We start from the raw sequence: 55,897 nt of genomic DNA, 5'->3' as shown, positions 1-55,897 counted from the left end.
CTGACCGTCACCGCCAACCGGCTCACCGGCCAGCGGCGCCAGGCCGTCGCGCTGCGCGACGGCGTCGCCAAGGCCCGGATCACCGGCAACATCATCGAGACCACCCCGACCGGGGTGTACGTCCGCGACTCGGTGGCCGAGGTCCGCGGCAACACCATCCACGACGCGGGTAGCCACGGCATCACGTTCGTGGGGGCGGTCGGCGGGTCGAGCGCCACCGGCAACGCGATCGAGGGCATCGGCCCCAGCGCGGTGGACACCGGCCGCGCCGACGGGAAGGTCACCGTGCGCGACAACCAGACCGGCGCCTGGCTCGACACCAGCACCCTGTGGGCGCGGGTGCGGCACTACGCCAGCCCGATGACGCTGCTGTGGACCGCGATCCTGCTGCTGATCGTGGTGCTGGGGATACGCCGCACCAGCAGGACGGTCGTGCACGGCCACCCGTACGCCGCGACTCAGCCGCTGGCGGCACCGGGCGACGGCTCCGCGGGCGGCGGGCACCGGGCGCCGGAGCACGGCCCACCGTCACCGCGCGACGTGGCGCGCGGCCGGGCCAGGGTCCCGGTGATGGCCGAGTGAACCCCATGGGATCTGCCGCACGGGCCGCACGGGCCGCGTTGGCTGCACGGACTGCGCGGGCCGCACAAGCCGCACAAGCCGCACGGGCCGCGCGGGGTGTGGCGGACGTGCTGATGCGCCCGGCCCGGGTGGTGGCGGGACTGACGGCCTGCGCCCTGCTCATGATGCCCGCCGCGTGCGATGACGCCGCACCCGAGGACCGGCCCGGCGCCGGGCACCAGCCGGGCGGGTTGGCGGCACCGACGCCGTCCTCGACCTGGCCGTGGTCGGCGTCGAGCGCGGTGACCTGCCCACGCGCCACCGTCACGGTCGGTGACGCGCAGCAGCTCGCCGATGCCCTGGCCGCGGTCGGGCCCGGGGACAGCATCCGGCTGCGCGACGGCGTCTACCGGGACCGGTTCACCGCTACGACACCCGGCACCGCGTCCCGCCCGGTGCATCTGTGCGGCGGGACCGGCGCGGTGCTGGACGGCGGCGGCACCGGCAAGGGGTACGCCCTGCACCTCGACGGGGCCGACCACTGGCGGCTGGCCGGGTTCACGGTGCGCAACGCGCAGAAGGGCGTGATGCTCGACCGCACCAGCCACACGGTGCTCACCGGGCTGACCGTGGAGCACGTCGGCGACGAGGCGATCCACCTGCGCGCGTTCAGCTCTGACAACCTCGTGCAGGGCAACACGATCCGCGACACGGGGCGGCGCAGGAAGCAGTACGGCGAGGGCGTCTACGTCGGCACCGCCGAGTCGAACTGGTGCGACATCAGCGACTGCGCGCCCGACCGCAGCGATCGCAACACGATCCGGGACAACCGGATCAGCGCCACCACCGCCGAACCGGTCGACATCAAGGAGGGCACCACCGGGGGAGTGCTGTCGGGCAACACCTTCGACGGTTCGGCCCTGTCCGGTTCGTACGCCGACTCGTGGGTGGACGTGAAGGGCAACGGCTGGCTGATCGAGGGCAACACCGGCCGCGACTCGCGCGGCGACGGGTTCCAGACGCACCGCGTGGCCGACGGCTGGGGCGAGGCGAACGTGTTCACCGGCAACACCGCCGACGTCGACGGCCCGGGCTGGGGCTTCCACCTCGCCCCGGTCGGCGACAACGTCGTGGCCTGCGACAACACGGTCACCGACGCCAGGAAGGGGATGGCCAACACGTCCTGCCGCCGGACATGGTGAAGCCCGGGCGCATGTCCAACGCCCGGGCCTCGGAGTGCCACCGAATTGCACACGCCGGCACGTTTGAAACGCACGGATCAGTCTTAAGCGCCCCGTGTCATGCCTTTAGACCATCGCGCCGTGGCAGAGGCGCGAGCCGGAGTTGAACCGGCATCTCGAGGGGTGAGCGTCCGTGCGTGGTCGATCCGGCGATCGGTGGCGAATGCTGAGTCTGGAGCGAGAGTCTGAGATTGATACGCGACTGCCTCTGCCAGGCTTGGGCTACCTCCGCACGGTGGTGCGGAGGGCGGGATTCGAACCCGCACTGTGGCCGCGTCGATCAGCTTCGGCTTCAGCTTCAGCTTGCGCTCATGCGCACCCCCGCCCTCCGGCGGGGGAGTCTGGGTCAGGCGAACAGGTAGCCGAAGACCTTGTCGCCGACGCGCTTGTCGACGGCCTCGGCGTTGTTGGCCTCCTCACGGGCGAACTTGACCGCCTGCTGCAGCTTCTCCACCCGCTCCAGCAGCGTCGACACCCGCTTGGCCGGCAGCGCCCCGGAGAACTTCACGGTGGTCCAGTAGCCCACCGCGATGTCCTCGTAGTACACCTCGACCTGCGCCGGGTGCTTCTCGGTCGCCTCGGCCTTGACATGGTTGCGGGGCACCTTCTTGGTGCGGATGGTGCGCACCGGCTCGGTCGACCAGCAGTCGGCGGAGTCGCTGAACACCCAGGACTCGGCGGCGTCGAGCACCGGCAGCTTCTTGACGAAGGTGTGCAGGTCGGTGAGCTGCTTCTCCAGGAAGAGCAGGTAGGTCACCGGGACGTCGGACAGCAGCACCCGGTCGTCGACGACCACGTCGGCCTTCGCGACGCAGTTGGTCGCGTCCTTGGTCGCGGTGACGTCGAAAAGCCTGGTCAGCGTGGTGCCGATCTCGCGGAGCACCTCCTCGGCGCGGGTCTGCACCTTGGTGGACTCCGGCGGCAGCTGCTCGCCCTCCTCGTCCTTGGCCTGGTATGTCCGCGAGATGCCGGACAGCAGCGCCGGCTTCTGCACGGCGTGGTGGGCCTCGGTCAGGTCCTGGAACGAGCGGGACTTGATCCCCTTCTCGACCGCGATGATCTGGTTCAGCTTCGCCATCAGTGTTCCTCCCGACCGGTGACGCTAGGGGATCACCCGTGCGGGCGGCAAACGTGATTCCACCGATGCGGACACAGTTGATCAAGTACGGTGAATTCCTGGCGCAGTCGGGGGTGGTTGGCCGTGGCGATCGGTTTCGCGATGCTGGCCACCGGGTTCGTGTTCGTCTGCGGCGCCAACGACGGCGCGGCGCTGCTCGCCCTGGGCCTGCGCCAGCGCGAGCTGCCCCTCTACGCGGTGCTGGCCGTGCTGCTGGCCGCGATCATCGCCGGGCCCGCGCTGTTCGGGCTCGCCGTGGCGCACACCTTCACCGACCGGCTGGTCGCCGCCGGCGACCGCGGTCCGCTGGTGGTGCTGGCGGGCGTCGGCGTGGCCCTGGCGCTGGTGCTGGTGCTCGCCTGGCGCGGCGTGCCGACCAGCGTCACCCTCGCCGTGCTGGGCGGCCTGGCCGGGGTCGGGGCGGGGCTGGGCGTGCCGCCGCACTGGTCGACGCTGGCCCTCGTGCTCGCCGTGGCGGCGCTGGCACCGCTGTTCGGCGGCGGCCTGGGCTACCTGCTCGGGCTGGCCGCGCGGCGGCTGCCCACCAGCTCCCGGCTGCCCGGCGCGATGCGGTTGGCGCACGTCACCGCGTTCGCCGGGCAGAGCCTGGCCTACGCCGCCAACGACGGGCAGAAGATGTTCGCGGTCGTCGGGGTGGCCGTCGGCGTCGCCCACCAGGCGCCCGGCATGCAGGCCCCGTCCCTGGTGCTGCTGTGCGCGACCGCGCTGGTGTTCGCGGCCGGGGCGGTGGTGAGCCTGCGCCGCATGGCGCGCGGCGCGGCCGGCGGGCTGACCCCGCCGCGGCCGTGGACCCTGGTGTCGGCCGGCATCGCCTCGGCCACCGCCGTGTTCGGCGGGGCGGGCATGGGCGTGCCGGTCAGCATGACCCAGTCGGCGACGGCCGGCCTGGTCGGCGCCGGCGCGAGCACCGGCATGCGCCGCGTGCGCTGGCAGTTCGCCACCCCGGTGCTCACCGCCTGGGTGATCACCCTGCCCGCGGCGCTGGCCGTCGGGTTCGTCGGCGGCCTCGTCCTGCGGGGTGCGCTGTGATCCGGCTGCGCAGGGTGCTGGACGACCTGGCGGGCCGGGCGCCCAAACGGGTGCTGGCGATCGTGATCGCGCAGATCGACGCGGCGCTCGAGGGCGTCGCGCTGGCCGTGGCGGTGACGATCGGGGAGGTGGAGCCGCCGCTGGCGCGGCTGCGCATCGCCGAGATCGAGCACGACGGCGACGCCCACCGCGGGCGGCTGGTCGCCGAGCTGGCCGCGACGCTGGCCACCCCGATCGACCGCGAGGACCTGTTCCGGCTGTCGCGCTCCGTCGACGACGTGCTGGACCACCTGCGCGACTACGTACGCGAGACCGACCTCTACGGCGTACGCCTGGACGGCGGTGCGGTGGCGATGCTGGAGCAGGTCGCGATCGGGCTGCGGGACCTGCGCCGCGCCCTGGACCGGCTGGTCGACCGCCCGGCGGAGGCCGCCGAGGCGGCGCTGGCCGCGCACAAGCGCTCCGGCCGGGTGCGCCACCTCTACGCCCAGGGGCTGGCCGAGGTGCTCAGCGGCGAGATCACCGCACGCGTGCTCAAGCAGCGCGAGCTGCTGCGGCGGCTGGACGTGGTGGGGCTGCGCCTGGCCGAGTGCGCCGACGCGCTCGCCGACGCGATGCTCAAGCGCAGCCTCTGACTCACCGGTCGGTGCTGCCGGGGCCGACCCAGCGCCCCAGCGGCCGGTCGGCGGTGTGCTCGTCGTCGTCCCGCTTCGGCTTGTCGAGCGCGGCGAGCAGGCCGGCCAGGCCGCCGCTGCCGATGCCGCTCTTGGACAGGCGCTGGTCCAGCTCGGACGGGCCGCCGGACGTGGCGTCGGTGAGCGCCGCCATCTGGTCGGCCTCGTCTGGGCTCAGCCCGTACTCGCGCATGACCTCGTCGGGGTGGGCGCGGGCGTGCGCGGCGAACTCGGGGTCGGTCGCCATCCGCTCGATGACCTCAGGGAACCGGGACATGATCAAGGTCCTTTCGCTGGGTGGTCCATTGTGCGGGGTGGGTGGGACATCGTCCACATCCGGTAGGAATGACGACGGTCACGTGACAGCACGCGCCGTCACGCCCACCCCGGACCACGGCGAGCTCGCTACCAGGTGCGGTACGGGTGTTCCTGCAGGTAGGAGTTCGCGTAGCGGTCGTCCTCGGTCACGTCCTCGCCCGACCAGCCCGGCACGGGGGGCGCCGCGGCGCCGTCGGACAGCTCGACCTCGGCCAGCACCAGGCCCTCGTTCTCGCCGGAGAAGACGTCCACCGTCCACGCCCCCGGCGAGCGGTCGAGGTCGTGGCGCACCTTCTCGATCAGGGGCCGCAGGCACAGGTGGTCGAGCAGGAAGGCGGCGTGCTCGGCGGGGATCTCGTACTCGTACTCGGGCCGGGCGTCGCCGACGCGCCGTCCCTTGATCGTCAGGTAGCCGGTGCGGCCGTCGACGAGGCGGACGCGCACCGTGCGGTCCGGGTCGGTGGACAGGTAGCCCTGGCGCAGCGAGCTGCTGCGCGCCACCTCCGCGCGCCAGCCGTCGTCGCGGACCAGGTACTTGCGCTCCACCTCGACGGGCATGGGCTCCTCCTCCTCGGACGGCGGGTTCAGTTCATCTTCGCCAGCCAGGCCAGGGCGGCCTGGCCGAACGGCTCCTGACCGGCCCGGACGGCGGCCAGCAGCTCGTCGGCGGTGCGCCGGGCGGAGGCGACGACCTCGTCGGGGTAGCCGTAGGCGACGGTGTGCTCGGCGAACTCGTCCTCGTCCAGCAGCAGCACCTCGCCGTCCTCGCGGCGGCGGACCACGTCGAGGTCCAGGTCGACGGAGACGACCTCGTCGGTGCCGTGCCAGACGGGACGGTCGGAGACGTCGATGTAGATCTCGGTGCGGTGCGGGACGGCGTTGAACGCGGCGACCCACTCGCCCTCGTACGGGATCAGCACCACGTGCGTGGCCGCGATGAAGACGGCGGGCTCGGTGCCGCGCCGCCAGGGCGTGTGCGCGGTCGCGCCCAGCCACACCCCGTGGGCGTCCTCGCCGAGGCGGCGCATGACGGCGTGCCAGTGCAGGCGGCCGTCGAACTTGCGGGCCACCACGCGCACGTCGCCGGGCCGGGGACCGAGGTCCTTCTCCAGCCAGTGCCGGGCATACGGGTTGCCGTTGTAGTCGTCGATCTCGTGGTAGCCGCCGGTCAGGTAGAGGCGCAGCGCCTCGGGCTGCCGGTCGCCGGTGTCCAGCCGCATGCGCCGGTAGCCGCGCACCCGCGCCAGGTCCTCCAGCTCGGCCATCAGGGAACGGGCCAGGTTGCGCCCGCGCCCGGCGGGGCGGACGAAGACCCGCTTGACCTCGGCGGAGTGGTCGTCGAGGCGGCGCATGCCGGCGCACCCGACGGGCTCGTCGTCCAGGTAGGCGACCAGCCACGCCCCGCTCGGGGCACGCAGCTCGGCCACGTCGAGTGGGGGAGCGCCGGACGTGCGCGCGTTCGACACGGGGTAGCGCACGGCGATGTCGGCGAGATACTCCTCGATCAGCTCCCGGGACACCGCGTCGTCCGGGTCCGCTACGACGATCCGCAGTCCCACACCGGGCTCCCCTCGCTCGGATCAGTTCAGATCGAGGATGTCGTACTCGTCCGGCTCGCCCGCGACCGCCCCCGGCGTGAAGGTGGCCAGTGACGCGCTGCATCCTCATGACATGGCGGGCCGTCGCCTGCGCGGCGGCGTTCAGCCGAGATCCTTCTCGAGGCGGTGGGCGACGGGGAGGCCGTCGTCGACGGGCAGGTAGCCCGCGCTGAGGTAGAGCTGGAGCGCCTCGGGCTGGCGGTCGCCGGTGCTCAGCCGCACCCGGCGGTAGCCGAGGCCGCGTGCCGCGTCCTCCAGTTCGGCCAGCAGCGCCCGGCCGAGGCCGCGGCCCCGGGCCGACGCGCGCAGGTACACCCACTTGATCTCGCCGGTGTGCTCGTCGAGCCCGCGCAGCCCGCCGCAGCCGACCGCCTCGTCCCGGTCGTACACGACGAGCCAGACCGACCCCGGCGCGTCGAGCACCGGCAGCTCGTCGGTCACCGAGTCGGCGGAGAAGTCCTGCTCCGGATACCGGGCCGCGAGCTCGCCGACGAACTCCCGCCGCAGCGCCCGCGACACCGCCCCGCCAGTCCGCTCCCGTTCGATGCGCATCGCGTCCTCCGTCCCTGCTGGTGGCGATCCCGCGGGTCAGTTCTCGGTGGCGCGGATCGAGTGGGTGACGTGGGCGACGGCACGGGCGACGGGGACGCGGTCGGTGTGGCCGGTGGCCCGGTCGGTGACCTCGACGGTGCCCTCGGCCAGGCCGCGGGCGGCGACCGTGATGCGGTACGGGATGCCGATCAGCTCGATGTCGCTGAACTTCACGCCGGGGCGCTTGGCCCGGTCGTCGAGCAGCACGTCGATGCGCTGGGCGCGCAGCGCGTCGTAGAGGCTCTGCGCCTCGGCGACGACCTCGTCGGAGGTGCCCAGCATGGCGATCGCGACCTCGAACGGCGCGACCGCGACCGGCCAGACGATGCCCTTGTCGTCGTGGTGCGTCTCGACGATCGCGGCCAGCGCCCGCTCCACGCCGATGCCGTAGCTGCCCATGATCGGGGTGACCCGCTCGCCGTCGGCGCCGAGCACGCTGACCCCGAGGGTCTCGGTGTAGCGGCGGCCGAGCTTGAAGATGTGCCCGATCTCGACGGTACGCAGCACTTCTAGGGGCCGCTCGCAGCGCGGGCAGGGCTCGCCGGCGGTCACCTCGCGCAGGTCGGCCCAGCGGCCCACGGCGATGTCGCGCGTGATGTCGACGCCGCGCAGGTGCACGCCGTCGCGGTTGGCGCCGGTGGTCATGTCGCGGCGGTCGCGCAGGGCCAGGTCGGCGAGGATCGGCAGCTCGGTGACGCCCACGCCGCCCAGGCTGCCCGGCAGCGCGCCCAGCGCCTCGGCGATCTCGGCGGGGTGGGCCGGGCGGATCGCGACGGCGGCGAGGGTGTCGATGAGCTTCTGCTCGACCAGGGCGTGGTCGCCGCGCATCAGCACCAGGGTGAGCTGGCCGTCGACGACGTACACCAGCGTCTTGATCTGCCGGTCGGCGGCGACGCCGTAGTCGCGGACCAGGTCCTCGATGGTGCGCGCGTCGGGGGTGTCGAACGGCTCGGGCGCGTCCGGGCCCGCGCCGTCGGCGGCCGGGGCCAGGTGCGAGGTGGCCTTCTCCACGTTGGCGGCGTACCCGCAGGTGCAGTGCACGACGAGGTCCTCGCCGGCGGTGGTGGGGCACATGAACTCGACCGAGTCGCTGCCGCCCATGATGCCGCTGGAGGCCTCGACGGGGATCGCGGGGATGCCCAGCCGGGCGAAGATGCGCACGTACGCGTCGTGGTGCTTGTCGAACGAGCGGTCCAGGCCCGCCTCGTCGGTGTCGAAGCTGTACGAGTCCTTCATGGTGAACTCGCGCACCCGGATCAGGCCGCTCTTGGGCCGGGGCTCGTCGCGGAACTTCGTCTGGAACTGGTACCACAGCTGCGGCAGGTCGCGGTAGGAGCGCAGCTCCTGCGCGACGGTCGTGAAGATCTCCTCGTGGGTCATGCCGAGGGCGACGTCGGCGCCCTTGCGGTCGGCGAGCCGGAACATCTCCGCGCCGATCTTGTCCCAGCGGCCGCTCTTCTGCCACACCTCGGCCGGCTGCATCGTGGGCAGCAGGAACTCCTGCGCGCCGATGCGCGACATCTCCTCGCGGATCACCTCGATGATCTTCGCGCGGACCCGCACCGCCAGCGGGAGCAGCGAGTAGTGGCCCGCCATCAGCTGGCGGATGTAACCGGCCCGCAGCAGCAGGCGGTGGCTCACCGCGTCGGCGCCCGCCGGGTCCTGGCGGAGGGTCGGGACGTAGAGCTCTGACCAGCGCATTACACGTACACCTGCACTCTCTGCCAGCGTCCCCGGCGGCGTCTGCGCCGGTGGTCCGCCGATCCTATGGGCAGGTCGGGCCCGCGGCGATCGGATTAGGGCGTGGCGCGGCCCCGCATCCGCGGGTGGTCGAGTGCGGGCCGCGGGTTCACGGCGTGGCGCGGTCCTGCATCTCCCACACGTGGTCCAGCACGTGCCAGGCGATGCGGCGGACGGCGTAGGACAGCGGCCAGCCGCCGCGCAGCGGGGGCGCGCCGCCGGAGGGGGCGGCGATCACCCGTTCGATGTCGGCGCGCAGGGCGGCGATGCCGTCGGCGTCGTCGAAGGCGGGGGCCTTGTGCCGCAGCCCGATGCGGCGGGCGTACGACGCCTCGGCGCCGACCACGTGCTCGATCATCCGGTCCCGGTCCCGCCCGCCGCCGCGCGGGCCCTTGCGCAGCTCGGCGGGGCTGGCCGCGGCGACGTCGGCGAACAGGTCCCAGGCGGCGCGCAGCAGGGCGGCCTGCCGCCGGGCGGTCTGCTCGTCGCGGGGCCGGGCGTCGGCGGCGGCGGGCCGGTCCGGCGCGCCGAAGTCGGTGGTGCTGCCGCCCCTGACCCGCTCCACCACGCGCAGGCCGGCGAACTCGAACGGGATCCCCGCGCGCTCGGCGACGGGCGCATAGCGCTCGGCGTACGCGGTCAGCGCGGCGAGGGCGGACTCCGCGTCGCGCCCGGAGCGGCACCAGCCGGGCCACTCCAGGGCGCACGCGAAGATCCGCTTGGAGCCGAGTTCGAGATAGACCGATGTCACATCGACATCATGTCATGTGCTTGTCGGCTATGTCAGGATTTCGTAGCGGACAGTTGTGACGCCCGAGCTGAGCTTCGCGATCTCGGCGAAGGCGGCGCGGGACAGGTCCAGGCAGCGGCCGTCGATGTACGGGCCGCGGTCGTTGATGCGTACCACGACGGACTTGCCGTTGCTGGTGTTGGTCACCCGGACCCGGGTGTTGAACTTCAGCGACTTGTGCGCCGCGGTCAGCGCGTCCGGGTCGAAGGTCTCGCCGTTGGCGGTGCCCTGCGGTTCGTCGTAGTAGGACGCCTTGCAGGTGCCGGAGCCGAGCACCGATGCCGTCTCGGTGGGGCTGGGGCCGGCGGCGGCGCGCTTGTCGGCGCGGGAGGGCCGCTGCGGGTCCCGCCGGGCGCCGGTGACGCTGGGTGAAGGCGACGGGGAGTCCGCGGGGTTCTGCTGTAGGGCGGCGGGGTCGGTGCCGGTGGGTTCGGCGGCCACCTCGGCGGCGAGGAAAGCGCCTCCGGCCAGGACGGCCGTGGCGACGGTGGCGGTGGCGAGCGGGGCGACGGATCGACGGGGCTTACGGGGAAGCGAATGTCGGCCGGGCAAGGCGCTGACCTTCCGTAGGCAACAGGGTCGGGCACCGGCCGTCCTGTTCGGGCGGACCGGGGCCGAATGCGACCGTATCCAGCCCGACGCGGGGCATGTCAAAAGGATCGAGAATTTTATGTCGATTTGCCCCGCGATAATCGCCCGATCGAACGAACCCGCCCCGTGACGTTCGCCACGGGGCGGGTCCGGCGGCGGCTCACTGCCGCAGCGGCCGGTCCGTCCACTTGCTCTCGTCGCCGTGCGCCCCCTCGACGACTTCGACCGAGCGGGCGTACGCCGTCATCTGCTGCTCGGTCAGCGGCCCGGTGATCTCCAGGGCGAAGCCGCCGACGCCGTACAGGGTGAAGGTGCCGCCGATCATGGCGGCCGGGTGGCCGTCGACCTGCCCGGTGACCGCGCCGGGCGTGTCCGCGGGGACGGCCGCCGAGTCGGCGGTCACCGACCCGGTCACGTCCGGCGGGAACGCCATCGGGTCGGTGTTGTCCCGGCGGCCGAAGCTGAGCGTGGTCCGGCTGAACGCCGTGCCGCCGGCGTTCGTGCCCCGGTGCAGCAGCGTCCCGGTCAGGCGCAGGCAGTCCCCGCCCGGCACCGGCGCGGTGAACGGCATGGTCACCGGCCTGCCCGCGCCGCCGATCCGCAGCGCCTGCGCCACCTCGTGCGCGATGGCGCGCAGCGCGGCGGTCTGCTCCGCCGTGGGCGGGTGCCCGCCCTCGACGGAGGTGTCGGCGGCCGCGACGAACGCCCAGCCGCCCTCGGCCCACTGCCAGCCGAGCCGGGCGACGTCGTGCTGGTACAGGGCCTGGCGGCCGGACAGCCAGGACGCGGGCAGGTCGCCGACCGGGTCGGCCGGGGTGGCCGCGGCCAGGTCGACCGGCACCGGCGGGGTGCCGGGCCCGTCGCTGAACTGGGGCTTGCCGCCGCGGGCGAACACCTGGACGTCGACGTGGATCCGCTCGGCGGCGTCGAACAGGGTGACCCGCTGCCAGTGCCGCGCGGTGACGTAGTGCTCCAGATGCAGGCCGGACACCCCGTCGACGTCGACCACGCGGCGCAGCACGTCGAACTCGGCGGGGGCCGTGCCGTCCTTCGTGCTCGGCGACGCCCCGGCCGGGGCGCGGGAGCTCGTGGCGGGCGACGCACCGGGGCTCGGGCACTGCGGCGGCGGCGGACCCACCGTCGGGTCCGGCGTGCCGCCCACCTGCCCCGGCCCGGTGCCGCCGGGGGCCAGCCACACCGGCGCGGCCAGCCCGCCGGCCGCCAGCAGCAGCGCCAGCCCGCCCGCGGCGCCGGCGGTGCGCAGCCGGTGGCGGCGCCGCCCGGTCCGCACGGCCCGCGCCAGGTCCACCCCCGAGGGCGGCAGCGGGTCCTCCCGGAACGCGCCCAGCACGTCCTCGTCCCTCATCGGTTCGCTCCCTTCGTCGTGGTGGCCGCCGGGGCGCCGGTGGGCCGCTCGGCGAGCAGCCGGCGCAGCGTGGCCAGCCCGTCCGAGGTCTGGCTCTTCACCGTGCCCGTGGTGACCCGCAGGATCTCCGCCACCTCGTCCACCGGCCGGTCGGCGAGGTAGCGGAGCACGACCGCGGCCCGCTGGCGCGGCGGCATCTGCGCGAGTGCGGTGTGCAGGGTCAGCCGGGTGTCGACGTCCACCGTGGCGGCGGCGCGGTCGGCCCCCGCCTCGGGGGTCAGGTCGACCCGGCTCCAGCGGTGCCTGCGGTCGTCCAGGAAGACCCGCACCAGGATCGTGTGCAGGTACGCGTCGAGGTTGTCGGCCCGGCTGGCCTGCCGCCACTTGACGTACAGCTTCGTGACGGCCTGCTGCACGAGGTCGTCGCCGAGATGCGGGTCGCCCGCGAGCTGGGCGGCGATGCGCCGCAGCGCGGGCAGCCGGGCGGTGACGTACCCGACGTACTCCTGCTCCTGTGCCCCGTTCATCAGACCTCCGTGATCGTGCTCATCCTGACGACGGCAGCGGCGGGGTCCGGGGTTGGGCCGCTGCCTGTCCGGATGTGCCGGGGCGCGGTCGGGGGAGCGTCGAGCCGGTCAGGGTGGCGGTGGCACGCCCCGCCGCTGGCGCACCCGCGCGGCGATCTGCTTGGACAGCACCGACGCGCCGGTCGCGATGATCACGACGTTGAACAGCATCTGGACGATCAGCAGGCCGCGGGCGACCTGGCCCTGGGCGTGCACGTCACCGAAGCCGACGGTGGCCAGCGTGGACAGCGCGAAGTAGAGCGCGTCGATGCGGGTCTGCAGGTCGACGAACTCCCCGGGCCAGCCGACCGCGACCAGGTAGTCGGCGAGCGCGAAGAACAGCACGCCCGCGACCAGGGCGGTGAGCAGGCCGGACAGCGGGGCCTGCTCGTCGTCGAGCTGGCGGGTGACCTGGCGCACGATCAGCAGGATCGCCAGGGCCAGGCCGGCGACGGTGCCGAGGACCCGCAGGACGAGTTCCCACGTCTCGTGGTTGTGGCCGGTCGGCACGAGGAAGTACACGGTCACCAGCAGCAGGCTGTTGAGCAGCGCGCGTCCGAGCGGGTGCACCGTGATAGCCGACATGTCGGTATTGTCGCCGATGGTGCTCCGGTGCCGGTGCGGTATGCGGGCGGTGTCGCTCAGTCGGCGGCGACCCGGAAGCCGATGTTGCCCGCGGAGCTGTCGGGGGTGTTCGAGGAGCGGGCGGCGACCCGGTAGCGGTTGCAGTACGAGTGGTGGCACATGTGCGAGCCGCCCCGCATCACCCGGGCCGTGCCGCCGGGCGGGCCGAGCGGGTCGGTCCGCGGCCCGGTGACATGGAAGTCGGCGCTGAACCAGTCCGCGCACCACTCCCACACGTTGCCCGCGACGTTGTACAGGCCGAAGCCGTTCGGGCGGAACGCCTTCACCGGCGCGGTGGCCAGGTGCCCGTCCGCGCCGGTGTTGCGCGCCGGGAACTCGCCCTGCCAGATGTTGCACAGGTGCCGCCCGCCGGGCGTCAGCTCGTCGCCCCACGGGTAGCGGGCCTGCTCGAGGCCGCCGCGCGCGGCGTACTCCCACTCGGCCTCGGTGGGCAGCCGGGTGCCGGACCAGTCGCAGTACTCCTGGGCGTCGCGCCAGGACACGTGCACCACGGGATGGTGCTGCAGCGCGCCGACGTCGGAGTCCGGCCCGTACGGGTGGCGCCAGTGCGCTCCGGGCACCACCGCCCACCACGGTGCGGCCTGCACCCGCTGCGTGCCGCGGGCGAGCGCGGGCGGCAGGAAGCCCTCGAAGACGAACGAGAACCCGAACCGCTCGGCGTCGGTGACGTGCCCGGTGGCCTTGACGAATGTGGCGAACTGCGCGTTGGTGACCGCCGTCGGGTCGATGCGGAACGGGCGCAGCGTGATCTCGCGTACCGGCCCTTCGCCGTCGGCGGGGAAGCCCTCGGCGTCGTCCGTACCCATCAGGAACCGCCCGCCCGGCAGCGGGACGGTCCGCGCGGCCGCCCGTGACCGCGCGCCCCGGTCCGCAGCGGCGGCCGTGCGGTGGGCCGGTGCGGCAGCGTGGTCGGGCGTGCCGGCCCCGGCCCGCGCGGGTCCGGTCGCCGCAGCTCGCGGCGACAGTGTCAGCAGGGGCGGGCCCGCGCCGTCCGCCGAGGGTGCGCAGCAGGCCGCCGGGTGTTCGGTCACGGTCGTCCTTCCTGGTGCCCGGCGGCGGGACGCGCCCCCGCCGCCGGGCGGTCGTGGGATCAGGGTGCGGTGCTGCCGGAGCTGACCCGGTCGGCGGCCAGCCGCGCCGCCAGCGCCGGGATGCCCAGCGCCTGCTCCTGCGCCGGGGTGGCGTCGTGCAGCTTGTTGGTCAGCTGGTGGGGGTCGTTGACCAGGTCGTAGTACTCCCGGAACAGCACCGCGCCGGTGCCGGTGGGCAGCCCGTTGGCGTCGGTGTGCAGCTGGTAGTACTCGGTGTACTGCCGGTTCGCGCCGACGTACGACGCCCAGGTGGGTGGCCCGTCCGTGCCCGTGCCGTGCTTGAAGAACTCGGTGAGGATGTGGTCGCGCCGGTACGAGCCCAGCAGCGAGCGCCCGTCGATCGGGTACCGCGCGTCCGGGGTGATGTTCGCGGCGTCGAGGATGGTCGGCGCGATGTCGATGTTGCCGGTCAGGCGGCTGTCGTTGGTGCCGGTGTCCAGGCCCCCGGCGGGCCAGGAGACGAAGAACGGCACCTCGACGACCGGGGTGTAGGGCACCGACTTCTTGGTCCAGCCGTGGTCGCCCCAGGCGAAGCCGTTGTCGGCGATGAAGAACACCAGCGTGTTGTCCAGCTGGCCCAGCGCTTCCAGCTTGTCGTGCACGGCCTGCACGGCGTCGTCGACCGACAGCAGCGTGCGCAGCTGGTTGGTGCGGATCGTCCTGCCGTCGGCGAGCGTGCCGGTGGCGTTCTGGATGAAGCCGGGCTTGTCGGAGCGGTCGGCCTCGGGCACCGACGGGCGGCCGTTCCAGGCCGGCACCTCGGTGTCGGCGTACTTGCCCTCGGGGGTGTTCGGCCCGTGCGAGGCGTACGGGGCCAGGTAGAGGAACCAGGGCCGGGTGTCGTTCACGCTGCGGTCGAGGAAGCTCAGCGCCCGGTTCTTCACCACGGTGGTGGTGTAGTTGTTGATGGTCTGCACGGTGCCGTCGACGTTCCAGGTGCCGTTGTTGAACGTCGGCGGCGCCAGCACCGCGAACTCGTCGAAGTACGGCGGGTTGTCGTCGACGTCCCAGCCGTTGAGGTACTTGCCGTACAGGCCGGTGCGGTAGCCGGCCTGCTGCAGGTAGCGCTGCACGGTCGAGTGGTGGTTCAGGTTCGCGCGGTGCTGGTTGCCGCGCACGCCGTGGTTGTGCGCGTACTGGCCGGTGAAGATCGAGGAGCGGCCGGGCGAGCACAGCGGCGTGGTGGCGTGCCCGCGGGTGAACTCGACGCCGTTGCCGGTCAGCCAGGCCCGCGTCTTCGGCAGCGCCCAGGCGGTCTGCTTCGGATGGTCGTCGGTGACGATGACGAGGATGTTCGGCCTGGTGTCGGCGGCCTGCGCGCCCGCCGCGGGCCAGCCCGCAGCCGCGGTCGCGCCCGCCGCGGCCGACGCCGCGAGGAACGTGCGCCGCTTGAGCGAGGGGGTGTTGTCGGACATGGCCTTCCTTTCGTACGCGCACGGCATCGCCCGCCGGGCACGATCGGGACCCGGCGGATCGCGCCGGTGGGGGAGGTGAAGCCGCGGCCGTGGCATCGCCACGTGGCCGCGCGAAGAGGATCGCCGCGCTACGCCGTCAGCGCAGACAGAGAGCGCTCGCCTGCCGTCGCAGATCGACGTGCCGGCGGGCCGTGAACAGAGCCCTGCGCTGCATGTCCCCGAGCCTAGAAAGCTGGTTCGAGGATCTCAAGGAACTCAATGTTTCGTCTTGGAGAACGGTGTGAACGGTCATGGGGCCGTGCCCGCTAGTCGTTTTGAACCCTGCCGCGGGGATCCGAGCCAATCTCAGACGGTGGTTCGCCTGTGCTCTGTCGCCCGGGAGTCGCTTCGCGCATACAGCAGGGAAGGCTGGTTCGGTGGCCCTGTGCCAGATCGACAAGCATCACCCTCACCTCGATGCGAACTATTGGCGGCTCGGTCTCTGGGGATGGGATACGAGGTTAGCGATTGCGTTGCGGTGCGGTTCGGCGTGCTGTGGGCGGCCCGGTTGCTGTACTGCGCTGCTGTACTGCGAGCCTCGGCAAGCCCGCCCTACCCGTTGCCGACTTGCCCATGGACCAGGCGGCCAAGAAGCACCCGCGCACCCTCGTCGCCAGCTTCAGCACGCCGCGCAAGCTGCTCATGTTTCCCAGCCTCGTACAGGTAGCGGTTGAGCCGTCTCCGCGCATGCACGTCGCCGATGCCGCGTGCTGCCAGCTCGTCCAGGCGACCCGCCTTGACCAGCAGATCCATGTGCCACAGGTGAGCGTCATGACGCTCGTGTTCGGCGCTGTAACACTCGGCGTGGGGTTCCACCGTCGATATGGCCAGGTCCCAGTCGCCGCGCTCCTCTGCGTCACGCCCGACGATCATCCAATCGTCCATGCCGAGATCCTAGGCCCGTCAAGCCGGCAGAGCTGCCGAGAATCCGGCGTACAGGCCGACTCGTCCGTCGTCTTCATGGTCGCGCTACCGGCACGCCTTCTGAGCTGCTGTTCAACCTCGTGTTGTCGGCCAACGCCGGCCGTTGTTGGTCGCCGTTTGACGGACTGGAAACGGCCTGGACTCATGCTCGACGGCCTGGAAACGGCCTGGCGCAGGCCTTCAACTCGCCGAGGCACCTTCGCGTTGCCCTATTGAGCCGTCGAGGTGAACGTCTCCGGGGTGGTCAGCCACGTCGCCCGGGCGAAGGGCCAGAACAGCACGAAGGCCCGGCCGATCACCGCGTCCACCGGGATGGTGGCCTGCTCCAGGTCCTGCCCGTGGCTGAGGTAGTTTGCCAGGGAGTCGCCGGAGGCCTCTCGATGATCGCCCATCACCCACAGCCTGCCCTCGGGCACGGTGATGTCGAAGTCCGTGGTGGCCATCCTGTTGCCCGGGTAGACGTAGGGCTCGTCCAGCGGATGGCCGTTGACCTCGATGCGTCCCTGCGGGTCGCAGCAGACCACCCGGTCGCCGGGGGCGCCGATCACCCGCTTGATGAAGTCCTCCTGCTCCGGCACGGCCCGCCAGCTCTCGGGGGCCCTGAAGACGATGATCTCGCCTTCGGCGGGTGCCCGGAAGGCGTAGACGAGCTTGTTGACCAGCACACGGTCGTCGCGAACCAGGGTCTGCTCCATCGACTCCGACGGGATGAAGAAGGTCTGCACCACGAACTGGCGCACCAGGAACGCCACGACGAGGGCGACGGCCAGCAGGACCGGCAGCTCCCGCCAGCTGGAACCGGACCTCTTGCGACTCTTGAGCTGCTCGTCGTCCCCCATGTCTCGACGCTACTCGGCCGGATGGATCCCATGTGGACGTCGCGCTGTGAAGATGCTGAGTGATCCGCTGATTCCTCACCGCAGACCGGTGAGCAGGAGGGTGACGGCCGCGTCGAGGGTGTGGCGGGTGTGGGCGACCGGGTCGTACGTGGTCGGTGCGCCATCCGGCGGCGTCGCGGACAGCGCCGCCGAGTGGGGGAAGCGGGCGGTGAAGTCGGGCACGACGGTGGCGAGCTGGGCGGAGCGTTCGGTCCACCACTGCTCGTCGGGGGTGCCGGTGGCGGTCGCGGCGGCCCGGGACTCCGCGGCGGTCTGGGCCGCGCCGCGGACCAGGTGGAACAGGGCGCTGACCGCGGGGCGCAGGTCGCCTGCGGTGACTTCGGTGCCGTGCAGGATGCCCAGCAGTGCTTCGAGCACGGCCTGCTCGTGCGGGCCGAGCACCGGGCGGGCGAAGGAGACCTGCAGCAGCCACGGGTGGGCCAGGTAGCGGGCCCACAGGTCGCCGGTCCAGGCGTGGACCGCGGCCTCCCGGCCGGCCGTCAGGTCGTAGGAGTGCGGCAGGCCCGCGTGGGCGTGGTCGTACATGAGGTCCACGAGCTCGCGCTTGCTGGGCACGTACGTGTAGAGCGCCATCGCGGAGGTGCCGAGCCGCTCGCCGACCGCGCGCATGGACAGCTTGTCCATGCCGTCGGCGTCGGCCAGGGCGATGGCGGCCTCGACGATCGTGTCCACGGTCAGCCCTTGCCGGGGTCCCGGCGCGCGGCGGGTCCGGGCGGACGCGCTGGCTGCGGCGGACAGGTCGGGCGTTGCCGTGGGGGACTGGTTACGCCACAGCAGGGCCATGGTGCGGGCGGGGTCGCCCTGGCCGCCGTAGACCGTCATGTGACAACTCCGTACGTCGTAAGCTAATGTCGGCGAAGGATCGCTTTACAGCATACGGAGATGATGATGGCGAGCGTACGGCTGCCCGGCGGCGAGACGATCGAGTTCGAGGTGCACGGGGACGGGCCACCCGTCCTGCTGGCGGTCGACCCGCGCCCCGTCGAGGGCGAGCAGGCCGCGGCGATGCGCGCCTGGGGCGCCGACCCGGCGCTGGGCCGCTGTCTGATCGACGGGCTGCGCGACCGGTTCCGCGTCATCGCCGTCGGGTACGAGGCACACGTGATGGCCGCGCCCCGGCCGGGCACGCTCACCCCCGACGCGGTCGCCCGGGACCTGCTGGCCGTCGCCGACGCGGCGGGCGTCGACCGGTTCGCCTACTACGGCTACTCCTGGCTGGGCCTGCTCGGCCAGCAGCTCGCCCTGCGCACCGACCGGCTGTCGGCGCTGGTCATGGGTGGGTATCCGCCGGTCGACGGCCCGTACGCGGCGATGCTCGCGGTGACGACCACCGCGCACGGCCTGGCCCGCGCGGCGGCACAGGCCCCGCCGGAGCCGGCCGGCCAACCCGAGCCGGGTGACTGGTCCAGCGTCGGGGTGACCACCTCGCCGGCGCAGACCGGCCAGTTCGTCACGATGTACGAGGCCCTGCGCGGCTTCGACGACCGCGCCGCGCAGCCCGCGCTGACCTGCCCCCGGCTGTGCGTCGTCGGCGGCGCCGACACCATCGAGTACGGCGCGCAGTGGGGCGGCACGGTCGTCGACATCGCCGGCCCCGTGCTGCGCAACCGGGCCGAGCTGACCGCACTCGGCTGGGACGTGGCCGTGCTCGACGGCCTGGACCACCTGCGGGCCATGCAGTCCGAGGCCGTCCTCCCCGTCCTGCGTCCGTGGCTGGAGTCCCAGCTGGGGCGGGCTTGATCGCCGTTTCCGGTCAGCACCTGCAGTCCGACCGCATGTCCTGACCTGAAACGGCGATCAAGCCGAACCGACCCGGCCGCCCGACCCGAAGCCCGGCCCCGAAGCCCGACCTCGGCGGTGCGCGGCGGGGCGGGGCAGTGGCCGCGGTCAGGCCTTTTTCGGGCGGCGGGGGCGGCCCGCCAGCAGGCACAGCAGGCCGGTGACCAGGTAGAGCACGACGACCGCGAGCCAGCTCTGCCGGTGCTCGGCCACCTGGGCGGGCAGCATCGGGTGGGCCAGGCCGTCCGGATCCTCGACCACGGTCAGCGACTCGCCGATCCGGTACGCCTTCTCGTCGAGGGTCAGCTCGCCGCCGACGGGCCGCCCGGACAGCGCGATCACCGCGTAGTGGTAGCGGTCGGCGGGACCGTCGCTCTCGCGCAGGCTCACCGTCTGCGCCTCCACCTGCCCGCCGCGCAGCTGCAGCATGCTCGGGCCGGTCTCCTGCAGCACGCTCACCACGAACAGGAAGCCGAGCACCGCCGCCGCCGCCGTCCACACCGGGCGGAACGCCGACAGCCAGAACCACCCCGCGACCAGGCCCGCCGCGAGCACCAGCCCGATGACCAGGCCGCGGTGCTCGGCGCGGAGCAGCGCGGTGCCGGCGAGCGCGGCGATCACCGCGCCCACCGTGATGATCAGGAAGAGGCGTACGCCACGGAACTGGCGGGGGTGCAACGCGCGGAGGGGGTTTCGCATGGCGACGAGGGTAAGGCCCGCCGCTCCCGCGCGTCGCCCGCCCGCCGGACAGGAAAGGAGGGCTCCCCGGACGGGGAGCCCTCCTCATCGAAGGGTGCTTCGGTCAGGCGCTCGGCTCACGCCGGCGACGGAGCCGAAGGCGCTTCGGTCAGGCGCTCAGCTCACGCCGGCGACGGACCGCGAGCAGCAGCACCGCGCCGATCGCGACCAGGGCGGCGCCCGCGACGGCGATCCCGGTGACCGCGGTGCCGGTACGTGGCAGCTCGGTGCCCGGGTCCGGGCTGGCCGACGCGGACGGCGTGGTGCCGGCCGGCGGGCTGCTGGACGGGCTCACCGACGGCGTCGTGCCGGCCGACGTGCTCGGCTCGGCCGATGCGCTCGCCGAGGGGGACGTCGAGGCGCTGGCCTCGGGCGAGGGCGAGCTGCTCGGCTCCGGCGAGGTCTCCGGCGACGGGGTGGTCTCGGGCGACGGCGAGGTCTCCGGGGACGGGGTGGTCTCCGGCGACGGCGACGTCTCCGGGGAGGGGGAGGTCTCCGGCGACGGCGAGATGCTGGCCTCGGGCGAGGGGGAGTTGCTCGGCTCCGGCGAGGTCTCCGGCGACGGGGTGGTCTCCGGCGACGGCGAGGTGCTCACCTCGGGTGACGGCGACGTCGACGCCGAGGGCTCCGGCGAGGGGGACTCGCTCACCTCGGGTGACGGCGACGCGGACGGCGACGGGGTGGTCGCCGGCTTGCCGGGGCAGGTGTGGGTGACGACGAGCTTGAACTCCTCGGTGTCGCCGCCGGCGGCCTTGCCCTTCGTCACGATCTTGGCCTGGGCGGTGACCAGCTTCCAGCCCTGGGGCACGACGACCCAGGCCAGGTGCGGGTTGTTGGCGTTGGCGAAGCCGTGCGGGTACGGGCCGGCGTCACCGCTGTTGATGTGCGTGGTCACGGTGCCGTCGCCGGTGTCGAACCTCGCCCACATGCCGACCGTCTTGTCGAACTCGTTCGACGGCGCGTTGAAGACCCAGCCGTCCTTGGTGTCGCCGATGTCGCCGACCTCGCCGCAGTCCTTCTCGTACGCCTTGGCGTAGCTGTCCTGGTGGGGCTCGTGCAGCACGGCGTTGTACGGCGCGTCCGGCGTCTCGTCGGCCAGGGCCGGGATGGCGGCGAAGCCGACGGTGCCGGTTGCGAGCACCGCGCCCGCGACGATCGCGATGCGCCAGCGCTTGTCCATGTTCTCTCCGGGGGTGGGTCTGGTCAGCAGGGTGGTGCAGGGTCATCCTGCCGTCTCCCGGCTCTTCGTCGATCACGTCGACGGCCTGTCCTGACCGGCCGGGAGGCCACCTGACCTGGCCGTTCGGTCAGGGGACGACGTACGCCGACCGGCCGCCCGGCGGACGCGGGCGGGCCGTCCGGCGACGGGTGCCGCCGAACGGCCGTGACTGTGTGTGAGGTCCGTCTCGGGCCGGCCCCCGCGAAGAGGTCCGAACCCGGGCGAGGTGCCCGGATCCGGACCGCGCCGGTGCTCAGGTGCCGAAGTACGAGTACGTGCTGTCGATCACCTGGTAGGCGCCGGGGCCGGTCTGCTCCTCGATCGCCACCCGGATGTGCCGGATGTTGTCGTCGGAGAAGGCGTGCCGGTCCACGGTCCACTCGTGGTGGGCGTTGTCGACGGCGCAGACGGTGCCGCCGTGGTCGACGTGGAGCAGGTCGTACGCCGCGTCGGCGTCCGCGCCGTCGTCGCCGTAGTAGTCGATGCGCATCCGGACGCAGTCGCCGGCGGCGCTCTCCATGTGCAGGACGCCGGTCAGGTGCGGCTCGATCTGGCCGCCGGAGAAGTCCCAGTCGACCGTGCCGCCGGACAGCGGGCTGCCGCCGGACCAGCCGGTGCCGCCGAAGCCGATGCCCCACACGCCGCTGCCCACGCTGTCGGCGACCAGCACGTCGTCGTCGACGAACGGGCTGAGCGTCGACCAGGCCGAACCGGTGATGTCGTAGGTGCCGTCGGGCATCAGCACCTCGATCGACACCTTCACCTTGCCGATCTTGTTGCTGGTGTACGGGTCCAGGTCGACGCTGAACGGGTGGTAGCCGTTGTCGTCGGCGCAGACCGTGCCGCCGTTGCGCGTGGTCAGGAACACGGTGCCGCTGGAGTAGTAGTCGATGCGCACCCGCGCGCACTCGTCGTGGACCCCGGACAGCTGCAGGATGCCGGTGAGGTGCGGGGTGACGTCGTTGTCGTCGACCAGCCACTCGACCGGGGCGCCGCTGCTGAACTGGATGTTGTCGTAGCTGCCGGTTCCGAGGTCGAACCCCACGGCGTTGACCTTCACGCGGTCGGTGTCCAGCAGCCGGTCGTCGGCCTGCGCGACCCCGGCCGGACCCGTGACGAGCAGAGCGCCGACGGCACCGGCGAGCGCGGTGCGGGCGAGCCACCTTCGTGTCGTACCCATCTTCCTTCCCTCCCTGAGCGTGGGGCGTTCGCCCCACGCCTGGAAGGGTCCGGGCGCACCTCACGGCGGCGTCACGGCCGGCTCACGGTCGCCGCCCGGCCCCGTTTCGGCCGGTGCGCGCCGGGTATGACCAGCGGCATGACGCAGACAGTGCAGACCCGCGGTGACGGCCACGAGGAGATCCTCGCCCTGGACACGACCGGTGACGGCAAGCCGGACCTGTGGGCGATCGACACCGACGGCGACGGCACCGCCGACCTGTTCCAATCCGACACCGACGGCGACGGCAAGCCCGACGTCACGATGGTGGACCTCACCCAGGACGGCACGATGGACCTCATCGTCGACGGCGACGGCGGCCACCCGCCGACGGCCGACTGAGGTTGCGGCCGGGGCGACTGCTGTGTTGTATCCGCGCACAGAAGTCTGCCCCGGCAAATGAAATCGCTGCCCGACACGCTGCCGTGCACGACGTGCGGGCCCCTCGCCGGCCAGGTCGCCGCAGGTGCCGTCACGCAGCGTCCACACTGTTCACCGCAACGCCATCGGGGTGGGTGGACCTCGAACTGACCGGCCAGTAGGGTCTTCCTCCTACCCCCGGGAGGATATCGATGCGTCGCACCATGCGCGCCGCCGTTGTACTGGCCGTGCTGGCCGGATTCACCGCGGCGGGACCCGCCGCCGTGGCCGCGCCCACCGACCTGCTCATCTCCGAGTACGTCGAGGGCAGCTCCAACAACAAGGCACTGGAGTTCCACAACGGCACCGGCTCGGCCGTGGACCTGGCCGCCGGGCAGTACGTCGTGCAGTTCTACTTCAACGGCGCGACCACCGCCGGCGGGACCGTCGCGCTGACCGGCACGGTCGCCGACGGTGACGTGTTCGTGCTGGCCCACGCCAGCGCCAACGCCGCGATCCTGGCGCAGGCCGACCAGACCAGCTCGGCCAGCTTCTACAACGGCGACGACGCGATCGTCCTGCGCAAGGGCGGCGCGTCCGGCCCGGTCGTGGACTCGATCGGGCAGGTCGGCACCGACCCCGGCACCGAGTGGGGCACCGGCCTGGCCAGCACCGCCGACAACACCATCCGCCGCGACGCGAGCGTGAGCGCGGGCGACACCGAGCCCGGCGACGCGTTCGACCCGGCGACCGGCTGGGTCGGGTACGCCACCGACACCGTCGACGGCCTGGGCGCGCACAGCGGCGGCGGCGGCCCCGTCGACGCTCCCGCGACGCTGACCTGCGGCGGGGCGCTGACCGTGTCCCAGGGTCAGGCCGGCACCCGCACGGTCACCGCGACCGACGCCGACGACACGATCGTCGAGCTGGCCGTCACCGCCGTCTCCCCGGCCCCGGCCGCGGGCACCATCACCCGCACCGCGTTCACCCCGGCCGACGCGATCGGCGGCACCGCCACCGCGACCGTCACCGCCGACGCCGACCTGCCCGCCGGGTCGTACGCGGTCACCGTCACCGCGACCGACACCGACGGCACCACCGCCACCTGCGGCTTCACCGTCGCGGTGAACCGGGTGCTGACCGTCGGCGAGGTGCAGGGCGCCACCACCGACACCGAGAACGGCGTGCAGGACCGCTCGCCGCTGGCCCCGGCCACCGGCACGGGCACCAGCAGCGCGCTGTACGACGTCCGCGGCGTGATCACCCAGCGCACGCTGGCGAAGACCTCGGCCGGAGCCGCGCAGTACGGCTTCTACCTCCAGTCGCGCAACGGCGCCACCGACGGCGACCCGAACAGCTCCGACGGCGTCTTCGTGTTCATGGGCGGATTCAGCTCGCTCATCGGCGGCTACGTGCCGCAGGTCGGCGACGAGGTCGTGCTGCGGGCCCGGGTCTCGGAGTACTTCTTCATGACCCAGCTGTCGTCGGCCTCGCTGATCCGCGTGATCGAGTCCGGCGTCACCGACTTCGCCACGACCGTCGCCGCCCCGCCGCAGGAGCTGGCCGCGGCCAACCGGTTCTGGGAGCGCCACGAGGGCGAGCAGTTGCGCGTACGCGCCGGCAGCGTCGCCGCCAGCGGCCGCGACGTGTTCGCCTCGACCGCCGACTCCGAGATCTACGTCCTGGACGTCGACGACCCGCTGCTGGACCGGGCGGACCCGCTGACCCGCCGCGTCTACCGTGACGCGCACCCGATGGACAACGACACCACGCACGTGTTCGACGACGGCAACGGCACCCGCATTATGCTCGGCACCACCGGCGTGAAGTGGACCGGCCAGGACATGAACGCGCTGCTGCCGCCCGCCCACACGTTCGACGTGCTGGCCGCGGACGCCGTCGGCGGTCTGAACTTCTCCTTCGACAAGTACGGCATCCAGGTCGCCTCGGCGGCCTTCGGCGCCGGGACCGACCCGTCGACCAACAACCCGCCCGCCCCGGCCAAGCGCGACCGGGAGCTGGCCGTGGCCACGTACAACGTGGAGAACCTGTACGACTTCCGCGACGACCCGTTCGACGGCTGCGACTTCCTGGGCAACTCCGGCTGCCCCGGGGTCTCGCCGCCGTTCGACTACGTGCCGCGCAACGCCGAGGACTACCAGGCCCACCTGGGCGCGCTGGCCTCGCAGATCGCGAACGACCTGCACGCCCCCGACCTGCTGCTGGTGCAGGAGGCCGAGGACCAGGACATCTGCACCGTCACCGGTGGTGTGCTGACCTGCGGCGACGTGAACAACGCCGACGGCAGGCCGGACACGCTGCAGGAGCTGGCGCTCGCCGTCGCGGCGGCGGGCGGCCCGGCCTACGACGCGGCGTACGACCGTGACGGCGCGGACGCCCGCGGCATCGTCGCCGGGTTCCTCTACCGCACCGACCGGCTCAGCCTCGCCGCTCCGGCGTCGGTGCTGACCGCGACCCCGGGCGTGGAGTACCGCGGCGAGGGGCTGGCGTACAACGCCGACGTGCAGAACCCGAAGGTGCTCAACGCCGACCTGCCCTCGGACGTGGACACCTCGACCGGCGTGGACGGGTCGCACGTGTTCACCCGTGCCCCGCAGGTGGCCCGGTTCACCGTCGCGGCGGCGCCGGGCGGCACGGAGTCGTACGAGCTGTGGGCGGTCTCCAACCACTACTCGTCGACCCCGCAGGCGCGCGTCGGCCAGCGCACCGAGCAGGCCCGTTACGGCGCGGCGGTCGTCGCCGCGATCGAGGCGGCGTCCCCGCACGCCCGCGTGGTGTACGGCGGCGACCTGAACGTGTTCCCGCGCCCCGACGACCCGATCGCGGCCTCGGACGCCGACACCCCGTCGGACCAGCTGAAGCCGCTGTACGACCTGGGTCTGCACAACCTGTGGAACGACCTGGCCGCGCAGGTGCCCGCCAGCGCGTACTCGTACGTGTTCCAGGGCTCGGCGCAGACGCTGGACCACCTGTTCGTCAACGACGAGCTGTACGCCGACCTGATCAGGATCCGGGCGGCGCACATCAACGCGGACTGGCCGGCCGAGCACGACGGCGACGGCGCCCGCGGCGCCAGCGACCACGACCCGCAGGTGGCGCTGTTCCGCAGCCGGGCGAAGCTGACGGTCGCGGACGTGTCCGCCGCCGAGGGGCAGCCGCTGCCGTTCACGGTGACGCTGTCGCGGCCGCTGTCGCAGGACCTGAGCGTGTGCGCGGCCACCGTGCCGGACACCGCGAAGCTGCAGGCCGACTTCACGCCGTACCTGGGCTGCAAGACGATCCCGGCGGGCCAGGTGTCGGTGTCGTTCCCGGTGGAGACGAAGCTGGACCGGCACAGCGAGCCGGCCGAGCGGCTGTTCCTGGCCGTCGTCGCCGACCCGCGGGTCGTCGACCTCGGTGACCTGGCCGCGACGGGCACCATCACGAACTAGCGGTGGGGCCACGTGGGGCCGGAGCGCTGACGCGCCCCGGCCCCACGTCGTCTCCGCCGCCCGCCCGGACCGCGCGGCCTTGATCGTCAGACTTGCCTGGCAGATGGGCGTATCTTGGACGCGCTTTCGCCCGGTTGCCTGGCAAGTTCGGCGATCTTGCGGCGGCCGGGTCAGGTGGCGGTGATGACGGCGTTGTTGGTGATGAAGTCCTTGCCGCCGGACGACGAGGTGATCTCGTAGCCGAGCTGGACGTTGCCGATGGTCACGTCGCCGAACCAGCCGCGGTTCTTCACCCAGTTCACGATGGCCTTGATGTCGACCGTGCCGGAGCTGGTGTTGGTGGTGCGGATGAACGAGTAGACGTGGTTGCCGCCGTTGTGGCCCCGGTGGATCTGCCAGGTGTGGCCGCCGACGGTGGCCGTGGTCTGCAGCGTGCCGAGCGGTCCGACCGGGCCGTACCTGTTCATCCACAGCATGATCTCGTGCTGGTTGTCGCTGGACCACACGTCGTACACGGTGGTGAAGGCGACCCCGCTGGTGGGCACGGTGACGTTGAAGGTGCTGCTGAGCGTGCCCAGGGCGCTGATCTTCTTGCCGGACCACCTGGTCTGGTTGGGGTAGGACTTGATGCCGCCGGTGTTGGGGTGGTCGGCCCAGACGCCCCAGTTCGTGGCGGAGTTCGCCCAGATGGTCTGCGCGCCGTAGCCGCTGCCCCAGATGTTGTTGTAGAGCGTGTACCCGCCGCTGGACCAGGTGCCCCAGCGGTCCGACGACCACCACACCGCCGCCTGCGCCGGGGTGGCCGTGGCGACGGCCATGCCCAGGGTGAGCAGCAGTGCGGTGAGGACGTGCCGCACGGTTCGAGACATGGTTGTTTCACTGCCTTTCGCGTCGTATGCGCGAGTCATCGAATCGCTTCGACGATGCCGCGCGTGCTCTGGCCATGTCCGAACGTCCGGTGCCTAAAGACGCTAGCCATCGGATGGACCGGAATCAATGCCAATTTCGACGGTCGGCAAACTATTTCAGAGCAGCTCACCGCAGTGAGGTCTGCCGGCAGCGGTGAGTGATCGGCGCGGGCACACGGGATCGCGCGGGATCCCTACCATCACGGCCATGCGCAGACTGTTGATCGGCTCGCTGGTCGGGCTCGCGATCTTCCTCGCCATGGTCGTGGACACGCTCCTGCCCGGCGGTCCGCACCTGCCGATGGCGGCCGTGACCGTGCCGTTCCTCATCACGTTCGCGTGCTTCGGCGGCGTCCTGCTGGCCCTGAACGGCGGCAAGCTGGGCCACCTCGACTGGCGCAAGGCGTGGCCGGTGCTCAGCGTGCTGCCGCTGTGGCTCAAGCTGCTGGCCGGCGTGCTGCTCGTCGCGGCCCTCGTCAACTACTTCCTGTCGAGCACGGGAGTGACCGACGAGGCCGACTTCCAGCGCGGATTCACCGGCAACGGCGTCTGGATCGCGGCGGGCGCCGCGATGATGGCGTACGGCGTGCTGCGGCTGCGCGAGCTGCCGGAGCGGACCAGGCCGGTGCCCGAACGGGCGGGACGGCTGTTCTTCGGGGCGGCGGCCGTGGTGGGCGCGGTCGGGATGGCGGCGACCTTCGCCCTGCCGCACGTCTACGACCAGCGCGCGACGCACGACGAGCTGCGCACCCGCTACCGGGACACCGCGTGGGTGTCGCACCTGGTCGCCGCGAACACCTCCGGCGGAAAGTTCCTGGTGCACCTGGACACCGCCGACGAGCAGGTGCTCGCCGCCGCGTGCGAGTCGCTGTGGCAGTACGGCGCGGAGCTGGGCCGCACGGCGCACGTCCGGCTCTACGACGGTCACCGGACCCGCGACCTGCGTTCCTGCTGACACCCGCCGTGCGGTGCCGACTCCGATCGAGGCGACCGCCAGCGGCTGAGTCCGATCGAGGCGACTGCCGCGCTTGACTTCCATCGAGGCGACCGGCGCGTGTGACTTCGACCGGAGCGCCCGCCGCGTGTGACTTCGACCGAGGCGCCCGGCGCGGCGGGCGACCGGCCGGACTGCGGCCGCCCGTGCCGGCGCCTCGGTCGATGCCGGGTCAGGCGAGCCCGGCGGCGGCCGCCTCGACGCCTTCCTTCGTCACGCCGGCCCCGGTGAGGATCGCGACCGTGTCGCCCTCGCCGAGTTCGAGCACGCCGAGCAGCAGGTGCTCGGTGCCGATGTGCTCGTGCCCGAGCCGCAGCGAGGCGCGGTGGGCGAGTTCGAGGGCCTTCTTGCCGTGCGCCGAGAACGGCACCGGCCCGGTCGCGGCGGCGCCGGTCGACGGGAACCGCCTGGTCAGCTCCGCCACGACCGTCTCGTACGGCGCGACGGCCATCAGCGCCTGCGTGCCGGTGCTGGTCTCCCGCAGCATCGCGAGGACCAGGTGCTCGGGGCCGATGTTGCCGTGGCCGGCCTGGGCGGCGAGCTGCTGCGCGCCGACGACGGCCTGCCGGGCGGCGTCGTCGTAGCGGGCGAACACCTTCATGTCCTCGGAAGATGCGCCGGGCTCCCTGGGCACGAACCGCTTCTGGGCGGCCTGCTTGGTGACGCCCATGCTCTGGCCGATGTCGGTCCAGGAGGCGCCGGAGTGGCGGGCGCGGTCCACGAAGTGGCCGATGAGGTGGTCGGCGAGCTCGCCGAGGTGCTGTCCGAGCACGACCGCGTCGCTGAGCTGCTCCAGCGGGTCGCCGTCGGGGTGGCGCTGCTTGATGACGTCGATGAGGTCGTCGAGTCGCGGTGTTTCAGCCATGCGTCAACCTTAGGTTGACGCATGGCTGTCGTCAACTCTGGGTTGACGGCTGCGGGCGGTCACCCAGGGGTGATTCTGCTGTTATCCCCGCCGGGCGAGTCCGGGTTCGTCCACAATCGAGATGGCGTGGCCTACGGACACGCATTGCACGAGCAGGAGGTCGGCGATGGTGAGCTCGTATGTTGACCTGACCGAAGAGCAGCAGAAGATGCTCGACGACGCGGCACTGTCGATCGTGACGATCAAGCGGGACACGCAGTCGAAGCTGGCCGCCAGCGGCGCCGCATTCGACGACGGCGGATTCGGCAGCAAGTGCGACATCTGCGGCTGCACAAGCTTCATGGGCGACGCCTTGAAGTGTGCCAACGACAGCTGCCGTCATTCGTGCAGCGACCACGTCTTCACGTGACCCGGCCGTCAGCGCCTCCGGCCGGCACGGCAGTTGCGCACCGCCGGGTCACCGTGACTTGTCGGCGAGGATGCGCGCCAGGGTGCGGCAGCCCATCCGGCTCATCGCCGGGTTGCTCGCGACGTAGTACCAGCCCGCGCCGATCGCCTGCTGGAACGCCCAGGCCTTGCCGCGTGCCCAGGTCGCGTCGTCGCAGCCGAGTTCGGCCCGCAGCACCTCGCGCGGACCCGCTTCGAGCAGGTGCCACGCGCCCACCAGGTCCAGCGCAGGGTCGGCCGGTCCGAGCCCGCCGACGTCGAGCACCCCGGCCAGACGCCCGCCGGACACGAGCACGTTGCCCGGGATCAGGTCGCCGTGGTTCATCACGTCCGGGGTGTCACCGCGCGGCAGTTCCCGCAGGCGCTCCCACAGCCGGCGCAGCCGGGGCACGTCGAGAAGCTGCTCGCTGCGGTCGAAGCAGGTCTGCACCCAGTCGTCGTGCGGGCGCAGCGCACCGCCGCGACCGCCGCCGGTGAACGTCCGGCCGCCGGTGTCGATGGAACGTACGTCGAGGATGAACCGGGCCAGGTCGCGCGCGAACGCGACCGAGTCCCCGGGATCGTCGTCGGTGGCGATGACGCCGGGCACCCACGTCTGCACCGACCACGGCATCGGGTACCCGGCTCCGGGCTCGCCCACGGCGACCGGCTCGGGCGTGGGGAAGCGGGTGGCGGATGCCAGCTCGCGCCCTGCCGCCGCTTCGGATCGCAGCCACCGGCGTATGGACGCGACGTCGCCGGGTTGCAGCGGAAGGCGCGCGGTGAGCCCGTCGCCGATCCGGAAGATGGCGTTGACCGTGCCCTGCGAGCGCAGCTCGGTGACCGGCAGGTGCCGCCACTGCGGGAACTGCTCGGCGATCAGCGCGCCGACCGTCTCCGGTGTCACGGTGAGCTGGTCGTCGTGCATCCGCATCCCGGCACTATCACCCGACCCGACCCGCCCCGGCAAACCACTTTGGCGGCGCAGATCGCTGCCTCGTGTCAGAAAGTGCAGCTAGAACGCACTTTCTGGCACTAAACAGTGATCTTGGCACCTCGCGAGGATGCGATCCAGGGCTGGTTCGTGACGACCAGGTGCGGCAGCGTGGAAGCACTGCGCGCCGTCGCGGGTCAGTCCTGACGTGGTGCGGACTTCTCGAATGCAGAGAGCAGGTCACGGTCTCGGTGATAGCCCCGCTTGGAGATGGTCGTCAGCGCTTCACGCGCATCCTGTAAGTCTTCGGCAGTGGCCTCGGCATGCAGGGCGCGCAGGTCGGCGAGATCTTGCGGCCTGGACTCGTCGTCACGCGCGAGGATTTTGAGAGCGATCAGATGTCCCGCTTTGGCGACCGGCAGAGTCAGGCCCGGGAGGATCTCCAGTAGGTCCGCCGCGGCGACGATCTCCGGTTCGATACCGGAACTGGCGAACAACAGGTCGACGACCACCTCGTCGTCAGCGGTGACTTTACGGGTCATCCGAACCGTCGCCAGTCGTCCGGTCGCGTCCTGCTCCACGGACGCGAACAGGCGGTAGCCGTCGCCCATCAGCGACCGTACAAGCTGCTCGGCGTCGGCATCGGTGCCGACCGCGACTGCGATGTCGATGTCACGGGTGAACCGCGGCTCCGCGCGAGCCGACACCGCGAACCCTCCGACAAGTGCCCAGCTCAGTTTCCTGCGATCCAGATCAGAGGCGACCTGGCGAAGGGCGTCGCTGAGGACGTTCATGCGAATCTCTGTGAGACACGGCCGACGGCGTCGCCGGTAGGCGCAGCAGGCCTGGAGATGCGCCACGCGCGAACAGCAGCCTCGATTTCAGCGTCCGTGGCCGACGGGCGCTGTCGCCTCAGCCGCATCCGCTGCATCTGCTCGCCGGTCTCGTACATGTCGAGGGCGAGGCGGAGCCTCTTCACCGCGGAGTTCTCGGACATCCCCCAATCTTAGTGTCCGGACGGATGTTTGTTCGACGACGCTGGGTCGGGTCACTTCCGGCGCCAGCGCAGCGGGCCGGGGTGCAGGGTCCAGATGAGGCGGCGCCACCAGGAGCGGCGGGCCTTCAGCTCGCCGATGTACGCGACCGCCCTGGCCTGTGCCGCCTGCGCGTCGGCGTCGCGGGCCGTGCCCGCCCCGAACACGGTCTGGTTGACCGCGTCGGCGAGCCCGTCGAGCGCGGGCGCGCGCAGGTGCACCGCGTGCTTTCCCCGCACCGGCGCGGCCGCGTCGGCGGCGTGCGCGGCGACCTCGGCGGCGCTGAGATGTTCGGGCGCGGGGCGGCCGGCCAGTCGCAGTGCGTCGCCGACCTCCAGCCAGGCGCCCTCGATGCGCTGCTCGGGGCTGCCCTCCTCGAGTCGTCTGCGCCGCAGCGCGGCCCGCCCGACCAGCACGAACACGACGAACGCGGCGAGCAGCAGCAGCACCAGGCCGCCGCCGCCCGCACCCGCGACCAGGGCGACGTTCACGCCGTCGCCGGGTCCGGCGGACTGCCCGGCGGCCGGGCCGCTCGCCTCGTCGGTGGGGGGCAGGGTCGGGATCGGGGCCTCAGACTCCGGTGGCTCGGACTTCTCCGGCTCCGGCTTGAACTCGTCCTCTAGGGGCTTGGCCTGCTGGTCGGGCTGGGGCAGCGGGTGGAACGGCACCCAGCCCAGGCCCTCGAAGTACACCTCGGGCCAGGCCAGCGCGTCTCCGGCGGTGACCGGGTGCGCGCCCGCGCGGGCGGTGAAGCCGACGACGACCCGGCTGGGCAGGTTCAGCAGCCGCGCCAGTACCGCGAACGTGGCCGAGAACTGCTCCGAGGTGCCCTTGCGGCCGCCGCCGTGGGCCGGTCCGAACAGGAAGAAGCTCAGGTTGGGGTACGCGTGCCCGCTGGGCGCCTGCGGGTCGAGCCGGTAGTGCTCGGCGAGGAACTGCTCGATCGCCAGCGCCCGCTGGTAGGGGGCGCCGTTGTCGGCGCCGAGCTGCTGGGCGAGGCGGGACAGGCTCTCCGGCACGTTCGGGCCGAGCGTCAGGTAGCGGGCCATCGTGTCGCCGCCCGGGACGTCGGCCGCGGGCAGCAGGTTCACGTCGGGTGCGGCGTGCTGCGAGGTGACGGTGTACGCCATGCCCTCGGTGAGCCCTTCGGGGCGGATCAGGGTGCCGGTGGCCTGGTCGTAGGCGACGCGTACGCCGTCGACGCGACTGGGGGTGGCGACCGCGGGCAGCAGCTTGCCGGTGAGCCCGGCGATGGTGATGCGCTGCTCGACGGTGCCGGTGGACAGCTCGCCGGGCGGGCGGGGCAGGCTGCGCCCGGCGGGGCGGTAGGTCGCGCCGACCTTCCAGGTGACTCCGTCGTAGTCGGACAGCACCGCGAGCCGGATCCGGGTGTCGGCGGGCAGGTCCGCGTCTAGCAGCTTCTCCTGCGGCTGCAGGGCCCAGCCGGACAGGCGGATGAGCGGGTTCTCGTCGAGCGCGTCGAGGTCCGGCGGGTCGATGAGGGTGCGGGGGTCGAGCGGCGCGGTGTCGACCTGCCGTGCGACCGGTGGGGCGGCGAGGGCGACCAGGGCCAGGATCAGGGCGAGGCCGGTGCCGCCCGCGATCGCGGCGCGCAGCCGCAGCGCGCGGGCGGTGTCAGGGTCGACGCCGGTGTCGGGGGTGCGGACCCGTCCGGTGAAGGCCAGCGCCGCGACGGCCAGGCCCGCGAAGGCCAGGGCATACCAGGGTGTACGCGGTGCGGACGGCCCGACCAGCCACAGCGCGCCGGTGAACAGCGCCACCGGCGGGGTGAGCCCGACCAGGGTGCGCCGGGTGCGGGCGGTCAGCTCCACCGCGGTGAGCCCGGCCAGCCAGGTGGCGACGATCGGCACGGCGACGGTGTCGGGCTGCGGCTCGACCGGCACCAGCACGGCCAGCAGCCGGGGGATGCCGTCGCGCAGCGCCTCGGCGGCGACGGTCAGCAGGTCGCCGGTGACGGCGGCGTGCTGCGCGGACAGGTGCAGCGCGAAGGCCAGGTATCCGGCCAGCGCGAGCATGGACAGCGGGGCGACGGCCCAGGCGCGCATGCGGGTGCAGGCCAGGCTGACCAGCACCGAGCCGACGGCGGCGCCCGCGACGAGCTGCGCGAGCAGCGCCCCGGCGTAGATGCGGTCGGCGACCAGCCCGCTGAGCACCAGCATCGCGGTGATCAGGACGGGGGAGACCAGCGCGCGGAAGAACCGGGTCACCATGGGGCCGCTCCGTTCCTGCCCTCAGCGTGCGGTGTCAGGGTCGCCGGCCGGCAGGCGAGCAGCAGTCTTCGGGTCACCATCGGGCCACTCCGTCCCAGACCGCGGCGAAGTCGGCGCCGTCCTCGGCGCGCAGCAGCAGCACCCCGGCCGGTTGCGGCTCGTCGGCGGCGCGGGGGCCGAGGATGCCGACCGCGACCGACGGGAACGGCCCCTTGAGCCCGCTGACCAGTGCCAGGTCGCCGAGCCCGGCGGTGCCGGTGAGGTAGATCAGGGTGTCGCCGGGGCGGTGCTGGCGCAGCCGGTTGGTCGCGGTGACCAGCGGGTCGCCGCCGGTGCCGCGCTCGTCGGCGACTGCGGGGGCGGCGTCGGCGGTGGTGTGCAGCTCGGCCTCGGCGAGCAGGTCCAGCAGGTCGCGGGAGGCGCCGCGGATCTTGCTGCCGCCCGCGGCGGGCCCGCTGACCAGGTGCAGGGTGATCGGCAGGTCTTCGCGGGTGGCGGCGGCCACGATCGAGGCGGCGGCCTCGCAGGCGCTCTCGAACGCGGCGGAGCCGTCCGGGCCGCGGTCGGCCCACGATCCGGCGCGGTCGTCGAGCAGCACCACCAGCCGGGGCAGGCTGGTGTCCAGGTGCTCGCGCACCATCAGCTCGCCGACCTTGGCGCTGGTGCGCCAGTGCACGTGGCGCAGCTCGTCGCCGATGACGTACTCGCGCAGGGTGTCGAAGGTGATGGCGCCGTGCGGGACGCGGTCGAGGCGGCCGTCGAGGCTGCGGGAGATGCCCGCGGGCACGGCCCGCATCAGGTGGCTGGCCGGGTACACCCAGATCCGGGCGGTGTCGCCGTGGCTGCGCGACACCGACACCAGGCCGAGCGGGTCGCGGCGGGTGACCTGCAGCGGACCGACCTCGACGACGCCGCGCCGGTCGGTGGGCACCGGGTAGGACACGTCGGTGTCGCGGCCGGGGCGCAGCAGCGGCACGGGCACCGTGGCGGCCTTGCGGGCCAGGCCGCAGCGGTCGTGGGCGACCAGCGTGGCGGCGCCGAAGCGGCCGGTGTTGCGTACGGTCAGCGTGACGGTGCTGCCCTCGCCGCGCGACACCCGGTCGGGGTCGACGGCGCGGGTGACCGACAGGCGCGGGCGCAGCGCGGCGTGGGCGAGCGCGTGCAGCTGGGCGATGACGGCGGTGGCGCCGAGGATCGCGAGCTCGGGATAGCCGAAGACGAAGCCGCCGGCCAGCAGCGCGACGCCGCCGGCGCTCAGGCCCGCCCCCCGCAGCGTGACGATCATGTCAGGCGTGCCGGCCGGAGGCGGCGGCCTCGGCGGAGTGCTGGCCGGGCAGCGGCACCGGCACCGCCGCCACGGCCTCGCGCAGCACCTCGGTCGCGGTCACCCCGCGCAGCTGTGCGTCGGGGGTGAGCAGCACCCGGTGCGCGAACACCGGCTCCAGCAGGGCCTTGAGGTCCTCGGGCAGCACGTAGCCGCGGCCCTCGGTGAGGGCGTACGCGCTGGCGGCGCGGGTGAGCGCGATGACGCCGCGGGGGCTGACGCCGACGCGGACGTGCTTGTGCTCGCGGGTCGCGGCGGCCAGCCGGACGGCGTAGGCGTACAGCGGGTCGGCGATGTGGACCCGGTGCGCGAGCGCGACGGCCTCGCCGATGGTCTTGGTGTCGGTGACGGGCGTGATCGCGTCGGGGGAGCGCAGGTTCGCGCCGCGCAGCACCTCGATCTCGACGGCCTCGTCGGGGTAGCCGACGGACAGCTTCAGCAGGAACCGGTCGAGCTGGGCCTCGGGCAGCCGGTAGGTGCCGTCCATCTCGACCGGGTTCTGGGTGGCGACGACGAGGAACGGGCGGGGCACCGCGTGGCGTACGCCGTCTACGGTGACGTACCGCTCCTCCATGACCTCCAGCAGCGCCGACTGGGTCTTGGGCGAGGCCCGGTTGATCTCGTCGGCGATGACGATGTTGGCGAAGATCGGGCCGGGGTGGAACTCGAACCCGCGGTTGGCCTGGTTGAAGATGGTCACCCCGGACACGTCGGAGGGCAGCAGGTCCGGGGTGAACTGGATGCGCCGCCAGGCGCCCTGCACCGACGCGGCGATGGCGCGCGCCAGCGTGGTCTTGCCCGTGCCGGGCACGTCCTCCAGCAGCACGTGGCCCTGGGCGAACATGGCGACCAGCCCCAGCCGGACCACCTCCGGCTTGCCGAGCACCACGGTGGAGATGGCGCCGGCCAGCTTCGCGGTCAGGTCGGCGAAGGCGCGCACCTGGCCGGCGGACAGTGGTGGGAGGGGCTGGTTCATCGCGGGTCGTGTCCTTTTAGCTCGATTTGTGGGTGGAAACGGTGCTTCCCCGGCGCGCCGCCGCTGGGCGGGCACGCCGGGGAAGCGGGTGGTTCAGCATTCGGGCAGGTTACCCAGGCTGTCCCCGTCGTCGAGGTTGAACCAGATGAACGGGATGTAGCGCTGGGCGCCCTTGAAAGTGATCTGCACCCACTTGTCGCTGCGCTTGTTGTTGTTGTACTTGGCGGCGAACAGCTCGGCGCTGCCCTGCTGGTTGCCCTTGGTGCCCTGCTTCCAGCAGAACGCCTTGTACGTGGTGCCGTTGTACGCGTCGCCGACGGCCTCGTTGGACTGCTGCCGCGAGTTGGAGTAGACGCCCACGCCGCTGGAGCAGTCGATGTAGGAGTCGCCGTTGACGCAGCGCACGGTGCCGTTGAGCTGCCGGGTGGTGACCGACACCGCGCCCGAGGTGGCCGCCTTGCCGGTCGCGTTGGTCACCGACACCGTGAACTGGTAGCGGGTGTCGGTGGCGACCTCGTTGACGGTGTAGCCGCCCGCGCCGGTGTTGCAGCCGATGTCGCGGGCCGCGCCGTTGATGGTCAGCGTGCAGGTGGCCGTGCCGCCGCCGTCGTCGTAGGCGAACTTCACGGTGAAGTTCTTGTAGCCCACGGCGCTGCCGGTGACGTTGGAGACCGATGCGTCGGCGATGGTCTTCGCGCTGGTGGTGCCCTTCGGGCCGGGCCCGGCCTCGTTGACCGCCGACACCTCGACTGACACGATCTCGCCGTCGGCGAAGCCGTCGAGGGTGGTGCCGGTGCCGTTGACCGTCTGGGTGTTGCCCTTGGCGGTCACCCGGTAGCCGGTGATCGGCCGGCCGTTGTCGGCGGGGGCGGCCCAGTCCACCTTGATGGTGCCCTTGGCCGTGCCGACGGTGGCCGCGGACAGGCTGCGCACCTGCTCCGGCTTGGTGAACGGCACCACGGTGCCCGAGGGCTGCGACACCTCCGAGCCCGCGCCCTTGTCGTTGACCGCGACCACGGTGAACGCGTACTGCGTGCCGTACTCCAGCTCACCGGCCTTGACGACCAGCTTCGTGGCGCCGGGGGTGGTACCGATGAGCGCGCCGCTGCCCGCGTTGACCGCGGTCACCTCGTACCGGCTGATCTTGCGGCCCTGGCCGTTGGCGGCGGTCCAGGAGACCTCGACCGTGCCGTCGGGCTTCTCGACCGCATTCACCCCGGTCGGGGCGTCGGGCACCTCGCCGGTCGGCATGACCGGGTTGCTCTTGCGGCTCGGGCCCGCGCCCTTGCCGTTCACCGCGTGCACCGAGAACGTGTACGTCTTGCCGTTGACCAGCTTGTCGATGACCAGCGAGCGGTTGCGCGCGCCGACCGTCCAGGTCCGCCCGTCGCCCTCCACCACGTACCTGGTGATCTTCGAGCCGTTCTCGTTGGCGCGGCCCCAGCTCAGGCGCACCTGCGTATCGCCCGACGCGGCGGTCACGTTGCGCGGGGCGGACGGCTTGCCGATCGTCGGCGCGGGCGGGGGCGGCGGGGGCAGCTCCGGCGGCGGCTCGCTGCCGACCACGTCCTTGGCGAACTTGTCGACCACCTTCACCCGGTGCTTGTCGTCGACCACCCGCGCGGTCGCCGCGGCGGGGGCGTTGATGAACAGGTGGTTCTCGCGCACCTCGAGCTCCAGCGCGCCGGCGGCGCCGCGCACCTCGATGGTGTCGACGAGCTTGCCGTCGCGGTCGAGGGCGTACACCTTGCCGCTGCCGTCGTCGGCGACGTACAGCCGCCCGGCCCAGGCCACCGCCGGGCGCAGCCGGGTGCCGTCGCCGGGCACCGTGAACTCGCGGACCTGGTCGCCGTCGATGACGTACACGTGGCGGCCCTCGGTGATCGTCACCGGCACCTCGGACCCGGTGGAGCGGGTCGGCAGCTCGCCGCCGACGGCCTTGGTGACGTCGACCTTCTTCAGGTCGTCGCCGCGCAGCACGGTCAGCTTGCCGTTGGTCTGGTCGAGCACCGCGACGCCGTCGTCGAGCGCCGACAGCGCCAGGTCGTGGAACGCCTCGGCGACCGGCTCGGTGCGCACCAGCGACGGGCCGCTGCCGCCGGTGCCGCCCGACGGCGGCGACAGCGGCGCGGGTGTGATCGCCGACACGGTGCCCTGGCTCGGCACCGCGATCCAGAGCCGGCCGGTGCCGTCGAAGTGGCCGCCGGTGATGCCCGGCGGGTAGCGCAGCGGCTCGCCGATCGGCTGCAGCGTCGCCGCGTCGAGCTGCCGGACCACGCCCTGCACCGGGTCGACGATGAACGCCGACTGGTTGTGCAGCGCGACCTGGACGCCCAGGCCCGCCTGCGAGTCCTGGGCGGCGGTGACCTGCAGCGTGGCCGGGTCCAGCGCGTTGATGCGGCCGGTGTGCTGGTCGCGCACGATCAGGAACCGGTCGGACTGGCTGACCTGCACGAAGTGGCCCTTCGAGGCGGCCAGCGCCTGCGAGCGGGTGTCCACTTTGCCGGTGAGCCCGTTGACGCGGGCCAGCTCGCCGTTGGTCAGGCTCCACAGCCACGAGCTGCTGTCGTATCCAGCCGACACGTGGTCGCCGGCGCTGAGGCCGAACCAGGTCAGGCCCATGGCGACGACCATCGCCAGCACCGTGACGATGGTGACGGCGCCGCCCTTGGTCCTCGCCTTGCGTGTTATGGCACTCGGTGACAGATCCGCCATGGATCCAGCCCTCCCCCTGACGCGGGGCGGTGAGGTCACCCCGCTCGTCGACTGGCGTCCTTGCTCAAAGCCGTCGTCATCCTAGGCGTTGCAGGTCAAGGGTGAAAGTCGAGTGAGGACGCTCATCCCGTCACGCTGGGCGACGGTGCCGTCGCGGTCGCGCGCTTGGTGCACTGGGGTTCGGACTGCACCAGGTCGGTCTGGGAGTAGATGCTCATGATGACGAAGCAGTAGTCCCAGTTGCGGTTCAGGCCGCGCACGGTGTACTGCGTGTCACCGTTGGCGGGGGTGCCCATGCGCGCCAGCTGCTCGCCGGGGCGGCCGCCGAGCACGAGCTGCGCGGCGAGGCCTTCCGACGGGTCGTACCAGCTGATGGTGATGTCGCCGTTGGGCTCGCTGGTCAGCAGCACGTCCGCGGCGGGGCGGGGGTCGACGGCGGGCGGGTCGTCCTGCCCGTTCTTGGGCAGCACCACGAGCAGCAGGGTGGTGACGGCGGCGAGCACCGCGACCACGGCCGCGGCGGTGGCGGCGATGACCGGGCCCCGGTTGCGCCTGGCCGGCGGGGGTGCGGCCATCGGCTGGGTGAAGACGGTCGGCGCGGGCATGGGCTGCGGCTGCGCCTCGGGCACGTGCCGGGCGGGCGTCTGGGGCGGGGCCGTCACGGGGATGGCGGGCCCGCCGTACGGCGCCGGGGGCAGCTGCGGTCCCGCATGCGCGGGCGGCGCGGAGGCGACCGGCGGCGCGGTGTGGGTGTGCGGCGCCGGCGGCAGCTGCGGCGCGGGGGTCACCGGCGACGTCGGCCTGGTCTGCGGCCCCGGCGTCACCGGCGGGGTGGACGCCACCTGCGGGGTCGGCGTCACCGGCCCGATGGGCGGCGTCGGCGGGTTCGACGTGGGCGGCGTGGGGGTGACCGGCGGGGCCGGGGGGTTCTGCGGGCCGACGCCGACGGTGGGCCGGTCGATGCTGATCACCGGCAGGACCTGGGTCTGCGTATGCGGATGGTCCTGCTTCGGCAGCTGCGGGGTGCGGCGCTGGATCGGCTGCGTCGGCGGCTCGGCATCGGCAGCGGGGGCCGCCGACGTGCGCGGGTGCAGCACCTGGGTAGGCGGCTCCGGCTGCGGGTCGGGCGCGACCGGGCGCGTCTGTGTGGGCAGCACCTGCGTCGGCGGTTCGGCCTGCGCGGCGGGCGCGGCCGGCGGCGCGGGCGGGGTCGGGGCCGCCGGTGCGGGCGGGGCGTCGGGGCCGAGCCAGGCGCGGGCGGCGGCGATCTGCTGCGGGTCGAAGCCGGGCACCTGCGGGCCGTACTTGGCGACCCGGCTGTACTGGCGGCGGGCCTCGTGCCGGTTGCCGAGCTCGTCGGCGATCTGGGCGAGGTCGAACGACATCGACAGCATCATCGGATGGTCGTCGCCGAGGCGGTGGCTGCCGGCGTAGAGGGCGTTCTCCAGCACGCGCCGGGCCTGGGAGAGGTCGCCGGCCTGCCGGTGCAGGGTGGCGAGCAGGTGGCCGGTCGTCAGGACCTCGGGGTGATCCTCGCCGGCGGCCATGGTGGCGGCTTCGAGCGCCTGTTCCAGCAGCGTCCGGGCGCTGTGGAGGTCGCCGCGGTCGCGGCGGGCGAGGGCTTCGGCACGGATGTCGGACAGTGAGGTCGGAGACGGCACGCGCTACATGCTGCCCTTTCGGTGCCCGTTCTCGCCACCGCGGGTCCCATGATCCAGACGATCTTGCGCGAACTGTTGCCCTTTTGCCCGAAAGGAGTGTGTCGTACCCACACCTCGCGCAAGATCGGCGCTCAGCGGCGGCCGGGTTTGGCGTGGCGGAAATGTACGAAGAGGCGGCCGAAGTTCTTGGAGTCCTTCTCGATGCGGTGGTACATCTGCTTGATGTCCTTGCGCTCGAGGAAGCGCAGCACCGTCTTCTTGAGGGCGCCGGAACCCTTGCCGGGGATGATCTCGATCATGGGGGCCTTCTTGGCGACGGCCTCGGCCATGATGTCGTTGAGGGCGCGCTCGATGTCGCGTCCCTTGTTGAAGATCTCGTGGAGATCGAGTACCAGCTTCATCGGGATCGAGCATACCCGCTCTGAGCTGGTCGGCTGAGGTCGCCGCCGCCGCATCCGGGGCAGGGCCGCGCGGCGCCCATCTCAGAACGGGCCCTCCGCGGTGTTATGGGGTTCCGTCGTGGCTGCTCAGGCGGAGGTGGGCGGCGAAATCCTTTCGACCTGCGGCGGAGCAGGCACTGAGAGATCGACATATATTGCAATGACCATGATTCTGATGGTCTGCTGTGTGCCTCCTCGAACCCCTATTTGGAGGCAGACATGCGGAGACGGTTGTCCGTCCTCGTATCCACCGCGGCGCTCGCCGGAGCCATGGTCCTGACCGGGCCGGCCGACGGCGCCCCGATCGGCCCGGAGGTCACCGGCGCGTCGGGCCAGTACTCGGTCCTGAACGTCAAGACCCTCGACCAGCGCAACGCCATCGCCAGGACCGGTGCCGCGATCGACGGCTTCGACCACGGCGTGCTCGACATCACCGCCACCAAGGGCGAGATCAAGGCCATCCAGGCGCTCGGCTTCACCGTCGAGCAGGCCGCCGCCGAGCCGCACGCGCACGGCGACGTCGGCACCCTGGCGTTCCCGCCGGCGGACTCGAACTACCACGACTACAGCGAGATGATGGCGGTGATCAACTCACTCGCCTCGGCATATCCGTCGATCTTCCGGGTCACCACGATCGGCAACTCCTACGAGGGCCGCAACATGCCCCTGATCAAGATCTCGGACAACGTCGCCACCGACGAGAACGAGGTCGAGATCCTGTTCAACCACCACCAGCACGCCCGTGAGCACCTCACGGTCGAGATGGCCATCTACCTGATGAACATGTTCACCAGCGGCTACGGCAGCGACAGCCGGGTGACGAACATCGTCAACAGCCGCGAGATCTGGATCGTGCCGGACATGAACCCCGACGGCGGCGAGTACGACATCGCCACCGGCAGCTACCGGTCGTGGCGCAAGAACCGCCAGCCCAACAGCGGGTCGAGCAACGTCGGCACCGACCTCAACCGCAACTGGTCCTACCAGTGGGGCTGCTGCGGCGGGTCGAGCGGCACCACCAGCAGCGAGACCTACCGCGGGCCGTCGGCGTTCTCCGCGCCGGAGTCGCAGAACCTGCGCAACTTCGTCAACAGCCGGGTGGTCGGCGGCGTCCAGCAGATCAAGGCCAACATCGACTTCCACACGTACTCGCAGCTCATCCTGTGGCCGTTCGGGTACACCACGGCCAACAACCCCGCGGGCATGAGCGCCGACGAATACAACACCTTCGCCGCGCTGGGCCAGCAGATGGCCGCCACCAACCAGTACACCCCGGAGCAGTCCAGCGACCTCTACGTCGCCGACGGCACCTCCATCGACTGGATGTGGGGCGTGCACCGGATCTGGGCGTACACCTTCGAGATGTACCCGGGCAGCTCCGGCAGCGGCGGCGGCTTCTACCCGCCCGACGAGGTGATCCCGGCGCAGACCTCCCGCAACCGCAACGCCGTGCTGCTGTTCGCCGAGCAGGCCGACTGCCCGTACCGGGCGATCGGCAAGGAGGCGACGTACTGCGGCGGCGGTGGCGGCACCACGGTGTGGTCCGACACGTTCGAGACCTCGACCGGCTGGACCGCCAACCCGAACGGCACCGACACCGCGACCGTCGGGCAGTGGGCGCGCGGCGCGGCGCAGGCCACCAACTCCAGCGGCGCCAAGCAGCTGACCCCGTTCGCGGGCAGCAACGACCTGGCGACCGGGCTGTCGGCGGGCACCGCGGCCGGTGACTTCGACCTCGACGGCGGCGTCAGCTCCATCCGCTCGCCCGCGATCACGCTGCCGGCCACCGGCACGCTGGGCGCGAACTGGCAGTGGTACCTGGCGCACGGGTCGAACTCGTCCAGCGCCGACTACCTGCGCATCTCGATCGTGCACAGCGGCGGGACGACGGTGCTGTCCACGATCAGCGGCGCGGCGAGCAACCGCAACGGCGCGTGGGGGGCGGGTTCGGCGAACCTGACCGCGTACGCGGGCCAGAGCGTGCGCTTCCTGGTCGAGGCGGCCGACGCCAGCACGGCGAGCCTGGTCGAGGCCGGGTTCGACAACCTGACGGTCACTCAGTCGTAACACCGTTTTCACCAGCAGGGCGTCCGATGTGCGCATCGGGCGCCCTGTCCGTCGATCTGGGAGCGTTAACAGCTCGTGGCCGACCGTGACAGGGCGTAGATCCATTCTGTAGGGTGCGTCCGTGCCAATCGCCGACGAGTTCTACTTGATGACGCATGACGATGTCAGCGGTGACTCCCGGCTGCACGCCAAAGCCGTCGGTTTCGGGCTCGCCGCCGCGCTGCTGGCCGAGCTGTGCCTGCTGGACCTGGTGCGTCCCGCCGTCGAGGGGGTGGCGGTGCGTCAGGCGCCGCCGCCGCCTGACGCGCTGCTCGCCCGGGTGCACGGCCAGCTGCTGGCCGAGCCGCAGCTGCATCCGGCCCGGGACTGGCTGGCCTTCCTCGGTCGCACCGCGGAAGCCGACATCGCCGTCAGATTGACCGCCGCGGGGGCGCTCCAACTGGTCGAGACGCGCCGACTGCTGGGCGTGCAGCGAAGATTCATGCCGGTGTCCGTCAATGACGCCGCGTGGCCCGCGGCCCGGATCATCGGGCGGCTGCGCCGCCAGGAGGACCTGGTCCTGCCAGACCGGATCCTCGCCGGGCTGGTCTTCGCGACCGGTCTGAGCAACACCTTCGCCTGGGACGACGTGCGAGGTCGCAGTCTGGCCAACATCATCGCGGTGCTCGACGAGCCGCTGCGGGTGCTGATCGCCGAGACCGAACTCGCCGTCAGCAAAGGCGTGGCGACGCTCACCTGAACCATCCCCGACCCCCTACTCACCCCCCTCACCCCCCACCCCCCTTGTAAGGAGCAACACCGTGTCCGCACCCCCTAGCTCCGCGCTGTCCTCGGCGCTCGCCGCCGACCGGCTCGGCTCGGCCTCGGTGGCCTCGTTCGCGCTGACCGCGGCCGCACCGCTGATGGTCATCGGCGGCGTCATCGTGGCCGGCTGGGCCAACATCCAGGTCATCGGCTTCCCACTGGGCATCCTGATCATCGGCGCGGCGCTCGCGCTGTTCACCGTCGGCTACGTCGCCATGTCGCGGCACATCCGCAACGCCGGCGCGTTCTACTCCTACATCTCCCAGGGCCTGGGCCGCCCGGCGGGCGTCGGCGCCGCGCTGGTGGCGGTGCTGTCGTACAACCTGCTGCAGATCGGCCTCTACGGCATCTTCGGCGTGGCCACCGGCGGCCTGCTCAACGTGATGTTCGGCTGGGACATCTCCTGGTGGATCATCGCACTGGTCGGCTGGGCACTCACCACCGTGCTCGGCATCTCCCGCGTCGAGCTCAACAGCAAGGTGCTGCTGGTCCTGCTCGGCGCCGAGCTGCTCATCGTGCTGATCTACGACCTGGTGTTCCTGGCCAACCCGGCCGACGGCGGCGTCTCGTTCGCCGCGTTCAACCCGGACAACCTGTTCATCCCCGGCGCGCTCGGCGCGGTGCTGGTCGTCACCGTCACCGGCTTCACCGGTTTCGAGGCGGGCCCGGTCTTCTCCGAGGAGTCGCGCGACTCCCGGCGCACCATCGCGCTGGCCACCTTCGGCGGCCTCGCGGTCATGGTCTTCGTGTACGCGCTGACGTCGTGGTCGCTGACCGTGGCCACCGGCCCGGACAACATCGTGGCCCAGTCGCAGGAGCACGCCGCCCAGGCCGACCTCATCTTCGCGCTGGCCGGCACGCACCTGGGCGCGGTCGCCGCCGACATCGGCAACGTGCTGCTGGTGACCAGCATCTTCGCGGCGATGGTGTCCTACCACAACACCGTGGCCCGCTACACGTTCTCGCTGGCCCGCGAGGGCGTGCTGCCGCGCTCGCTGGCCCGCACCGGCGCCCGCTCCGGCGCCCCGGTGGCCGCCTCGGTGCTGCAGAGCGTGCTGGGCTTCGTCGTGATCGCGGTCTACGCCCTCGCCGGCTGGGACCCGTTCACCCACCTGTTCTTCTGGCTGGGCATGACCGGCGGCTTCGGCATCCTGCTGCTGCTCGCCGCGACCAGCGTCGCCGTGGTGGTGTACTTCGCCAAGGACAAGCGCGGCGAGAACGTGTGGACCCGCCTGGTCGCCCCGATCCTCGCGGCCGCGTTCCTGATCTGGGCGGCGCAGCAGACCGTGCGCGACTACGGCACCATGCTGATGGTCGAGGAGACCGACCCGGTGCGCTGGATCCTGCCCGGCCTGTACCTGGTGCTCGCCGTCGTCGGCATCGTCTGGGCGGTGGTGCTGCGCGGCAGCAACCCGGCGCTGTACCAGGGCATCGGCCGGGGCGTCGAGGCCGGCCAGGTCAATACCGCCGCCGCCGCGCCGGAGGCCGAGAAGGTCGGGGTATGACCCGCCCGGACGCGGTGGAGGCGGCGCCCGCCGTCGACACCGCGGCCGCGGGCCGGCTCATCGCCGGCGCCTTCCAGCAGCTGGCCGTCTCGGCGTGGCTGATGGACGACGCCGCCGAGCGCGAGCGGATCATGGGCGTGCAGTTCGGCTGGTTCGCCGAGCACGCGCTGAAGTACGGCGCCGTCGACACCATCGGTGACGACGCGGTCGCGGTCTGGTTCGACGCGACCACCGACGCGCCGTGGATCGACGGGTACGACGAGCGGCTGGCCGAGCTGGCCGGGCCGCACCTGGCCCGGTTCACGCTGCTGGACGAGGTGTTCGCCGCGCACCACCCGCACGGGCGGCCGCACTTCCACCTGGCGCTGCTGGCCGTGGCGCCGGGGCGGCAGAACGCCGGGCTGGGCGGGCGGCTGCTCACGCGGCGGCTGGCGCAGCTCGACGCCGACGGCGTCGCGGCGTACCTGGAGGCCTCGACCACCGGCTCGCGGGACCTGTACCTGCGGCACGGGTTCGAGCTGATGGGCGAGGCGTACCACCTGCCCGGCGGCGGCCCGCCGATGTACCCGATGTGGCGCGAGCCGCGCTGACCCGCGGCCGCCACGAGCGAAGCCCCGTTCACGCCCGGCGTGCGCGGGGCTTCGCTCGTGGTGGGGGTCAGCCCGCGGCGTGCAGGTTCTTCGCGGTGGGGGAGACCGGCACGGCGGCCGGGTCGGGGAAGGTGCCGAACAGGCGGTCGGCGGTGCCGCTGCTGGTGACGGTGAACCAGTAGTGCTCGTTGCGGTAGTGGTGCAGCCGGTGGTTGCGCCACACGGCCTTGTACAGGCGGCTGCGGGGCCGGTGCTCGCTGTGGATGAGGTAGTGCGTCCACTCGTAGGCCAGTCCGACCGCGGCGACGGCCGCGATGAAGGTGAGCGCCTGGCCCAGCCGCGGGAACGCCAGCAGCGCCAGGGCCGCGTACCCGGCGATGACGGCGGCCAGGGACCGCCACGGGATGAACACCAGCGGGACGTCGCGCGGGTCGGCGTGGTGGCGGCGGTGGTCGCGGGCCAGCTCGGTGTCGACCGTCAGCCGCCCCACGGTGCGCGGCCGCCAGTGCAGCACGAACACGTGGACCAGCCATTCCAGGAGGGGGAACAGGGCAACCAGGACCACGGGCGCCCACAGGTCGCCGCGCTGCCAGCCGCCCTCCGCGATGCGCCAGGTCAGCGCGGCGGCCAGCACGGCGAGGATCATCCAGGGGCTCGGGTGCCGCCAGAACCGGCCGAAGACCTGGCGCAGCGGTGCGGCGGCGCGGCGGCTTGCGATGTCGGCCTCGTCTTCGGCCAGGCGGCGGCGGGCGGCGCGCTCGGCGGCGGCCTTGTCGTCGGAGGTCACGGCTGGGCTCCTTCCAGGAGGTGGCGATCGGTCTTCCGTCGGGAAGGCCACGGCCGGGCAGGCAGGTGACGGCCGGTCTTCCGGCGGCAGGTCAGGGCTGGGCGCGTTCCAGCGCGTCGAGGGCGCGCAGCAGCTCCCGGGTGGCGTTGCCGAGCAGGTCGTGCGCCAGGCGGTGGGCGTCGTCCGGCCGGCCCTGAGTGATCGCCGCGGTCAGGTCGCGGTAGTCGCCGACCCGGTCGACCTCCGCCGCCATCACCGTGGCCAGGGCCGCGAGGGCGGGTTCGTACGCGGCGCGCAGGCTGTTGAACATCAGCCGGAACGCGATCGAGTCCGCGGCCTCGACGACGTGCGCCCAGAACGCCAGCGCGCGCCGCTGCCGCCCGACCGGGTCGGTGTCGTCCGCGATCGCGGCGACGGCCCGTTCGAGCACGTCGCGGGCGGCGGGGCCGCCGCGCCGGGCGGCCAGCTCGGCGACCTTCGGGCCGACGGCCAGGCGTGCTTCGAGGATGCTGCGGGCTACCGACAGGTCGACGTCGCCGCCGGGCAGCAGCAGGTGCGGGAGCAGGTCCAGGCCGCCGGAGCGGCGGAAGTCGGCGACCGTGGTCGAGCCGCCCTGCCGGACGTCGACGAGCCCGGCGTGGGCCATGCGCTGCAGCGCCTCGCGCACGGCGGGGCGGCTCACGCCGAGGGCCTCGGCGAGGCGGCGCTCGCTGGGCAGCGGCTCGCCGGGGCGGTAGCTGCCGTCGACGAGCTCGCGCAGGATCTGGTCGTACACCTCGCCGGGCACCGAACGTCGCCGGATCTTCTCCAGGGCCATGGGTCCACGGTGCGCCCACATTGGTCAGGTGGTCAAGTGGTCAGACCAGTTCTGGCACACCGAAGGTCGCAGAAATCCATGCATGGACTCATGCAATTGGTTGCGGTTTACTGTCTGCGGTTTCCGCCGCATGGGGGGCGCGGTATACGGTACGTCCTTTGTGGATACTGGAACCCCTCGGAGGCGGGGTATGACCGAGCCTTTCTCCGGCCGCGAGCAGGCGGCCGCGGCGCGTGACTTCGCAGCTCAGCTGCGCTGGTGGCGGAGCGTGCGCGGATACTCGCAGGGCAGGCTGGCACAGCGGATGCCGCACAGTGAGGCGATGATCGCGAAGGTCGAGTCGGGCGAGCGCTGGCCGACCGAGGACCTGGCGCGCCGCTGCGACGAGGTGCTGCAGACCGGTGGGGCGCTGGCCGGGCTGTGGCCGGCGGTGCGGGTCGAGCAGCAGGCCAGCGACGGCCGGCGGCGCAGGCGGCGGGACGCCGACGGCGGGTCGGTGGCCGACGCGCGTCGACTGCTGTCGATGGTGCTCGCCGACACGAACCTGTCGGCGACTCACCCGTTCGTCCGGGAGGCACTGGCCGCATTGGACGGAGCGGACAACTAGCCGTTCCATTCACTTGTCCGGATGGGACACCTATCCGACGCGCCGGTAGTGGTCGCCAATGGGAGCGCAGGCGTGCGCGGCGCGCCACTCTACGTCAACATCTGCCATCACTGGAGGCTCGGATATGTCCGTGCTAACGCCTGCCCCGGCGGCCGCGGGGGACGCGGCAACGCCGGCCGGCGACCCCGATCTCAGCAAGTTCGGGTACACCCCGCAGCTGCGGCGGTCGCTGGGCTTCACCGACCTGCTGTTCTACGGCCTGATCTACATGGTGCCGATCGCCCCGTTCGCGATCTTCGGCTCGGTGTACCAGGCGTCGTCGGGCATGGTGGCGCTCGCGTACGTGGCGGGCCTGATCGTCATGCTGTTCACCGCCTCGTCGTACGCCCAGATGATCAAGGCGTTCCCGATCGCGGGCTCGGTGTACAACTACGCGGGCCGCGGCATCCACCCGGCGGTCGGCTTCGTCGCCGGCTGGGCGATCATGCTGGACTACTTCCTGGTGCCGGGCCTGCTGTACCTGGTCGCGTCGGTCACCATCGAGGCCGCGGTGCCGGCGGTGTCGGCGTGGATCTGGCTGGTCGCCTTCGTCGCGATCAACGCCGTCATCAACTACTTCGGCATCCGCCTCACCGCCGTCGCCATCAACATCATGATCGCCGCCGAGCTGCTGGTGCTGGGCATCTTCCTGGTCATGGGCGTCATCGGCCTGGCCGAGGGCCGCGGCAACGGCGACTGGACCGCCGCGTTCTTCAGCTCCGACAACTTCAGCTTCGGCCTGGTGCTCGGGGCGGTGTCGGTCGCGGCGCTGAGCTTCCTCGGCTTCGACGGCATCTCGATGCTCGCTGAGGAGAGCAAGGGCGGCGCCCGCCAGGTCGGCCGGGCCATGGCCGTGGTCCTGATGCTGGCCGGCCTCATCTTCATCGCCCAGACCTGGGTCGCCTCGCTGTTCGTCGCCGACCCGGCCGGGCTGATCAACGGTGACGCCGCCACCGTCGGCAACGCGTTCTACGCCGCCGCCGAGGCCGCCGCGGGCGCGCCGTGGCTGGCCACGCTGTGCCTGGTCGCCACCGCCATCGCGTGGGGCCTGCCGGACTCGATGGTCGCGCAGACCGCGCTGTCGCGCCTGCTGTTCGCGATGGCCCGCGACAAGCAGCTCCCGGGCTTCCTGGCCAAGGTGTCCAGCCGGCACGCCTCGCCGGTCAACGCGGTGCTGTTCACTGCGGTCATCTCGCTGGCCATCTCCGGCACGGCGCTGTACTACCTCACCGAGAAGGGCGAGGACACCATCACGCTCATCGCCACCATGGTGAACTTCGGCGCGATGATCGCCTGGCTGATGCTGCACGCCGCCGTGATCTGGCACTACGTGGTGCGCAACGGCAGCCGCAACTGGCTGCTGCACCTGGTCGTGCCGGTCGTCGGCGCCGGCCTGCTGGTCGCCGTGCTGGTCCACATGAAGATCTACACCCAGGTCACCGGCCTGGTCTGGGTCGGCCTCGGCCTGCTCACCCTCGTCGTGCTGTACGCGATCGGCCGCCGCCCGAGGCTGTCGGGCATCGGCGCGGAGTAGGCGATGAGTGAGTACATCGAGTTCGATCCGACCCCGGAGCAGCTGGCCTACACCTTCGGCGGGAACCCGCCGGTGGCGAAGGTCCGCCCCGGGGACGTGCTGAGGATCCGCACCGAGGACTGCTTCGGCGGCGTGGTGCGCGGCTTCGGCGACCTGCCCTCGCAGGTGTGCCGGTTCCCGTACCTCAACCCGGTCACCGGCCCCTTCTACGTGGCGGGGGCCGAGCCGGGAGACACCCTGGCGCTGCACTTCGTGTCGATCACCCCGGCCCGCGACTGGGCCGTGTCGAGCACGTTCCCGCACTTCGGGGCGCTGACGTCGACGTCGCACACGGCGACGCTGCAGCCGCCGCTGGAGGAGCGGGTCTGGGTGTACGACCTGGACCTGGCCGCGGGCACCGCCCGCTACTCGGCCCGCAACTCGCCGTTCACGGTGGACCTGCCGCTGGACCCGATGCACGGGACGGTCGGGGTCGCGCCGGGCGCGTTCGAGGCCCGGATGACGATCACGCCGGACGCGCACGGCGGCAACATGGACACTCCCGAGCTGCGGTCGGGCGTGACGGCGTACTTCGGGGTCAACGTCGAGGGGGCGTTGTTCGCCGTGGGCGACGGCCACGCCCGGCAGGGCCAGGGCGAGGTGTCCGGCGTCGCGATCGAGGCGGCGATGGACACCGTGCTGGTCGTGGACGTGATCAAGGGCGTGTCGACGCCGTGGCCGCGGCTGGAGTCCGACACGCACCTGATGGCGACCGGCTCGGCCCGGCCGCTGGAGGACGCGTTCCGGATCAGCCAGCACGACCTGGTCACCTGGGTGTCCGGGCTGACCGGGCTGGACCTGCTGGACTCGCTGCAGCTGGTCAGCCAGGCCGGGGAGGCGCCGGTCGGCAACGTCTGCGACACCAACTACACGATGGTGGCGAAGCTGGCCAAGTCCTATCTGGGCCGGACGAGCGCGTACGACGGTGTGCACGGCCGGTTGAAGGCGCTGGGCGCCGCACACCGGTAACAGGAGCTGGGCGATGTGGCCGGGGCGCGATCCCCGGCCACATCGCCGTTTCCGGAGGTCTATTGGGGGGAATCGATGGCAGGACTGGCGCTGGCCGACGAGCTGTTCCAGATGGGACACGACGAGTACAGCGGCAAGGTGCGGGTCAGCGTCGACATGCTCGGCTGCGGGCTGGCCGCCGCCGCGCTGGGCGAGCTGCTGCTGGCGGGCACGTTGTCGGTGCAGGACGGCAAGCTGGCCGGGTGGACCGCCCGGCAGACCGGCGATCCCGTCACCGACCAGGTCGTGGCGCAGTTGCAGCGGGTCGGTGCGGGACACGCGCTGCACCACTGGGTGGCGCACCTGCGTCCGGAGATCACCGAGCTGGTGGCGTACCGGATGGCCGGCAAGGGTGTGATCCGGCGCGAGACGAGCCGCAGCTTCACCGGCCGGGTGCAGACCCGGTTCCCGGCGAGCGACCCGACGGAGGCGACCCGTTCGGCCGTGCGGTTGGGTTTCCTGCTGGGGCGGCCCAGCGACTTCGATCCGCAGTCGGCGCTGCTGGCGATGCTGGCCACGGGAGTGGGGCTGGACATCGTCGCGCCGTCGCTGTCGGGCGGGCAGGTCCGCGACCGGCTGGCGCTGCTGCAGCGGTCCCTGCCTGCCGACCATCGCGATCTCATCCGGGCCGTCGACACGGCGGTGGCCGCGATCGCGCTGCAGTCGCACGCCTGAGCCGCCCCGGAAGCCATCGACGTTCGTGGGTGGCGACGGGGTCGGGGCCGCTGGTGTGCGCCGGTTTCGGGGGCGGCTGTCCCGCGACCCGGCACAGCTCGACGTCGTTGGGTGGTTATGAGCCATATGAAACGATTCGGCGCAGCCGTGCTCCTCGCGGGCGCTGCCCTGTCCTTGCCCACCGCCGCCAGCGCCGCCCCCGCGAACACGGCGGAGGCGCAGACCGGAACGCCGGAGGGCCTTCCCATCATCGGCGACCTGCTCGGCAACCTGCCGATCGTCGGCGGCCTGCTGAACAACCTGCCCCTGCCCGGCGGGGACCTGCTGCCCGGCGGCGGCCTGCTGCCCAGCCCCGGTGGCGCGCCCGGCGGCGCGGCGACCGCCGACGGCCTGGGCGGACTGCTCGGCTGATCTTCCCGGAGACGGCGTGGACGCCGGCCGTGCGCGGCCGCGCGTCCACGCCGTTTCCTGCGGCCCGTTCGCGGGTACGCGATCCCTGCCGGTGACCCGGCCGGGCGAGCCGCCCCGGCCGCCGAGCACCGGCCGGTGACGCAGGAAGGGAACATGGGCGAACTGGCATGGCTGGGCGTGGTGCGCCACGGCGAGAGCATCGGCAACCTGGCCGCGCTGCAGGCCGAGCGGGCCGGCGCGGAACGCCTCGACCTCGCCCCCCGCGACCCGGACGTGCCCCTGTCGCCACTGGGCCTGGAGCAGGCCACCGCGGTGCGCGGCTGGCTGCGCGAGGTGCCCCGGCCGGACCTGGTGCTGTTCTCGCCGTACCTGCGCACGGTCGAGACCGGCCGCGCCGCGACCGAGGGCCTGGACCTGTCCTGGAGCTGCGACGAGCGCCTGCGCGACCGCGACCTCGGGCAGCTCGACCTGCTCACCACCCACGGTGTGAGCCGGTTCTACCCGCAGGAGGCCGAGCGCCGCCACCGGCTCGGCAAGTTCTACTACCGCCCGCCGGGCGGCGAGTCCTGGGCCGACGTGGCCCTGCGGCTGCGCGCGCTGCTGGCCGACCTGCGCCGCGACCACGCCGGCGGCCGGGTCCTGCTGGTCACCCACGACGTCGTGGTGCAGCTCGTGCGCTACCTGGTGGAGGACGTCACCGAGCAGGAGCTGATGGAGCTGTCCCGGCGGCAGGTCATCGCCAACGCGTCGGTCAGCGTCTGGGCCGCCGACGGCGACGGGCGGCTGGCGCCGCAGACCTTCAACGACGTCGGCCACCTGCGCGCGCAGGACACGGCCCGCACCGCCGAGGAGGGCGTCCGTGCCGAACCCGTCTGAGCCGCGGGTGGTCACCGTGCAGCTGCTGCGCGACTGGCCGCTGCCCGAACCCGACGGCGGCAAGGACAGCCGCGGCACCGCGCTGGTCGTCGGCGGCTCCCGGCACACGCCCGGCGCGGTGCTGCTGGCCGGGGTGGCCGCGCTGCGCGCCGGTGCCGGGGTGCTGCAGCTGGCCGTGGCCGAGTCCACCGCGTCCGCGCTGAGCATCCAGGTGCCGGAGGCGCTGGTGCTGGACCTGCCGGAGACGCCCGGCCCGCTGCCCGTACGGCTGGCCGAGCTGGCCGCCGAGGCCTCGGCCATCGCGATCGGGCCCGGCCTGGCCGACATCGACCACACCGCGCAGATCATGCGGCACGTGCTGGACGCCGCACCGGAGGGCACCACGATCGTGCTCGACGCGTACGCCCTGGGCGCGCTCAGCCGCGACCCGTCGCTGACCACCGCCCGGCCGGGCCGCTACCTGCTCACGCCGAACCTGACCGAGGCGCGCTACCTACTCGGCGAGGACGACCTCGGCGACGACCTGTCCGCGGCGGCGCTGCGCATCGCCGAGCGCTACCACGCGGTGGTGTCGCTGTTCGGCCGCATCGCCGACCCGGACGGGCGCACCTGGTGGGAGCAGACCGGCGGCAGCGGCCTGGGCACCTCCGGCAGCGGCGACGTGCGCGCGGGCCTGGTCACCGGGCTGCTGTGCCGGGGCGCCGAACCGGCACAGGCCGCGTGCTGGGCCGCGTACGCGCACGCGGGCAGCGCCCAGCGGCTCGCGCCGCGCTTCGGCCGGATCGGGTTCCTCGCCCGCGAGCTGGCCGACGAGATCCCCGGCGTGCTCGCCGCCGTCTGAGCTTTCGGAACGTCACACCGGTCCCGTCCGCCGGTGCCCGGCGTGCGGTTCGCACGCCGGGCGGCGGGTTACTCAGCCCGGGGCGGCGCGGTGGCGGTGGACCCACCAGCGGGCGAAGTAGCGGGCCGACAGGCCGTGGACCAGGATGCTCAGGGCGATCACCACGACGACGACGTCGGCGACCCAGTCGGCGTCCAGGCCGGACAGCTGGTCCAGGGCGATGATGCCGAGCACCATGCTGTCCAGGCCGCGCGGGCCCCAGAAGCCCAGCGCCCACCGCTCCCGCCAGGGCACGCGGGTGCCGAGCAGCGACAGCGCCACCGGGATCATCCGGATCAGGGTGAGGCTCAGGAACGCGTAGACGAACACCCGCCATTCCAGGCCGTCCATGAACGCGGGGACGATCAGCGAGCCGAACACGAACCACACGGCGGCCGACAGCACGGCCGCGAAGTCCTCGACGGTCTGCAGGGAACTGCGCGGCATGTCCGGCGCGGTGGCGCGGGTGGCGACGCCGGCCACGAACGCGGCCACGAAGCCGTTGCCGTGCAGCACCTCGGCCAGCGCGAACGCGGTCACCGCGATGGCGAGCACGCCGACGCGTTCGGCCTCGGGGGTGCCCCAGCCGCGCTCGCGGCCCATGGTGATCAGCCTGGCCCCGCCGGCGCCGGTGATCAGGCCCGCGACCAGGGCAAACAGCAGTTCGATGAGGACGCTCTCGACGTCGACGGTGGCCACGGCGCCGGCGAGCAGCAGCAGCACGAGGGGCGCGGCGAGGCCGTCGTCGAGGCCGCTGACGACGGTGATGGTGTGGCGCATGCCGGCGGGCAGCCGGTGGTCGTGCAGCAGGGTGAGGATGGGGGTGGAGTCGGTGGCGGCGAGCACGGCGGCGGTGATGGCGCAGACCCACCAGCCGGCGCCGGGCAGCAGCGGGACGCCGGCGAGGAAGCCGAGCAGCACGGTGAGCGGGAACGCGATGACGAGCATGCGGATGGGCACGCCGCGCTGCTCGCGCAGCCAGCGCAGGCTGATGTCGGTGGCGTCGGTGAACAGGACGAACGCGAGGGTCAGCTCGACCAGGTGGCGTACGACGGGTCCGGTCACCTCGAGGTCGACGAGCGGGTTGGTGCCGCTGGTCAGGATGAGGCCGGAGGCGGCCATGGCGATGGGGACGGTGACGCTGTAGCGCTGTGCCCGGCGCGCGACGACCGCCCACGCGACGAGCACCAGGCCCAGCATCAGTACGGCGAGCACAGGCGACCCCTCACCCTCCCATTGTGGGCGATTTGGTCTGGTTCGGGGGGATGTTTGTGGCGGGGTTGGCGGGGGGTATGCGGGCCGGGTTCGTGTACCCGGTGTTCCGTCACGGCGTGCTGTCGCCTATGTTGTTGCCGCAGGGCCCCTGACCGGCTCGGCGCAGTTCCGGACGGGACTTACCGTGCCACGGCACGAGTTCAGGGGAGGCATGGTGGCACAGCCACATTCGGAGCAGGTGGAGCACGCCCGCGGGCTGGTCGTCGAGTTGGGGCGCCTGCTGGCCGACATCACGTCCCGGATGGACGTCGCAGAGGTGCACCAGCGGCTGCTCGTGCTGTTCGACGCGCCCGAGCACGACGCCCGCATCGACGCGATGGAGGTCGGCGAGGGCGAGTTCGCCGAGGTCTGGCTGGCGCTGCAGCAGGGTCTGGCGCTGCCGGCGACCGCGTGGGAGCAGGTCGTGCTGCCGACGGTCGTCGGGTTCAGCAGCCCGCAGCAGGAGAAGATCCGGCTGGAGCGCGCGACGTCGTACTGGCTGGCCGCCCGCAACGCCGTCAACGCGGTGCCGGACTATCCCGCCGCGGTGGCGGCGCTGGCCGCACCCGAGCCGGTGGACGCCGAGCGCAGCGGCCCGGTCATCGTGCCCGTGTGGCAGGAGGCCCCGCTGCGGCCCTCGACGTCGCCCGAGGCCGCGCCGGAGCCGGCCGAGCCGCGCCCGTCGCGTTCGGGGCCGGACCGCCGGGTGCTGGTGGCGGTGTCGGTCGCCGTGCTGGCCACGGTGACCGTGATGCTCGTGCTGCTCAACGGCAGGGCGGGCGAGGAGCGGCCGATCTCGCTGCGCGACGGCCAGCCGTCGCCCGGACTGTCGGCCGGGGTCGCCACCGGGGAGAGCGGACCGCCGACCACGCTGCCCACCGCGCCGCCGTCGGCGAGCGCCGCGCCCTCCCCGATGATCACCAATGAGCCGGAGCCGAAGCCGACCTGGCGGCCGCCGGCCCCGACCGCGGGCCCCACGGCGCGGCCGACGACCGCCCCGCCGGTGCCCCCGTCGGCGCCCCGGAACCTCACCGCCGTCGCCTCCGACACGCACCGGGTATGGCTCTCGTGGTCGCCTCCGACCAACGGCGGATCCGGCGGCGTCGCCTTCTACCGGATCCGGCGCGACGGTGTCTTCATCGGCTGGACGCGGTCGACCAGCGTGACCATCGACGGACTGGCGCCGGGCACCACGTACCGGTTCGCGGTGGTGGCCCTCAACGCGGCGGGACAGCCGTCGGGCCCGAGCAACCAGGTCACGGTGACCACCGCGTCGCCGCCGTCGCCGACCCCGCCGCTGCCGTCGCGCTCGCCGGTCCTGCCGTCGCGCTCGCCGGTGCCGCCCTCGCCGTCGGCACCGCCCTCGCCCCCGCCGTCGCCGGTGGAGCCGTCGCCGAGCGAGCCGGAGCCGTCGTCCGCGGAGCCGTCGCCGGCCGAACCGTCGCCGGTCGAGTCGTCGCCGGACCCGGAGCCGCCGGTGGACCCGGAGGTCTAGACCTCAACCCCGCGTGCC

General features: G+C 72.5%; 55 protein-coding genes (1 of these 55 cut by a window edge). 21 read left to right on the top strand and 34 right to left on the bottom strand.

Annotated elements, in window-relative coordinates:
- Positions 1-582, top strand: the final stretch of a protein-coding gene (locus tag AB0J67_RS04985; RefSeq protein WP_363476348.1) for a right-handed parallel beta-helix repeat-containing protein. Its footprint begins 1,386 nt before the window's first position; only the last 582 of its 1,968 coding nucleotides appear in the window; its start codon lies off the left edge, out of view; the stop codon is at positions 580-582.
- Between the two features lie 113 nt (positions 583-695).
- Positions 696-1,763, top strand: coding sequence for a right-handed parallel beta-helix repeat-containing protein (locus AB0J67_RS04980; protein WP_363476423.1), 1,068 nt, complete (start codon positions 696-698; stop codon positions 1,761-1,763).
- Between the two features lie 385 nt (positions 1,764-2,148).
- On the opposite strand, the gene AB0J67_RS04975 is transcribed toward AB0J67_RS04980, so the two are convergent.
- A complete protein-coding gene (locus AB0J67_RS04975; RefSeq protein ID WP_363476346.1) occupies positions 2,149-2,880 on the bottom strand; it encodes a hypothetical protein in 732 nt (243 codons plus the stop codon).
- Between the two features lie 123 nt (positions 2,881-3,003).
- Between AB0J67_RS04975 and AB0J67_RS04970 the strand changes: the two genes are divergently transcribed.
- Positions 3,004-3,969 carry an inorganic phosphate transporter gene (locus AB0J67_RS04970; protein ID WP_363476344.1) on the top strand — a complete coding sequence of 322 codons (966 nt, stop codon included), beginning with the start codon at positions 3,004-3,006 and terminating at the stop codon, positions 3,967-3,969.
- Positions 3,966-4,604 carry a DUF47 family protein gene (locus AB0J67_RS04965; protein WP_363476342.1) on the top strand — a complete coding sequence of 213 codons (639 nt, stop codon included), beginning with the start codon at positions 3,966-3,968 and terminating at the stop codon, positions 4,602-4,604. Before AB0J67_RS04970 ends, AB0J67_RS04965 begins: the two co-directional genes overlap by 4 nt.
- A 1-nt stretch (position 4,605) precedes the next feature.
- Here the strand turns inward: AB0J67_RS04965 and AB0J67_RS04960 are convergent, their stop codons facing one another.
- The 16 genes from AB0J67_RS04960 to AB0J67_RS04885 form a co-directional block, all read right to left on the bottom strand.
- Positions 4,606-4,920, bottom strand: coding sequence for a hypothetical protein (locus tag AB0J67_RS04960; protein ID WP_363476340.1), 315 nt, complete (start codon positions 4,918-4,920; stop codon positions 4,606-4,608).
- A gap of 128 nt (positions 4,921-5,048) precedes the next feature.
- A complete protein-coding gene (locus AB0J67_RS04955) occupies positions 5,049-5,519 on the bottom strand; it encodes a CYTH domain-containing protein (RefSeq protein WP_363476338.1) in 471 nt (156 codons plus the stop codon).
- 26 nt (positions 5,520-5,545) lie between these two features.
- A complete protein-coding gene (locus AB0J67_RS04950) occupies positions 5,546-6,520 on the bottom strand; it encodes a GNAT family N-acetyltransferase (RefSeq protein ID WP_363476336.1) in 975 nt (324 codons plus the stop codon).
- Positions 6,521-6,661: 141 nt separating this feature from the next.
- Complete coding sequence (locus AB0J67_RS04945; protein ID WP_363476334.1) at positions 6,662-7,111, bottom strand: GNAT family N-acetyltransferase; 450 nt, start codon at positions 7,109-7,111, stop codon at positions 6,662-6,664.
- 36 nt (positions 7,112-7,147) lie between these two features.
- Positions 7,148-8,851, bottom strand: coding sequence for a proline--tRNA ligase (locus AB0J67_RS04940; protein ID WP_363476332.1), 1,704 nt, complete (start codon positions 8,849-8,851; stop codon positions 7,148-7,150).
- A gap of 148 nt (positions 8,852-8,999) precedes the next feature.
- Positions 9,000-9,641: a hypothetical protein gene (locus AB0J67_RS04935; protein ID WP_363476330.1), complete on the bottom strand. Its 642-nt coding sequence runs from the start codon at positions 9,639-9,641 to the stop codon at positions 9,000-9,002.
- Positions 9,642-9,668: 27 nt separating this feature from the next.
- Positions 9,669-10,232, bottom strand: a complete 564-nt coding sequence (locus tag AB0J67_RS04930; RefSeq protein ID WP_363476328.1) for a septal ring lytic transglycosylase RlpA family protein — start codon at positions 10,230-10,232, stop codon at positions 9,669-9,671.
- Positions 10,233-10,431: 199 nt separating this feature from the next.
- Complete coding sequence (locus AB0J67_RS04925) at positions 10,432-11,637, bottom strand: hypothetical protein (protein ID WP_363476326.1); 1,206 nt, start codon at positions 11,635-11,637, stop codon at positions 10,432-10,434.
- Positions 11,634-12,164: a SigE family RNA polymerase sigma factor gene (locus AB0J67_RS04920; RefSeq protein WP_363476324.1), complete on the bottom strand. Its 531-nt coding sequence runs from the start codon at positions 12,162-12,164 to the stop codon at positions 11,634-11,636. The genes AB0J67_RS04925 and AB0J67_RS04920 overlap by 4 nt, the downstream gene beginning before the upstream one ends.
- 108 nt (positions 12,165-12,272) lie before the next feature.
- Entirely contained in the window at positions 12,273-12,788 is a 516-nt protein-coding gene (locus AB0J67_RS04915; protein WP_363476322.1) for a potassium channel family protein, read from the bottom strand.
- A gap of 56 nt (positions 12,789-12,844) precedes the next feature.
- Positions 12,845-13,879 carry a formylglycine-generating enzyme family protein gene (locus AB0J67_RS04910; RefSeq protein ID WP_363476320.1) on the bottom strand — a complete coding sequence of 345 codons (1,035 nt, stop codon included), beginning with the start codon at positions 13,877-13,879 and terminating at the stop codon, positions 12,845-12,847.
- Positions 13,880-13,938: 59 nt separating this feature from the next.
- Positions 13,939-15,354: a sulfatase gene (locus AB0J67_RS04905; RefSeq protein ID WP_363476318.1), complete on the bottom strand. Its 1,416-nt coding sequence runs from the start codon at positions 15,352-15,354 to the stop codon at positions 13,939-13,941.
- A 136-nt stretch (positions 15,355-15,490) separates the two neighbouring features.
- On the bottom strand, positions 15,491-15,568 hold the full coding sequence (locus AB0J67_RS04900; RefSeq protein WP_363476421.1) for a putative leader peptide: 78 nt from the start codon (positions 15,566-15,568) through the stop codon (positions 15,491-15,493).
- A gap of 377 nt (positions 15,569-15,945) precedes the next feature.
- Positions 15,946-16,278, bottom strand: coding sequence for a hypothetical protein (locus AB0J67_RS04895; RefSeq protein ID WP_363476316.1), 333 nt, complete (start codon positions 16,276-16,278; stop codon positions 15,946-15,948).
- Between the two features lie 248 nt (positions 16,279-16,526).
- Positions 16,527-17,156, bottom strand: coding sequence for a signal peptidase I (gene lepB, locus AB0J67_RS04890; RefSeq protein WP_363476314.1), 630 nt, complete (start codon positions 17,154-17,156; stop codon positions 16,527-16,529).
- A 75-nt stretch (positions 17,157-17,231) separates the two neighbouring features.
- The gene (locus AB0J67_RS04885; RefSeq protein WP_363476312.1) at positions 17,232-18,038 is read right to left on the bottom strand and encodes a TetR/AcrR family transcriptional regulator; all 807 of its coding nucleotides are present in this window, start codon (positions 18,036-18,038) and stop codon (positions 17,232-17,234) included.
- A gap of 66 nt (positions 18,039-18,104) precedes the next feature.
- On the opposite strand from AB0J67_RS04885, the gene AB0J67_RS04880 reads away from it, so the two are divergent.
- On the top strand, positions 18,105-18,956 hold the full coding sequence (locus AB0J67_RS04880) for an alpha/beta hydrolase (protein WP_363476310.1): 852 nt from the start codon (positions 18,105-18,107) through the stop codon (positions 18,954-18,956).
- Positions 18,957-19,103: 147 nt separating this feature from the next.
- Here AB0J67_RS04880 and AB0J67_RS04875 read toward each other — a convergent pair whose 3' ends face one another.
- The 3 genes from AB0J67_RS04875 to AB0J67_RS04865 form a co-directional block, all read right to left on the bottom strand.
- Positions 19,104-19,694, bottom strand: coding sequence for a hypothetical protein (locus tag AB0J67_RS04875; protein WP_363476308.1), 591 nt, complete (start codon positions 19,692-19,694; stop codon positions 19,104-19,106).
- A 148-nt stretch (positions 19,695-19,842) separates the two neighbouring features.
- Positions 19,843-20,913, bottom strand: a complete 1,071-nt coding sequence (locus AB0J67_RS04870; RefSeq protein WP_363476306.1) for an LPXTG cell wall anchor domain-containing protein — start codon at positions 20,911-20,913, stop codon at positions 19,843-19,845.
- 292 nt (positions 20,914-21,205) lie between these two features.
- A complete protein-coding gene (locus tag AB0J67_RS04865) occupies positions 21,206-22,132 on the bottom strand; it encodes a hypothetical protein (RefSeq protein ID WP_363476304.1) in 927 nt (308 codons plus the stop codon).
- A 138-nt stretch (positions 22,133-22,270) separates the two neighbouring features.
- On the opposite strand from AB0J67_RS04865, the gene AB0J67_RS04860 reads away from it, so the two are divergent.
- Together AB0J67_RS04860 and AB0J67_RS04855 are read left to right on the top strand one after the other, a co-directional pair.
- Complete coding sequence (locus AB0J67_RS04860) at positions 22,271-22,513, top strand: hypothetical protein (protein WP_363476302.1); 243 nt, start codon at positions 22,271-22,273, stop codon at positions 22,511-22,513.
- 242 nt (positions 22,514-22,755) lie between these two features.
- On the top strand, positions 22,756-25,983 hold the full coding sequence (locus AB0J67_RS04855) for a lamin tail domain-containing protein (protein ID WP_363476419.1): 3,228 nt from the start codon (positions 22,756-22,758) through the stop codon (positions 25,981-25,983).
- Positions 25,984-26,153: 170 nt separating this feature from the next.
- On the opposite strand, the gene AB0J67_RS04850 is transcribed toward AB0J67_RS04855, so the two are convergent.
- Positions 26,154-26,852: a hypothetical protein gene (locus tag AB0J67_RS04850; protein ID WP_363476300.1), complete on the bottom strand. Its 699-nt coding sequence runs from the start codon at positions 26,850-26,852 to the stop codon at positions 26,154-26,156.
- Positions 26,853-27,099: 247 nt separating this feature from the next.
- Between AB0J67_RS04850 and AB0J67_RS04845 the strand changes: the two genes are divergently transcribed.
- On the top strand, positions 27,100-27,846 hold the full coding sequence (locus AB0J67_RS04845) for a hypothetical protein (protein WP_363476298.1): 747 nt from the start codon (positions 27,100-27,102) through the stop codon (positions 27,844-27,846).
- A 211-nt stretch (positions 27,847-28,057) separates the two neighbouring features.
- Here AB0J67_RS04845 and AB0J67_RS04840 read toward each other — a convergent pair whose 3' ends face one another.
- On the bottom strand, positions 28,058-28,750 hold the full coding sequence (locus AB0J67_RS04840) for a Clp protease N-terminal domain-containing protein (RefSeq protein ID WP_363476296.1): 693 nt from the start codon (positions 28,748-28,750) through the stop codon (positions 28,058-28,060).
- Positions 28,751-28,871: 121 nt separating this feature from the next.
- Here AB0J67_RS04840 and AB0J67_RS04835 point away from each other — a divergent pair, with 121 nt between their 5' ends.
- Positions 28,872-29,159 (top strand): DUF6422 family protein, encoded by a 288-nt coding sequence (locus AB0J67_RS04835; RefSeq protein WP_363476294.1) that lies wholly within the window; start codon positions 28,872-28,874, stop codon positions 29,157-29,159.
- Positions 29,160-29,207: 48 nt separating this feature from the next.
- Here AB0J67_RS04835 and AB0J67_RS04830 read toward each other — a convergent pair whose 3' ends face one another.
- From AB0J67_RS04830 to AB0J67_RS04790, 9 genes are all read right to left on the bottom strand, one after another.
- Complete coding sequence (locus tag AB0J67_RS04830) at positions 29,208-30,110, bottom strand: aminoglycoside phosphotransferase family protein (protein ID WP_363476292.1); 903 nt, start codon at positions 30,108-30,110, stop codon at positions 29,208-29,210.
- A gap of 197 nt (positions 30,111-30,307) precedes the next feature.
- Positions 30,308-30,904 carry a nucleotidyl transferase AbiEii/AbiGii toxin family protein gene (locus AB0J67_RS04825; protein WP_363476290.1) on the bottom strand — a complete coding sequence of 199 codons (597 nt, stop codon included), beginning with the start codon at positions 30,902-30,904 and terminating at the stop codon, positions 30,308-30,310.
- A complete protein-coding gene (locus AB0J67_RS04820) occupies positions 30,901-31,107 on the bottom strand; it encodes a hypothetical protein (protein WP_363476288.1) in 207 nt (68 codons plus the stop codon). The genes AB0J67_RS04825 and AB0J67_RS04820 overlap by 4 nt, the downstream gene beginning before the upstream one ends.
- Before the next feature lie 51 nt (positions 31,108-31,158).
- On the bottom strand, positions 31,159-33,375 hold the full coding sequence (locus AB0J67_RS04815) for a transglutaminaseTgpA domain-containing protein (protein WP_363476286.1): 2,217 nt from the start codon (positions 33,373-33,375) through the stop codon (positions 31,159-31,161).
- A gap of 73 nt (positions 33,376-33,448) precedes the next feature.
- Complete coding sequence (locus tag AB0J67_RS04810; RefSeq protein WP_363476284.1) at positions 33,449-34,660, bottom strand: DUF58 domain-containing protein; 1,212 nt, start codon at positions 34,658-34,660, stop codon at positions 33,449-33,451.
- A 1-nt stretch (position 34,661) separates the two neighbouring features.
- Positions 34,662-35,675, bottom strand: coding sequence for a MoxR family ATPase (locus AB0J67_RS04805; RefSeq protein WP_363476282.1), 1,014 nt, complete (start codon positions 35,673-35,675; stop codon positions 34,662-34,664).
- A 93-nt stretch (positions 35,676-35,768) separates the two neighbouring features.
- The gene (locus AB0J67_RS04800; RefSeq protein WP_363476281.1) at positions 35,769-38,390 is read right to left on the bottom strand and encodes a fibronectin type III domain-containing protein; all 2,622 of its coding nucleotides are present in this window, start codon (positions 38,388-38,390) and stop codon (positions 35,769-35,771) included.
- A gap of 122 nt (positions 38,391-38,512) precedes the next feature.
- The gene (locus AB0J67_RS04795; RefSeq protein ID WP_363476279.1) at positions 38,513-40,051 is read right to left on the bottom strand and encodes a tetratricopeptide repeat protein; all 1,539 of its coding nucleotides are present in this window, start codon (positions 40,049-40,051) and stop codon (positions 38,513-38,515) included.
- A 131-nt stretch (positions 40,052-40,182) separates the two neighbouring features.
- Positions 40,183-40,452: a Smr/MutS family protein gene (locus AB0J67_RS04790; protein ID WP_363476277.1), complete on the bottom strand. Its 270-nt coding sequence runs from the start codon at positions 40,450-40,452 to the stop codon at positions 40,183-40,185.
- A 309-nt stretch (positions 40,453-40,761) separates the two neighbouring features.
- Here AB0J67_RS04790 and AB0J67_RS04785 point away from each other — a divergent pair, with 309 nt between their 5' ends.
- The 4 genes from AB0J67_RS04785 (at position 40,762) to AB0J67_RS04770 (ending at position 45,457) form a co-directional block, all read left to right on the top strand.
- Entirely contained in the window at positions 40,762-42,558 is a 1,797-nt protein-coding gene (locus tag AB0J67_RS04785; protein WP_363476418.1) for a M14 family zinc carboxypeptidase, read from the top strand.
- 121 nt (positions 42,559-42,679) lie between these two features.
- Positions 42,680-43,297, top strand: a complete 618-nt coding sequence (locus AB0J67_RS04780) for a GPP34 family phosphoprotein (RefSeq protein ID WP_363476275.1) — start codon at positions 42,680-42,682, stop codon at positions 43,295-43,297.
- Between the two features lie 61 nt (positions 43,298-43,358).
- Positions 43,359-44,867 (top strand): APC family permease, encoded by a 1,509-nt coding sequence (locus AB0J67_RS04775; protein WP_363476274.1) that lies wholly within the window; start codon positions 43,359-43,361, stop codon positions 44,865-44,867.
- A complete protein-coding gene (locus tag AB0J67_RS04770; RefSeq protein WP_363476272.1) occupies positions 44,864-45,457 on the top strand; it encodes a GNAT family N-acetyltransferase in 594 nt (197 codons plus the stop codon). The genes AB0J67_RS04775 and AB0J67_RS04770 overlap by 4 nt, the downstream gene beginning before the upstream one ends.
- 67 nt (positions 45,458-45,524) lie before the next feature.
- Here AB0J67_RS04770 and AB0J67_RS04765 read toward each other — a convergent pair whose 3' ends face one another.
- On the bottom strand, positions 45,525-46,244 hold the full coding sequence (locus AB0J67_RS04765; protein WP_363476270.1) for a sterol desaturase family protein: 720 nt from the start codon (positions 46,242-46,244) through the stop codon (positions 45,525-45,527).
- Between the two features lie 91 nt (positions 46,245-46,335).
- Positions 46,336-47,061, bottom strand: coding sequence for a GntR family transcriptional regulator (locus tag AB0J67_RS04760; protein WP_363476269.1), 726 nt, complete (start codon positions 47,059-47,061; stop codon positions 46,336-46,338).
- Positions 47,062-47,251: 190 nt separating this feature from the next.
- Here AB0J67_RS04760 and AB0J67_RS04755 point away from each other — a divergent pair, with 190 nt between their 5' ends.
- The 7 genes from AB0J67_RS04755 (at position 47,252) to AB0J67_RS04725 (ending at position 53,091) form a co-directional block, all read left to right on the top strand.
- Positions 47,252-47,668, top strand: coding sequence for a helix-turn-helix transcriptional regulator (locus tag AB0J67_RS04755; protein WP_363476267.1), 417 nt, complete (start codon positions 47,252-47,254; stop codon positions 47,666-47,668).
- A gap of 130 nt (positions 47,669-47,798) precedes the next feature.
- Positions 47,799-49,241: an APC family permease gene (locus tag AB0J67_RS04750; protein ID WP_363476265.1), complete on the top strand. Its 1,443-nt coding sequence runs from the start codon at positions 47,799-47,801 to the stop codon at positions 49,239-49,241.
- 3 nt (positions 49,242-49,244) lie between these two features.
- The gene (locus AB0J67_RS04745; protein ID WP_363476263.1) at positions 49,245-50,249 is read left to right on the top strand and encodes an acetamidase/formamidase family protein; all 1,005 of its coding nucleotides are present in this window, start codon (positions 49,245-49,247) and stop codon (positions 50,247-50,249) included.
- 75 nt (positions 50,250-50,324) lie between these two features.
- Complete coding sequence (locus AB0J67_RS04740; RefSeq protein WP_363476261.1) at positions 50,325-50,963, top strand: GPP34 family phosphoprotein; 639 nt, start codon at positions 50,325-50,327, stop codon at positions 50,961-50,963.
- Positions 50,964-51,089: 126 nt separating this feature from the next.
- The gene (locus AB0J67_RS04735; RefSeq protein WP_363476260.1) at positions 51,090-51,374 is read left to right on the top strand and encodes a hypothetical protein; all 285 of its coding nucleotides are present in this window, start codon (positions 51,090-51,092) and stop codon (positions 51,372-51,374) included.
- Between the two features lie 153 nt (positions 51,375-51,527).
- Positions 51,528-52,250: a histidine phosphatase family protein gene (locus AB0J67_RS04730; protein ID WP_363476258.1), complete on the top strand. Its 723-nt coding sequence runs from the start codon at positions 51,528-51,530 to the stop codon at positions 52,248-52,250.
- Positions 52,234-53,091, top strand: coding sequence for an NAD(P)H-hydrate dehydratase (locus AB0J67_RS04725; protein WP_363476256.1), 858 nt, complete (start codon positions 52,234-52,236; stop codon positions 53,089-53,091). Before AB0J67_RS04730 ends, AB0J67_RS04725 begins: the two co-directional genes overlap by 17 nt.
- A gap of 72 nt (positions 53,092-53,163) precedes the next feature.
- Here AB0J67_RS04725 and AB0J67_RS04720 read toward each other — a convergent pair whose 3' ends face one another.
- Entirely contained in the window at positions 53,164-54,345 is a 1,182-nt protein-coding gene (locus AB0J67_RS04720) for a cation:proton antiporter (protein ID WP_363476254.1), read from the bottom strand.
- 214 nt (positions 54,346-54,559) lie between these two features.
- Here AB0J67_RS04720 and AB0J67_RS04715 point away from each other — a divergent pair, with 214 nt between their 5' ends.
- Positions 54,560-55,879 carry a fibronectin type III domain-containing protein gene (locus AB0J67_RS04715; RefSeq protein ID WP_363476252.1) on the top strand — a complete coding sequence of 440 codons (1,320 nt, stop codon included), beginning with the start codon at positions 54,560-54,562 and terminating at the stop codon, positions 55,877-55,879.
- Positions 55,880-55,897 lie beyond the last annotated feature (18 nt).

The sequence above is a fragment of the Catellatospora sp. NPDC049609 genome, assembly GCF_040675365.1.
In the GTDB taxonomy this organism is placed as follows: domain Bacteria; phylum Actinomycetota; class Actinomycetes; order Mycobacteriales; family Micromonosporaceae; genus Catellatospora.
This window is presented reverse-complemented; position numbering and strand designations above follow the sequence as displayed.

What these genes read in the sequence shown, in the direction of transcription:
- AB0J67_RS04980 (WP_363476423.1), top strand. Translation starts at nt 696, where the DNA reads ATGCGCCCGGCCCGGGTGGTGGCGGGACTGACGGCCTGCGCCCTGCTC.
- AB0J67_RS04975 (WP_363476346.1), bottom strand. Translation starts at nt 2,880, where the DNA reads ATGGCGAAGCTGAACCAGATCATCGCGGTCGAGAAGGGGATCAAGTCC.
- AB0J67_RS04960 (WP_363476340.1), bottom strand. Translation starts at nt 4,920, where the DNA reads ATGTCCCGGTTCCCTGAGGTCATCGAGCGGATGGCGACCGACCCCGAG.
- AB0J67_RS04955 (WP_363476338.1), bottom strand. Translation starts at nt 5,519, where the DNA reads ATGCCCGTCGAGGTGGAGCGCAAGTACCTGGTCCGCGACGACGGCTGG.
- AB0J67_RS04945 (WP_363476334.1), bottom strand. Translation starts at nt 7,111, where the DNA reads ATGCGCATCGAACGGGAGCGGACTGGCGGGGCGGTGTCGCGGGCGCTG.
- AB0J67_RS04940 (WP_363476332.1), bottom strand. Translation starts at nt 8,851, where the DNA reads ATGCGCTGGTCAGAGCTCTACGTCCCGACCCTCCGCCAGGACCCGGCG.
- AB0J67_RS04925 (WP_363476326.1), bottom strand. Translation starts at nt 11,637, where the DNA reads ATGAGGGACGAGGACGTGCTGGGCGCGTTCCGGGAGGACCCGCTGCCG.
- AB0J67_RS04920 (WP_363476324.1), bottom strand. Translation starts at nt 12,164, where the DNA reads ATGAACGGGGCACAGGAGCAGGAGTACGTCGGGTACGTCACCGCCCGG.
- AB0J67_RS04915 (WP_363476322.1), bottom strand. Translation starts at nt 12,788, where the DNA reads ATGTCGGCTATCACGGTGCACCCGCTCGGACGCGCGCTGCTCAACAGC.
- AB0J67_RS04905 (WP_363476318.1), bottom strand. Translation starts at nt 15,354, where the DNA reads ATGTCCGACAACACCCCCTCGCTCAAGCGGCGCACGTTCCTCGCGGCG.
- AB0J67_RS04900 (WP_363476421.1), bottom strand. Translation starts at nt 15,568, where the DNA reads ATGCAGCGCAGGGCTCTGTTCACGGCCCGCCGGCACGTCGATCTGCGA.
- AB0J67_RS04895 (WP_363476316.1), bottom strand. Translation starts at nt 16,278, where the DNA reads ATGGACGATTGGATGATCGTCGGGCGTGACGCAGAGGAGCGCGGCGAC.
- lepB (WP_363476314.1), bottom strand. Translation starts at nt 17,156, where the DNA reads ATGGGGGACGACGAGCAGCTCAAGAGTCGCAAGAGGTCCGGTTCCAGC.
- AB0J67_RS04885 (WP_363476312.1), bottom strand. Translation starts at nt 18,038, where the DNA reads ATGACGGTCTACGGCGGCCAGGGCGACCCCGCCCGCACCATGGCCCTG.
- AB0J67_RS04880 (WP_363476310.1), top strand. Translation starts at nt 18,105, where the DNA reads ATGGCGAGCGTACGGCTGCCCGGCGGCGAGACGATCGAGTTCGAGGTG.
- AB0J67_RS04875 (WP_363476308.1), bottom strand. Translation starts at nt 19,694, where the DNA reads ATGCGAAACCCCCTCCGCGCGTTGCACCCCCGCCAGTTCCGTGGCGTA.
- AB0J67_RS04870 (WP_363476306.1), bottom strand. Translation starts at nt 20,913, where the DNA reads ATGGACAAGCGCTGGCGCATCGCGATCGTCGCGGGCGCGGTGCTCGCA.
- AB0J67_RS04865 (WP_363476304.1), bottom strand. Translation starts at nt 22,132, where the DNA reads ATGGGTACGACACGAAGGTGGCTCGCCCGCACCGCGCTCGCCGGTGCC.
- AB0J67_RS04860 (WP_363476302.1), top strand. Translation starts at nt 22,271, where the DNA reads ATGACGCAGACAGTGCAGACCCGCGGTGACGGCCACGAGGAGATCCTC.
- AB0J67_RS04855 (WP_363476419.1), top strand. Translation starts at nt 22,756, where the DNA reads ATGCGCGCCGCCGTTGTACTGGCCGTGCTGGCCGGATTCACCGCGGCG.
- AB0J67_RS04850 (WP_363476300.1), bottom strand. Translation starts at nt 26,852, where the DNA reads ATGTCTCGAACCGTGCGGCACGTCCTCACCGCACTGCTGCTCACCCTG.
- AB0J67_RS04845 (WP_363476298.1), top strand. Translation starts at nt 27,100, where the DNA reads ATGCGCAGACTGTTGATCGGCTCGCTGGTCGGGCTCGCGATCTTCCTC.
- AB0J67_RS04840 (WP_363476296.1), bottom strand. Translation starts at nt 28,750, where the DNA reads ATGGCTGAAACACCGCGACTCGACGACCTCATCGACGTCATCAAGCAG.
- AB0J67_RS04835 (WP_363476294.1), top strand. Translation starts at nt 28,872, where the DNA reads ATGGCGTGGCCTACGGACACGCATTGCACGAGCAGGAGGTCGGCGATG.
- AB0J67_RS04830 (WP_363476292.1), bottom strand. Translation starts at nt 30,110, where the DNA reads ATGCGGATGCACGACGACCAGCTCACCGTGACACCGGAGACGGTCGGC.
- AB0J67_RS04825 (WP_363476290.1), bottom strand. Translation starts at nt 30,904, where the DNA reads ATGAACGTCCTCAGCGACGCCCTTCGCCAGGTCGCCTCTGATCTGGAT.
- AB0J67_RS04820 (WP_363476288.1), bottom strand. Translation starts at nt 31,107, where the DNA reads ATGTCCGAGAACTCCGCGGTGAAGAGGCTCCGCCTCGCCCTCGACATG.
- AB0J67_RS04815 (WP_363476286.1), bottom strand. Translation starts at nt 33,375, where the DNA reads ATGGTGACCCGGTTCTTCCGCGCGCTGGTCTCCCCCGTCCTGATCACC.
- AB0J67_RS04810 (WP_363476284.1), bottom strand. Translation starts at nt 34,660, where the DNA reads ATGATCGTCACGCTGCGGGGGGCGGGCCTGAGCGCCGGCGGCGTCGCG.
- AB0J67_RS04805 (WP_363476282.1), bottom strand. Translation starts at nt 35,675, where the DNA reads ATGAACCAGCCCCTCCCACCACTGTCCGCCGGCCAGGTGCGCGCCTTC.
- AB0J67_RS04800 (WP_363476281.1), bottom strand. Translation starts at nt 38,390, where the DNA reads ATGGCGGATCTGTCACCGAGTGCCATAACACGCAAGGCGAGGACCAAG.
- AB0J67_RS04790 (WP_363476277.1), bottom strand. Translation starts at nt 40,452, where the DNA reads ATGAAGCTGGTACTCGATCTCCACGAGATCTTCAACAAGGGACGCGAC.
- AB0J67_RS04785 (WP_363476418.1), top strand. Translation starts at nt 40,762, where the DNA reads ATGGTCCTGACCGGGCCGGCCGACGGCGCCCCGATCGGCCCGGAGGTC.
- AB0J67_RS04770 (WP_363476272.1), top strand. Translation starts at nt 44,864, where the DNA reads ATGACCCGCCCGGACGCGGTGGAGGCGGCGCCCGCCGTCGACACCGCG.
- AB0J67_RS04760 (WP_363476269.1), bottom strand. Translation starts at nt 47,061, where the DNA reads ATGGCCCTGGAGAAGATCCGGCGACGTTCGGTGCCCGGCGAGGTGTAC.
- AB0J67_RS04755 (WP_363476267.1), top strand. Translation starts at nt 47,252, where the DNA reads ATGACCGAGCCTTTCTCCGGCCGCGAGCAGGCGGCCGCGGCGCGTGAC.
- AB0J67_RS04745 (WP_363476263.1), top strand. Translation starts at nt 49,245, where the DNA reads ATGAGTGAGTACATCGAGTTCGATCCGACCCCGGAGCAGCTGGCCTAC.
- AB0J67_RS04740 (WP_363476261.1), top strand. Translation starts at nt 50,325, where the DNA reads ATGGCAGGACTGGCGCTGGCCGACGAGCTGTTCCAGATGGGACACGAC.
- AB0J67_RS04735 (WP_363476260.1), top strand. Translation starts at nt 51,090, where the DNA reads ATGAAACGATTCGGCGCAGCCGTGCTCCTCGCGGGCGCTGCCCTGTCC.
- AB0J67_RS04730 (WP_363476258.1), top strand. Translation starts at nt 51,528, where the DNA reads ATGGGCGAACTGGCATGGCTGGGCGTGGTGCGCCACGGCGAGAGCATC.